The sequence below is a fragment of the Paenibacillus sp. FSL H8-0457 genome, from assembly GCF_038051935.1.
In the GTDB taxonomy this organism is placed as follows: domain Bacteria; phylum Bacillota; class Bacilli; order Paenibacillales; family Paenibacillaceae; genus Paenibacillus_AQ; species Paenibacillus_AQ lautus_A.
On record NZ_CP150293.1, the window covers coordinates 5,042,106 to 5,099,776 of the forward strand.

The following is a 57,671-nucleotide window of genomic DNA, read 5'->3' on the forward strand; positions in this document are numbered from 1 at the left end:
AAGCCGGTACCGCCATGTACCCGGGAGCGGTCGCTGCTCACCGTATAAAACGGATCAAAGATCCGTTCCCGGGCTTCGTCCGGAATTCCGATTCCGGTATCGCTTACCTTAATGACCATACGATCATGGCCTTGTGGATCCCGGTCCACTTCATTCGATAGCGTAACGGTCCCACCGGGCCTGTTATATTTAATGGCGTTATCCAGCAGATTCAAAATCATATGCATCAGATTCTCCGGATCGGCCCATACCTTGCCTTCGGATAATGAGGATCGCAGCGTTATGCCCGATTGCTCTGCTTTGGCCTCCAGCCGGGCTGCCGCCTCTTGCAGAATCGGCATGAGGTTTACGTGTTCCGCGTGGGTTTCGAATTCATATATATCCATGGACGATAACTGAAGCGCCTTTTCTACCAGGCGATATAGTCGCTGTGCTTCCTGGCTGATCTGTCCTCGGGCTTCCTCGAGCAGCGCGGGATCGTCGCGATACATCTCAAGCAGGTCCGCGTAGGCCAGTATGGAGGTCAGCGGCGTTTTCAACTCATGGCTGATATTTCCGATAAACTGCTTCTGCTGCTGCTCCAGCTCCCGCAGCCGATCAATGGCATCCAGCAGCTTCTGTTTCTCTTCCGTGAGCTGGTTCACCGACAAGGAAATTCGCCCGCTCATATCATATATCCCTTGCGCCAGCTCGCCGAGCTCATCGTTTCGCTTCACCGTCGGTTCTTGAAGATAGACGCCTTCGCCGATCCTCTGCGCAGCCTGGTTCAATCTGCTGATGACATGCACCTGCCGCCATACGTACAGAAAACCGATCAGGAAGCCGGCGGCCAGCACCGCAAGACCCGTCACGATAAACATTGTCTGGATCCTGTCATTGAACGCATGCTGCTCGGCCAGGGAGGCGTGGAATTGAATCGTTCCGATCGGCTGCTCCATATTCCGAAGCGGGGCAAGATATAACAGCTGGTCGCCCTCGGTAATATAGGCGGAACGCCCTTGCGCCGTGTGAGCAAGCGCGTCCAGTACATCCATTTTCGGCTGGAACGGAAGGGAAGTCCCCGTGAATGTACCATCTATCTTATACAGGGTCACCGGCATGCCGCTCTGGGTTCCGAGATCGACGGCCAGCCGTTGGCCGACATTTTCCATAAAATCATCCGGCTGCGTTTGAGGATTCGTCAGTAATTCCTGATGAATCCTGAGATTGGCTGCTTCTGCTTCCTGGGCGAAGGTTTGCTCCAGGCGCACCCGCTGGTCCTCCCGTATCCCGGCAAGAACCAACGTGCTTAGAACAACCACAACGGCGATCAGCAGCAGAGCGAGAAGCAGTGCGACTTTCCACTTTAAGCCGAAACGCACTTTTCCTTTGTTCATGATGGAATCTCCGTGCTTTTATATCCGATGCCATACACGGTCTGGATCACTTCATGCTGGTTTCCCAGCTTTTTGCGCAATCGCTGGACGTGAATATCTACCGTACGCGTGCCGCCGGCAAAATCCATGTCCCATACCTGTTCAAGCAAGGCCTCTCGCGAATATACCCGCTCCGGATTCCGGGCCAGGAGAGCCATGAGGTCAAACTCTTTCGGCGTCAGTTCAAGAGGCTTGCCTTCGGCATGAATGGTTCGATTTAACAGGTTAATGGTAAGTCCGGCTATCCGGATCACATGCGTTTCGAGGGCTTGCTTCCCGGCCGCCTCAGGAGTACGGCTTCTTCGGGACAATGCCTTTACCCTGGCGATGATCTCCCGCATGTCAAAGGGCTTTGTCATATAATCATCGGCACCAAGCTCCAGCCCGAGCACCTTATCCACAATATCGTCCTTCACCGTCAACAGCAGAATGGCAGGACGCTGCCGATCCCCGAGCCTGCGACAAACATCGTACCCGCTAAGCTTCGGCATCATGACATCGAGCACCATCACGTCAGGATCAAACGATTCCACGCGCTCCAGCGCTTCCTGCCCGTCCCCTGCGGTCTCTACCGTATATCCTTCCCTTCGCAGCGCATAAGCAACTGCGCTTGAGATACTGATCTCATCATCTACAACAAGTACCTTCGTCATCGCAGATACGACTCCTTTACTGGCCGATTACACATTTGCTAATTCCATGATGGTAACGTATCCGGCATCATATTTCAACAGCGGTCCCCTGCCGATTTCATTACAATTGTAACTATGAACGCTTTCGTCCGGTGGCCATAATAAAGCTAAGCACTCAAGCAAAGGAGGATTCGGATGACAATCGCTACCATGAACCATATCATTAAGCGCTATGGGCATCAGCTTGTCCTGGACCATGTCCATCTAGAAATCAGGCAGGGAGAAATACTCGGCCTTCTTGGTCCGAATGGTGCAGGTAAAACCACATTGATCCATGCGTTATCCGGCTTAATTGGCATCGATTCCGGAAGCATCGAGCTGTTTGGGGAACGGCCAAGCGGCCCTATGCTGGAGGTTAAACGAAAGATCGGACTGGTTACGCAGGATATCACCGTCTTTGAGGATTTAACCGCTCACGAGAATCTCGCCTTTTTTGGCGGAATCTATGGGTTAAGGGGCACGGAATTGAGAAGACAAATCACGGAAACGCTCCAGTTCGTCGGACTAACGGATCAAGCCCATAAACGTCCTTCCAAATTTTCCGGAGGAATGAAGCGGAGACTGAATATCGCCTGCTCTATTATTCACAGACCCAGGCTCCTGATCATGGACGAACCAACGGTTGGAATCGACCCCCAATCCAGAAATCACATCCTGGAATCGGTCCGCGAGCTGCAAAAAAGAGGGACGACCATTCTCTATACTACCCATTACATGGAAGAAGTGCAGTCCCTCGCATCCCGCGTCGTGATTATGGATCAAGGCCACGTCATAGCGCAGGGGACGATCGATGAGTTGGTAAAGAACATCCACCATGAAGAGAAGATCAAGCTGGAAGTCGTGGAGCTGACAGAGGATCTGATCGATAACATCAAACAACTGGATGGAGTCAAGCACGTGGTTTTGAATGGAACGCAAATTCAGATCATATCACGGGCAGGTGCAGGAAATCTGGATCGCATCCTGTCGTTGGCCAAAAGCGCGGGCGGCGTCCTATCCATCCATGCGGAGAAACCTACGCTTGAAGACGTATTCCTTACGCTTACCGGCAAGCAACTACGTGACACGGAGGGGACTTAACATGCTTGTATTCAGAATGACGTACTTCTCCTTGCTGCGCCTGATACGCGAACCCATCGGGCAGCTGCTTCTGCTGGGCCTGCCACTGGTCGTCATTACCGTGCTGGGTGTCGTTATTGGACCCTATGAAGGCATGAACGGTGTTCCTCCGCTGGACTTGATGGCCGTTACGACCATTATGGGCGTTCAGTTTTTTGGCGGCACGTATTTGATGAGTTATTTGGATATCGATTTACTTAAAACCCGGAAATGGAGAATCTATTCGCTCCCTATTAACGTAGCGGTTTATTCAAGCTCTCTTATTCTTGCCTGCACGCTCTTCAGCACTTTGCAAGGGTTGGTCTTGGTGCTATTCACAACCTGGGTGTTCGGGATCGCGTGGGGATCGCTCGGCTGGGTCTTGCTGGTATTTATTATTTATTCCTTCTTTGCGCAGTCCGTACATCTGCTGCTGACATTATCCATCCATAACATAAAATTGGCTGAAAGGGTATCTGAAGTCCTTGGAATCGGCTTCATCATCTTAACCGGATTAATGTTTCCTCTCCCGGATCATCATTTCTTTGAATTCATGTCGTCCTATGGGAATCCGGTATCCCTCGGAAAGATGGCCGTCCTGGAGATGCTTGTCGATGGCGGGCAAGGTAAAGCGTACCTAAGCATACTATTGCTGTTAGCCTTAACCGTGATATGCATGATGATCAGCACGTGGCTTGGGAGGAGGAAGCTCGCTTGACGATATTTAACTTCGCGCTCATCCGGAGCGTCCGCAGCTTGCCCAATCTTATCTTGCTGTTAGGCCTTCCTGCAGCCGTCGTTGTCCTCCCGGTGGGAGGTTGGCATGGCTTACCGCTGGGGTATCACTTCTATGGAATCCTGCTGTTATTCTCAGCCTCCAAACTCGTTCATATGGTCATGGAGGATCGAAAGAATAAAATTATGACCCGGATCGGCGTTGCACCTGTGACCCACTTCAAGTATTTATCGCAGAATCTGCTTGCTTTCGCTCTGCTGCTTGTAGGACAAAGCGCCGTGGTCACATTCAGCGCCTGGTTGCTGCATACCGATGTTTTTGGCAGTCTGATTCAACTCTTCTGCATGTTCAGCGTGTTCTCGGTCACCGCGATTAGCTTCTCTCTCGCGTGGTGCTCCATGTTCCGCCAGCCTGAATCTTCTACAGCCGTTATGCTGGGAATCATCTTGATCATGGCGGTGCTCGGAGGAACCTTATTTCCCATTCAGGCTATGCCTGCATCCCTGCAGAAAATCGCCATGTTATCCCCTACCTATTGGTTCCATGAGGGAATCATGCTTGCTAAGAACGGAGGCTTGTTCGCGGAGCAACTCACTCCGCTCGGGATCCTGCTGTTGTTTACGATCGCTTTTATGCTGATTGGCAGCCGAAGGAAACTCGCTTGAAAAATATGTTACGATATGGGGAAAAGAGAACGTATGCCATGGGAGGTTTTCATGAGAAGCTATACCGATTCGTGGTCCCCAAGCATAGCGGTCGTGATTTGGAGAATGTTTGCCCTGCTGCTTCTGGCCGCTCTGTGGTTTATGGGAGATGCCGGGACCGAAGGGTTCGTCCTAATCTTCGCCTTAGCGATCCTGGCAATAGCCCGATGGCGGTTTTCCCTTCCTTCATGGACAACACTGGTCGACCAGATTCTATGCATGTCCATCATTCCATTCTGGCCGGAGGCCGGCTTCGGACTGGCTCTGCCGTTATTTGAAACCATGCTTGCCGGTAAACCGCTGTTTTCCCTGCCCATCCTGGCAGCGCTTGTCATCGGCTATGTCGATCCGGACCTCCCGCTTCTTCTCATGCTCGTTCAAGCTTCATTTGCGGGGTGGATCGTTTTATGTTGGTCCAAGCAAATCCATCAGTATCGATTGGAGGCAGATCAGGAGCGTCGCGATCGCTACGAATTGGAAATATTGAAAGGTGAGCTGCTCATGGCCAATGTCCAAACGGCTCAGCTTGCAGAGCTGAGAGAGCGGCATCGAATCTCCCAGAAGCTGCACGATGAGGTCGGCCATGAATTAACAGCCGCGTTGTTAGCCTTTCAAGCTTTTGAAACATTATGGAGGGAGAATGACCCGCAAGCGGAAGACATGTTTGCTCAAGCCCAGATGCGTTTGTCGAGCAGTGCCCTGGAGCTGCGGGAAACGGTCCATAATATGCAGCCTGTCCAAGCGATCGGCATTCGGAGCCTGGAGGAGATCTGCCGCAATTTCAAAGCAATGCCTGTGCAGCTGCAAATTTATGGAAATACATCCCGTATAGCTGCCCATCTGTGGGTCATCCTGAATGCTTGCCTCAAGGAAGCTTTGACCAATGCGGTGCGTCATTCCAAAGCCAAACACGTTGAAGTATCGTTGGACGTCAATGAACATATCGTGCGGTTAAGCGTCCAAAATGACGGCGTTTTGGATTCCTCCTCGCTGCCTGGAACCGGACTCCGCAACCTAAGGCAAAGAGCCCAGGCTGCAGGCGGGAGCATCTCCACCAATACATCCAACGGCTTTCAATTGGTCTGCGTATTACCTATGGAAAAGGAGGGCATTCGATGAACATTCTCATTGTGGATGATGATCCATTGGTATGTCAGAGTCTCCGGCTGCTTCTATCCAGAGAAGCGGATATGGAAGTGACGGCCACTGCGAATGACGGCGCAGCAGCCATTCAATGCTGTGAAGAGGTCCTGCCGGACATCGTCCTCATGGATATTCGGATGCCTGGTATGGACGGAATCCAAGCGGCAAGGCAAATCAAGCAAAAGTGGCCCCAAGTCCAGATCATGATGCTGACCACGTTTCAAGATGAGCATAGTATCCGCCTGGCGCTGCTAGCCGGAGCCGAAGGGTATATGCTGAAGTCGACGCAGGTCTCCAGTATGGCACAACAGCTTCGTGCCTTGGCCTCCGGCAGTTCCGTTGTGGATGCCAATGTGCTGAAGACCTTGATGCTGCCCGAAAAAGAGAATCGTTCCGACCTTACCCCGCGGGAAAACGATATTCTCGAGCTGGTTGCCTTAGGCTGCTCAAATCGGGAAATTGCCGAGCAATTGTTTATCAGCGAAGGAACCGTGCGCAACACCCTCTCGATCATTCTGGATAAGCTGGAGCTCCGGGACAGAACCCAATTGGCGATCTATTATTGGAGGCAGTCGTTGTGATGCCTTATCCATCCCATTTTCCTAGGGCTCCTTACGTACGTTTATTCTCGGCTAACCATGCCAAAAGAAATCTTCATATTCGGCGCGTAAGTCAACCACGAATCGCTATCAAACTTCTGGAACAGCTTGAGTTCAGCAGCATATTGGGCTTGTGCTTCCTCCGCTGTTAAACCTCTCTGTACCAGCTGCTCCATTGTCATTGAAGGTTCATTGGGCTCTTGCCCAATCCCCTCTTCTCTTAGGGATTGATACAGCCGTTCTTTGCTATCATCATCCATATGCCGATCCAAAAAATTCACTTTATCGCTTACTCGACATTCAACATTCCGTAACCCCAGTTGACTTAGAAGAATAGGGAGCTTCATGCCGATGTTCCCGTCTTTGCCGCTGCGGCTGGCGTCCACCTCATACAGCTTCTGTAATACGCCTAGACGGACCACTTCGGAATGCAACATTCCATCATCGAAGCCAAAATTCGCCGCATTGGCGATCCAATGGGGCTCAAAACAAATGACCCGGCCGCCGTTCCGCACACTGTCGATCATTTTTTGAAGGATATCTCGGGGATTCTTCATATGTAATAGAAACGCGTGACAGAGCGCAATGTCGTACTGCCGATGCACCTGGATTTCTTCGATATCCCCTTGAAACAATTCAACGGAATATGGCAGCTTGTCAAAGATTCCCCTTGCTTCCTTGATCAAATCTTCACCTTTGTCTATACCTGTGTAGGTTGATCCATCGGGTAAAAGCGGGAGAAGCTTTAATCCTAGATAACCATAACCACAACCGTAGTCCACCATGTTAACGGGCGTATTCATTTTCCAGACGTTCTTAACCAAAAACTCCAGGTAGTCGTCATTGTAATATAACCATCTGGTATTCCTCAGGTATTCGATTTTGGAATCCCAGTAATATTCGGACATCCTCTTTACGTCCTCTCTGCATCAGGATTCTAACTCTGTTCCAGCCTTGCCTTACGGATCACTTCACGAATGAAATCAGCCTTGCCGTTCGTATAGGCTACGCGGTCGTGTTTATATTGATTTTCGAGTGTTTTTTTCAAAGCATAATATCGATCCTTTATTTCCGGATGTTTCTTTAAATACTCTCTAAATGAAATCTGGTCAATCCACTGTTGGCCCTGGTATTTGTAAATATGCAGATGATGCGTTCCTGCCCGCCATTGCCCTCTTCTAAAGAACAGCCGCTCCGGAAACTCCGGTTTAACAACATATTCGTAGCCGATCCCAGCCAGATTCTCAATATAATACTCATCGACTTCCTCTATACTAAGAACGCCAGCCATCATATCGATGGTCGGTTTAGAGCCTAAACCCGAAACGGACGTGCTCCCGATATGTTCCATGTGAACGTCGAGGCCTTTCAGTGCCGACTCAATTTTCGCTTTTTCCCGGTTGTACTCATCTTTCCAGTCGGGGTTGTATGGTGTGACAATCACTTCTTCCATGGGTCGTTTCCTTTCGATAGCAGATATCAAACCTGCCTATTTTAATACAGCCCATTCCTCTGTTCTGGCATTCCTATCCAAATCATGGAAAAATTCGCCGATGAAGCTTGAATTCGTTCTTTTAGAGGCATCAGAAAAGAGGCGGCCTCCCGTATATGGATTGAGCTCTACTCCCAATGGCCCAGCTCGAATGCCTATATATTCCGTCTCAGCTTAATTTCAAACTCCGGTTTCGTGATATATTCCATATAGACGAGGGCTCGGTTAAAATCCAAATAAGACTGGAAACGCGTACGAATGGCCGAGGCCGTAATGTATTGAAGCACTTCATCCTTATGGATCCAACGACAGTCCGTCGTTTCTTCCGAAGTCCTCAGCTCGCCGCCTGTAGGCTTACACACAAAATCCATCATCACTTTCGTTGGAACCACGGCAACTCCGCTGTGTCCCGGATAGGTTGATGTATTGGAATAGACACCGATCAGATGAGATATAATGGTCTCGATCCCGCTCTCTTCTTTGATCTCCCTAATCAGCGCATCCATGAGATTCTCTCCGGCCTCCACCTGGCCTCCCGGAAACACCCATCCGTTACGATCCTTCACCAATAGAATTTCTCCATGTTCATTCTCAACCACGCCGCCTACGGCAACAATATGCGTTGGCATCATCATGACAACAGCCTCCGATAGATAAGATATACCACAAACTATGACAAGTCCCGTTAGAATTCGTTAGCGTATCCTAGAAAGATCGCTTCATAAATATATTCTTCTACTTCTTCACCACAGGCATGAGATTCACCTTTATCTTCCTCCAAATGGAAAAGGCCTATTTTCCCCTGAACGCGAATCGGCCCGTTGTTATCCGAAATTCATGATCGGCAGGAATAGATCGCAATCGGTAAGAAATCATGATCCGAGTGATTTGATACAATGACATTACATTCTATTATCTGTGACGAAGGAGTTGGGATGATGAAGAATAGAGTCCAGAAGATATCCCCAAACTTGTGGTTTGATCACCAAGCCGAGGAGGCAGCGCAGCATTACGTTTCGATTTTCAAAAACTCGGGGATCGAACGATTTACGCGATACGGCGCAGAACGCAACGATCACTCGCCATTCGCCGAAGGAGCTATAATGACGGTGGAATTTCAATTAGAGGGACAACATTTTGTTGCGCTCAACGGCGGTCCGCATTTCAAATTCAACGAAGCTATTTCGTTTATTGTGCATTGCGATTCGCAAGTAGAAATTGACTACTATTGGGAGAAGCTGGCCGAAGGCGGTGACGAAAAAGCGCAAGTATGCGGTTGGCTGAAGGACAAGTTCGGCGTATCGTGGCAGATCGTTCCGGCTAACTTAAACGAAATGATAACCGATCCCGATCCGGCTAAATCGGAACGCGTGATGAAGGCCTTACTCCAGACGAAATCAAAAATCGATATGCAAACGCTACAGCAAGCCTATGAGGGATAGGGAAGGCTGCCTTCATGGCAGCCTTTTTTATGCTTGAATGTTCTATCCATTTGAGACGGGGCAACCATGATTACATCATAGCACAAGTTCATGCGTGACCAATTCACCGTCGGCAATTTCCCGAAAACCTAGATTCTTATAAAATGCAGACGCCTTGGGATTGTCTGTTTTTAATACGAGTTTCGTATAATGGCTGCTCGCCATACGAATCACAGCTTCAACCAGCCTTCTCCCGACTCCTTGACTCCGGAATTCCTTTAGTACATATAATCTGCGGATCCTGCCTATGCTTCCGTTCGCATACGGATCCCGATTTAACCCGCAGATGCCGATGACTCTATGGCCAACTCGACATTCAAACAAGGCTTCATTTTCATGATGAAAGGTATTGATACCCTTATGATACTCATGCACTAATCTATGGATATTCCTGAATCCTTCTTCCTGGCTTTCAGTCAAGAGCTCGGTAAGGTCTACTGCACCCAGATCGGTAACTTCATGAATGATCATGTTGTTTAATCTCCCTCTTGAGCCTTTCGACTGTATGTTCAATTCCAGTATTTACGCACGTAATTCCATGTTCCTTTGACAACCATCTGTTATAATCGGCCTCATTCTCTTTAGATTCGGACTCAGCTACCAGAGTAAACTCTGAAACTCTACTAGTCATCAACTCGTCACTTCAATCCATCTAGCAATAACGGCTTTTAACTGTTCCTTCTTTTGCTCCAAATCGTCTGTATCAACGATTTTCACGATGGCCCGATCCTGCGACGCCCATTCCAATAACCCCGCCGTACCCTCTGTCAGAGTTCCCCTTATATCATGATCCTTTACCTTGGCTCCACAATGAAAAATCAAGCGAATGAAACCCTTCCCCTGCAAATTCAAAGTGATCCGGTCTTCACCCTGAACGCAAAAGCTGGGAGCATTCCATTTGATATGCTCCGTGATTCGATCATCAACACTCAGGATGAAGCTTCGGACCTCCTCGATTACTTTTTTCAAGGGATGCTCAAGTTGATGAAGATACTCCTCGACTTGTTCTTGACCCCGTAATTGTGCCATCCATAACCCCTCCTTTTTTATACTGGTAAACTCATCCTATCTTACTGGTCTATGCTTCTGGCTTCCTTGCTGTAACGATCGGCTGATAAAAGCCCGAATCTGAAGGCATGTGCCACTGGATATCGATGAGTCCCGCTTCCGCCAGCAAACTGCTTAATTCTGATCGCATTAATGCTCTATAGGATGTGCTGTTGACTTGGGTATGCCATGCCCCATCGATTTCTTGCATAATAAATTGGTTCGTCACATAGTGATATCCACCTTCCGCCCAGTCCCAAACTTGAAAAACCATACGTTTCCCTTCATCCATGATTCGTGGAACCGTTGCACGCTGGCGGTTCTGAATAATAGCGTCATAGTCCCGAATGGACACGACAAGCAGACCCTCGTTACGAAGTTTGGCATACAGGTTGCGGCATGCCTGTCTAAGCTCACCATCTGACAATAAATGAGGGATCGCATTGTCGGCAGACAATACGACATCGAATTGCCCAGCAATATCTTGCTCTAGAGACCGAAAATCGGCGATCCCAAAATCAATGGGAATCCCCAGCTTCTCGGCTTCCTTTTTGGCCCGCTCCACCGACTTGGGACTCAAATCCGTAGCCGTTACGACAAAATCATGCCGTGCCAATCCCAAAGCCTGCGTCCCTATTCCGCATGATGCGTCCAGGAGATGGAACCGAGCCTCAGGGTTCTCGTCATATAACGAACGAATAAAACGATTAAAGAAATCACCCTGCCATCTTACCGCTTCATGCCAATCCTCAAAAATCAAATGATACGTATCCGCAAGTTCTTCGTAAAAATCGAAGCTGGAATCCTTCAACCGTTATCCCCTCCGATGACGTGTTTTTAGTTCACTGCTTCCATATGCTCCTCGTACAACTGGATAACTTCCACATCTGGAAACCTCTCCTGCAGCTTCTGGGCGAGCGATCGTACGCCGAAAATTTCGGTAAACGTATGACTGCCCACGATGAGATTCAATCCGACGAACCTGGCATATTGAACCGTATAGAGCGTTTTTTCCCCGGTAATGTAAACATCGCAGCCATGGTCCAAGGCCTCTTTCAACTGATTCGTGCCGTTACCTGCTCCGGTTATCATGCCGATCCTTTGAACGGGTTTATTGCTATTCTGCTGATAAAACACGTGTTCGCCCAAAGCGGAGGACATGGTTTCTACAAGCTCTTCCATCGAGACCGGAGACTCCAGTTCTCCGATACCTATCGAGCTATTCCCATCCATATGCCGGGATGATTGGACAATATGTTCCGCCCCCAATTCACGCAGCAACGAATTGCAGGTTCCGAACTCGGCATAATCCAAGGGAAGATGGATATAGAAATGAGCGATGTCATGCTCCTGCAGCAACTCTAAACACCGCTCCTTCATCCCGTACACGAAGCCCCATGCATCATGATGCGTGATAATCAGATCGACCTTTTCGACAACTGCTTGTTGGACAACCTCCGGAGTCAGATTAGTAGCGTAGCCTATCCGTAGATAGTGATTCGATGAAAAAAGATGGTAGCCATACTCGTCGTCTTCCTCAAAATCATTCAATAACGAGCCGAAAAGCTCATGGATATAGGATTTGAATTGTATCGTATCCATCTTTACTCCTCCCTCTTCCACCTGGTAAACCTCAATCTAATGTTACCACCTTTAAAAAGTCAGCCATCAAAGTATTGGATACACGCAGCCCCTCCTCTCTGCTGCTAGCCGGTCCGGCAATCATCATCCCACGTGTGGCCTCCCACGACTTTGTATTTGTTTCTCCATTCTCGGTTACATGTTTGGCTATAGCTACGCTGCTAAAATCCTTATCGATAAAAATCAATCCATATGAATTCAGTTTAGGAACTCCATTGGCTGTTTCATCATAGACCAGGACTCCTCCCCCACTTAGATTAAATACGATTTGGGTATAACTTTTCTCGTCTGTAAGTCGTTTGTTATCGCTAAATAATTGGATTGAGCCGTCAAAATGCTTTGCTCCAGTGATGGACCGTGTCAGATAACCATCGATTTCGATGCGAACCGGCATGATCGCCTGGTCCGCGTTCTTTCCTAAATGAAACTCTACTGCTTCTATGTTCTGAACAATTTGTCTGGGATGTGTATACCACTTATAAGACAAAATCAAAAAAATCGAGAAAACCATGATGGTTGGAACGATCACTTTTTTCAAATCATTCAGCACCTTCAAAATTTTTTCATTCTTCGAGTGTATGTACATTGATGCTCTCGTTAGCCTGCGTACGGCCGTCCATGCCTAAAGCTTGAACAGCGATATGATCGTGGAATTTCCGATTGCCAAACTCCCAGGACAACGACCACCCATCCGATCCGTCAATGTCATAACCGATAAGCTCCCTTTCCTTCCAAGTTTCTGTCCCCGTAGGCGCTACCCAGAACAGAACAGACTCTATATGTTCTGCCTCAACATGGATGGTCATCGTATGGGTATCCCTAGATACAACCCACCAATTCGAATCATATGGCAAATCTGTTGATACTTTTAATATCTTAGCCTGAAGGTCTACAGCGTCCGCTTGTTCGTTTATGGGTGTTGAAGTTTTAGCCGAGACGGATTCTTCGACCGGAGAGCATGCAACCAGAAGCAGTAAAACGAGTAAAAACATATTTTTAATTCGCATGATGCCTCCCGCATATAACAACAAAACCCGCCTAAGATCATTCCAATCTGAGTCGGGTCATGTGGTGTGATAGATTTTATGCCAGGTTAATACCTAACCTGTTCTTCTAGATATTTCTTAAATAATTCGGCTCTTATCTCCTCGTTCGTTTCAACCATAGAACTTATTTCAACCGATGTGTGCTGCAGTAGTTTACCATCCTTATACGTACAATGATGTTCGTAACAATTCGGATCATTCAATATCAGCTCGAGCGACTTAGGGATATTGGCTGCGATTCCGGCATTTCCTACAGTCAGAATCCATTGCGTGGATTTCCAATCCAAAATGCCCTCGTCCGTCTTTTTTGGGGTCTCATAAATGCAGTCCTCAGGTACTTCGGCAAGATAAAGGTACATTCCTCCCAGATTCCTGCCTTCCGATGTCCAAGTGACGAGGCCTTTGAAGGTTAATCGGCAATCCTTATCCCGAATATTCGTCTCCTCATACAGCTCACGTATCATGGAGTCTCTGGGCGTCTCGTTGCTTTCAAGCTTGCCCCCCACTCCATTCCAACATCCCATCCATGGCGCTCTATCACGGTTCAATAATAAAATCTCATCACCGCGCCGAACGAAACAAATATTGTATTTCAGCATCGATTGTTTTCTCCCATTCTGGTTACACCGCAATCCATCTTATCATCGTCTCTTCGATCGGCTTCTGTCCAATGTTTTTATTCCCTAGAATACAAAAGCGCACCGCCAGACCCCAAAATAACGAAGTGTTTGCCCGACGGTGAAAAACCACATTTTATTTTTCCGTCCAGCCGGTTCAAATCAATCATCGTGGCTTGCTTCAGATACTCATAATTAGGGACGAACACCTGGTCCAATATAACGGAAGCCCTTGGCCACCAAGGATGAATGACTTCCAGCATCCAGCCATCGTTTGTTACGTGAATCCCATCCCCCGACTCAAATCCAAAAATCGAAATGTCCTGTCCGCTGAGCGGAATGCGAAAACTTAAGTAGTCTCCGCTCATATGGTCTTCCGTTAGGTCAGAGTCCCGGTCTCTGTGAATGACGGTTCCGGTTATGGCCTGCGTCAAACTGTAACCGGAGCTGCTGATCAGAACCAGATTCTCATCGGCATCCCAACCGCAAGCAATGCATCCGGAAGCCGGAATGATGACCTCAGACGTCCAGGGGTGAGGCGGTTTTGTAGGTTCTTTCGCTTGGGCAAAGTGCAGCAAGTCGATCTCAAACGTTGTTCTGATTTCTTTTTTTGATTGATTAAAAGAGTTCATATCATACACCTGCCGTTTGATAGGTTATCGCTTGGATTCATCATTCTTCATTTCATGTATTCTCATATTAAGCTCATCCAGAGAACGCTGCATGCGCTCCATTCTTCTCAGGGCAGCATATTGATTGCTGATAATCCCGGCCAAGCCGACAATCAAGATAATCACAATGAAACCGATCATGGATAGCGTCCATCCTTTCTTATTTTATGATTGAACTTATAATCCCTGTTATCGGGTAACATCGATGTATTCACCCAGTCTTCGAAGCTGCTGAACAACAAAGTCTTCGGCCAATCAGCTGACTCTTCATGCTTCCTGGTTAAATTCACCTCCGTTGGTGCTCTTTTATTATAATCAACGGTCGGCCGACCCGATTAAGGCAGAATGTTGCTTCCCAGATCCTTACGATGAAGCATGGGATTCATCTCACTTTGATCAATTGTAAATGTACCGTCCTTTTGTTCGAGTTCATGATTGAATACTAGATACCCACCTATGATTTCATGATCTGACTCCAGTATATATCCTACAATCTGATTATACGTCGTTGTTTTCTCTTGCAAAATATAGCCCGTCTCTATAACCTCTCTATCCAGAAATGACGCTAAGTCCACATGTCCCAAATCTTTCAAGTCCTTCACATGCTTTTGATAGGATGGTAATGTCGAAGGAGCATACTTTGTTTCGGATGCGAATCTGTCAATGCTCCATCCGTAATCCTCGAGGAATTTAACATGTTGTTCTTTAGGCGTTTCCGTGATAATCTCATCGTCTTGTCGATTACAACCAACCAGAATCACTAGCACACAGATGATTAGTAACTTTAATTTCAATTTTCCGGTCCTTTCCCGTGTTTTTATCCAAACTTAACCGTTGTAGGATGAAATGCGGATCGTTACTCCTCGACGATTTTTATTTTCTGAGCACTGGCCTGAGAAGGATAGGAATCGTTTATCCCGGGCTTGAGCCAATATTGTATTTTCTGTCCTTGTTCATACTTCGAAGCAGTTTTGGTCGTTATCCAGATCGCCGGTCCCTCGTATTCGAGGAAAATATCATCCCAGGTTTCACCTTCAAATTTTCGATCCAGCACTAGGAGCTGATGATCATTTTTTTCTAAGATGTAACCTTCACCCCGAACCAAATCTGACGAGGAATTGCCACAAGCGGTACTTACAACGGAAAGAAAGATAATGATCAAAATGGAAAGATAGCGATTCATGATCCCATCCTCCTTTGGCGATGCTCCAGTTTTCCTATCCCTCAATCTCCCTGTATATGCTGAGCGCTTTCTCCATCTTCTGAGTATACTCCGCGGATTGGCTTGAATTTAGCAGCTTAACATCCTGACTCCCGCTGGAGCTGAGCAGATCCTGGTCGCTCAATACTTGGATGAGTCTGTTCACGGTACCTTCGCTGCCATCGATAATTCGGATATGATCCGGCAGCAGATCCGACAAAATCCTTTTGTAAAAAGGATAGTGCGTACAGCCCAAAACGATCGTTCCATACTCATTCAGATCAAAAGCTTCAAACTTCTTCGTGAAGTATGCGTTCATGATCTCGGGGTCGAAATTCAAAGCCTCACAGTGCTCGACCAGCTCCGGTAAAGGCTGGGAATCCACGATATGCATGCTATCGACTCGCCGGACCAGGTCCTTATACTTCGACTCCTTTAGGGTCAGCGGCGTGGCAAGCACCAGGATTCGCTTCCCGCTGGCGCGGTTAATTTCAACAGCCGGTTTTACGGCAGGCTCCATCCCGATAACCGGGATCGGATAAGCCTTCCTTAAATCGGAGATTGCCATGCTTGTGGCCGTGTTGCACGCAACGACAATGGCTTTGACCTCTTCCTGCATGATGGTTTCCATCGCCTGATGTATGTAAGCTTTCACGTCTTCCTTAGCTTTGGTACCATATGGCACATGGAGCGTATCCGCCAAAAATAAAAAGTCTTCATGAGGCAGCTTTTTCATAGCTGCCGTTAACACGGTTAAACCGCCTAAACCTGAATCAAAAAAAGCTATTCTCATTGTTTTTCACCTGTCGTTATATGTTGGTCTGTCCGTATCATTGCAATCGATGTCCTTATACATTATACTCCACTTCCCGGAAACGCGCAGAGCCATCTGAGCATTAAGCGTTTCAAAATAAACAGACCCGGCCAAGTAAGAATCTCGGGAGGCCGGGTCTGATGTATTGTTCTTTTGAATAGGGAAGAATGATTAACTTCCTTCATGATCATGAAAAAAACGCAATCCATTTACTCAAAGCATTTCAGTAAAGCCAAAGCCTCTTCATGATCGGGCTCCAGAACGAGCGCCTCGCGCGTATATTCCAGAGCCTCCTCGTCCAGGCCAAGCTCGTAACAACAGATCGCCAAACAGTATAATACCGTTGGCACCGGCTCGTCTTCATCCGTGTCCACGGATTCCTTCAGGAAGAACTTGGCATCCTCGTACATATCCATCTCAAACAGCACCAGTCCCGCATCCAGGGCCAGATCATAACGCTGCTCCATTACATAATACGATGACCACATCTTGAAGATGCCTGCACGGATATCCAGCATTTCTTCGTCATTGGCCTCCGGCAGCAGATTCGAGATGCGCTTCGCGCTCTGAATGAAGAACTCGGCGTCATACCCGCCTAATCGCCAGAAGGACAAAATTTGCTGCAAGCCCATGCTTTCAATATTCCGGTCGACCCATTCTTTCATACTGAAGAATTCATCCGGTCCGAAGCGTTCGATGAATTGACGGTAAGCGAGCCGGGTATTGGCATAACTTGCCGGTGCTTCCAGCATGAGAATGCAGCCGACGTTAATATTCTTATAATGCTGCGTAGGGAACATGGCCAGTGCGCCTCGCTGTTCGAACACATGCTGCAGCGCATGATAATTAGCCGTTAGCGAAAAGCTGCCATGGTAAATTAATTGCGGCGGTTCGGCGAATTTCCAATTATCGATGCGATGATCTCCTTTATCCGCCGTGAGGAGCATGAAACCTGAGGTGGATAACCGATTTAGGCGTTCCAAGCAGGTTAAGCCCACCTCCGGAAACAGGATATGCGAATCCTCCAGCTCTTGCTGGTAATGAGCAATCACATCGCGATAAGGATAAGTATCTTCTTCGTATCTTGGTTCCCGGCGGTGCTCGTAGGCCAGCTTCATTCGTTCCAGCGCCTCAGCGGGCTTGAGCTTATGGTGCTGCTCCGGAAATTCGATGACCACATCGCTCTCATAAATCTGGCCTTCCCCGACGTAGATCAATTCTTGCGGAATGCCGTCAAAAAAATAATTGGCGACGATCAGCAGCGGCTGCTTCAAATCTCCGGGACGTATCGTGGTCTTCGATACGACCAAGTTCAATTCCGTATCATGCACGGCATCGAACCTCCCGAAGTCCAGCAGTCCTTGCTCAATATACGATTGCATGGCAGGATGCTGCTGCCATGCCGTCACATTTTTCATCGGCAAATCCGTCATGACATAGCGGAAAGGAGGCAGCGCTATCCCCGTATCATCTCTCAGCTCGCACAGCTTGTGCAGCACATGGTAACCGAGACGTCCGGCTCCGGCGCCCAATTCCAGAATCGTCACGGGTTCGATGATATCGCCCCGACCCGCGCGATCTCGAAGGAATCCGAATATCATTTCGGCGTAAGCCGTGGCTATCATGGGGTTGCTTGTAATATACTGCGGGACCTGATCATTATTCCACGCCTTCATCCCCAGTTCTTCATAATATGTCCGCTGTAGTTCCCAGATGGGTGCTTCACTGAAACGGAAGCGTTGTTGATTATTATCCGTCATTTCTATTTAACCCTGCTCTCTATGTATCGTATAAGTACAATCTGAAACCTCGAATGCCTTTACACGGTTAGACCAAAGACCAATCCATGTCTATAGAATGGTACCATATAACTTGGTTCTTCCCAAACCCTCAAAGTCAGGAAATCCCGCGGACTCCCTTCGGTTGATAACCGTTTGACAAACCAACGGGCAATAGGCACCTTTCCTTCCTCTCCCTAATATAGTGTAGGAGAACAGAAGGGCGGGATGTACATGGGTGCGAGCACGGAGCAAGAACAATGGGCCATTTTCCTGGCGGCGATCTGCGGACAAACCTATACACAATTCACCAACACGGACGGCTCATTTGTCCTTCCGCTAAACTTCTCGCTGTTCGACACCATTGAAGCGAATTCCTTAATCCGCGTGTCGGAACGCTTCGGGTTTATCCTTGAATCGCCGGAGGAGATTATCATCGCCTTTCGGGGTACCATGTCCTCCACGGATTGGATCACGGATGCCATAGCCTCCCAAAAGAACTTCAAATACATCAAAGATCCCGCGCTCACGCACCGCGGCTTCACCAGCATCTACGCTTCCGCCCGCGGGCAGATCATGTCGGCGCTTGCAAGATTGCCTGTCGATAAGACCTTGTTCATTACAGGCCACAGTCTCGGAGGGGCACTTGCCACCTTGTGCGCCGTGGATGTTGCCGCGAACACGGATCACCAATCCCCCCATGTATTCACTTACGGATCACCGCGCGTAGGCGATCCCGATTTTGCGAAGGCCTTTGCCAAATATGTTCGAAGCAGCTTTCGTATAGCCAACCTGTTCGATGTCGTCACTCATGCACCGCCTAGTATCTACAAACTGCCGAAACGGGAAAAGAAATACTATTACAGTCACGTCCATACTCACTGGCCATTGACCTTCCAGAATGGGTCGGTTAGCGGCAATCATGTAATCAGCAGTTATTATGCGGAGCTTGCCAAGCTCCAGCCGCCATTTGCCGAGCTTTTAAATTCGGCGAATCCCGGGTTCTGTCCCGTCACAGAATTACCAATAGAGAAGGTGTAAGCTTATCTGGAGGGTCATATAAAGAAAGCGGATTTCCCTGTAGAGGAAATCCGCTCTTTTATTGCTTAACCGAGAATCGATTACACGCGAGTACCCGTTAGCATCGGGAACAATACCTTCATTTCAGCGTCATTCGGTCTTCGGCCATAATCCGCAATTTCGAAAGGCTCGGCATATTGTACGCCGGCTGCATACTCTTGACCATACAGCTTGGTCAGCGTAGGCAGCATTTCGTCCGACACGCGCAGAAACCGATTCCAAAACTTCAGAATAAAATCCCGCTTCTCTTCCCACGTATCCGGTACGGAATGCAAGAAACCGCCCTGCCAAGGGGCAAACTCGTAAAACTGGGAAGCATGGGCATCGCAGGCCAGCAATTTCTTCTCAATGACGCCTCCGGCATCGATGACCATATCCGGTTGATATGACGCCCGTGCCGCATAATCCGGCATCAGCAGATAGATCGGGGATTTTTTTAATGACGGTACTTCGGGCACGGCATTAGGTACATTCGCCACAAAATCTGCGGCATCCCGCACGACCTTCCCGGCATTTCGGTTATCCACATGGCCGGGACCGTCCGGATGGAACGTGATAACGATATCTGCCTCCCAGCCGCGGATTTGACGGATCACTTCCTTGCGTACGTCCGGTGTCGGCATTAATTCGCCATCCGGTATGGGCAGAACGACATATTCCAGAACCCCAAGATGCCGGGCAGCCTCATGGGCTTCCCGTATACGACGGTCGATCAGGTCCTGCCCGCTCATTTCATGATGGCCGCAGCATCCATCGGTTAACGTAACGAACTTCACCCGATGGCCCATCTCTGCGTAGGCTGCGGAGATCGCTCCTGCATAGATTTCAGGTTCATCGGGATGCGCTGCAATGACAATCACATTGAGAATAGTGGACATATATTGCTTCCTCCTTATCGTTTCTTCAATAAACGATCGATGTACCGATTATTTCAAACGTTTCATCAATGGATGATCTTCTTTCAGCTCCAGCAAATCCCACAGGTTCCCGTACAAATCCTTGAATACCGCTACCATGCCGTAATCCTGCTCTTTCGGCTCTCTTACAAACTCGATTCCCCGCGACACCATTTCGCGATAATCTCTCCAGAAGTCATCGGTATTCAGGAACAGAAACACTCGGCCGCCCGACTGGTTGCCTATAAACGGCTCTTGTTCCGGCTTGGATGCCTTGGCAAGCAATATCGTCGTGCCAACCGACCCGGGAGGAGCAACAACCACCCAGCGTTTGTCTTGTTCGGGCTGATATGTATCTTCGATCAAAGTAAAATTCAGCTTCTCGGTATAAAATGCAATAGCCTCATCATAGTCCTTCACGACTAACGCGATATGAACAATGGATTGTATCATGTCCTTCCATCTCCTTAAGGTTGAGTATCCAGCTAGTCTTCAATCTTTGTTTCTACTTATCCTCTTGATAACGGCATCCTTATACATTAACAACGGTTCCGCTAAAAAAGTATGATAAGATTTAATTGGGATATGAGATGAGAGAACTTTCCCGTGACGCATACATCTCATTATCTACGTTTCATCAGATTTTTCTAGAGCTTTGATACATAATTTATTTTATGGTATTATAAATGTAATTAAGACCAAGTGCAGCAACACTTGGTCAGTACAATTGGCTTGGATGGTCTATTCCCTTCTAAGTCATTAGGAATGAAAAACCCACCTTCGGCGCGTAACCTTTGGGTGGGTTTTTATTTTTTTCTTGTTGTTATTGTTAATGTATGTTAAAAGAGCAAGAATGAACGATCCAAATAGAAACATAATCGTTAATGCATCCTTTACCTCCACGGCTTCACCTCCTTTCGAAGGGAAACCATGCCCACCCAAGATTCAATTGTAGTTATATTTTACCTCTTATCACATCTACGTACAAGTGTTCCTATTTTAACATTTCTAAATAAACCACCACAGTTTGTTATTATTTCGTACAGAATGTTTGAACATATTTCTTTGAATCTTCTCTTACTACTTCAGTATAATTGTCTTTTGTATATTGTTTTACTACCTTTCTCCAAAACGATATTGCAGGCTTGTTAACTTGCATCTGGGCAATCTTCCAATTTGCTTTATACATATTAAGTGCTTTGATTGCTGCTTGATGCCCAATTCCTCTTCTTCTAAATTTCTTAATAATCATAAAATCATAAATAACATGTGTCGGATTGGGGTCAGTATCCATATTTTCATGTAGGATGACTGTAAAACCAACTAATATTCCCGAGGCTTCTATAAAAAAGGGATGCCACCTTCGATCTCCCTCCCAAAACAGATTAATATCCAAATCATACTTTCCATCTTTATTTAGATCTTGATTCGTATACTCACTAAAATCGTAATAATACAATTGATACAAATTAAACAGGATATCTTTTTTCCTAGATCAACGGGTACCAGGTTTATATGCATAATGTTCTCCCAATAGCATTAATCATTATCCACCTTTGAAATATCTACATGATCCCTTCTAATTCCGTTAGCTTCTTTATGATGTAATTAGGTTGTATATGATCCGGCTTCATTTTGTTCATCCGATTGATCCAAACGGCTCGGATTCCCATGTTTTGGGCTCCTACAACATCACTTGTTAATGAATCCCCAACATGCAGTACGTCCGTATTCTTTAACTCATAACGTCTTAATGCTTCTGCAAATATTTCCGATCTTGGTTTATAGGATCTGACGTCTTCACTGGTAATCACTCCACTTACCTTTAGACCGTGGAACTTTATTGCTGCCATCACATCTGATGTATCGATATTGGAAATGATGTATACAGGCAATTCGCATGACTTCAGAAATGAGAGGGAATCCTCGTAAATTCCTGGCTTTTGCCAATGTTCAAATTGCTCAAGTATGATTTCGTCTGCCGTACAGTTCGATTGATAAAATTCTATCGTCTTGCACAAAGACATCCTACCCAGATTTCTTTGAGTATCAAAGTTTTCCCCATAACTTTCTTGAAACATCTTTGAAAATGATGCCCACCAGTATTGTCCTATCTCCTGAATCGAACAATTCTCAGAAGAACTTCCTTTAATTTTCTGGCATATTAACGGAATGATCTCATCATCTTCATGAACTACAGTCCCATAAAAATCGAGAAAAATCGCTTTCGTAGTCATTGCCGTCCCCCAAACTCTACTTGCCTAAAGATGACAAGTTTATGAGCGATTACGTTCACCATTTGAATTGAAATTTCAATGTCTATACGTCATCAAAGCGAGCCCTTCAACTCTCTCAGTCGCAATAAAATTTCAGCAACATGTCCTTTCATGCATACGCTGAGGAATAACCCTTCATTGAATCGGTCACCGCGAACATAACTGGTCATCAATTTTCTAAGGGTTACCAGATCGGCGCTGCGAATGCTGCTCCCCACAGGGTTATCTAAATCTCGATAACCCTCGTTCTCCGCTAACCATTCGCTCCAGTTAAATACCATGAGGAAGCCAGCATCATCCAACGCTTTACGAAAACTTCCGATTTCCTTGCTTTCACATCGATATCCATTAACGTCATGGTAAAAAACGGACCCGGGATTTTGGAAATACTCGAGGTATGGGAGCAACCGCTCCACATCTGAAGCAGTTAAGTCTAAGTCATACGGCATACCATCACCTCATTGATTTTTATTCGTCATCGCGCAAGGTACCCATGGCACCTCATATAAACGCCCTGATGCCTGTTAACGCCCCCTTGAAGCCTTCCTAGCCTCGTATGTAATCATCTGACCCGCGTTTACTGGTTGATTCATCCAGCGATAGTCAGCTGACTTCGTAATCTCATCGTATCCCTGCTTCTCTAACATGAGTTCAAACTCATGCATCCCATACCAGCTTAGAGGAAACCGCTGCAGCTCGGTCTGCACCAGATGGCCTTCCTTCCATTTTTCATATTTCAGAATCGATACGATGCGCTGGTCAAGCAGATTGCATTCCGTACGTCTTTCCTCCAAAACGATGACTTCGTTATCGGAAGTTTCCCAGCTTCTAGTCGAGGTGTGATTCGCGTCGAAATCAGTAGGAATATACAGATCCACGATCAATCTGCCCCCAGGGGTCAAATTGGAAGCATAGTGTTCCAGAGCCGATTCAGCCCGCTCACGTCCCTCTACTAACTGAAAAGATCCTGCTGGAATGATAATGGCGTCATAGGCATCCGCCAACGAAAAGTTATGCATCTCGTCTTCAAACAGCTTCGCCTCAAGGCTCAATTCCGCTAATCTTCTTCTGCAGGAATCCAGCATCGCAGCCGAATTATCCACGCCTTCGATGTTGATGCCTGCTTGGAGCAACGGGATTAATACCCTGCCCGATCCACATCCAACTTCCAGCACCTTGCCCTTAACGTCTTTTAGGCGCTCTGTATAATATTCCACGTCGCCAAAGGAGAAACCTAACGGTTTGCTCAGATCATACACTTCCGTACACAGCGCTCCGTACGAACTATACATTGAAATGACCTCACTTTTTTTAAATATTTTTTTCCCAACAACCCGGCTGATATGATAACCCACTACACTTCCCGCTTCTCATCCGGCCGATAGAGGATACTTTGGCAGTCCCAATCTTTAGAATCCATATCACCCAAGTACATCCGCTCATGCTCGGGCACCCGTTCATATTTCTCTCTAAATGTTCCCTGTAAAACTGGTTGGATTTTCTAGAAATAAATCAACGCTTCATTGATCATATAAGAGAGCCGCAGGAAGCTCTATACCAACGATATTTATAAACATTCTCTACCAAAAACGACTCCCCATCATCCTTCTTGTTAACCTGGCATTCTTATTCTATTTTACTTCCTCATTTCCGTTTGGTAGAAATAGCAAAAGAACTCCCGTGCTCATGAGATCATGACAGCAGGAAGTCCCTATGTGTGGTTTCGTTTAAGCTACACTCTTAAAAAAGCAATATAATCCGTTATGATTCCTTTGTGTCCCAAATGCCGAAGCATGGTCGTGATATTGCCTCTATGGTAGGTTCCATGATTTACGACCTGCTGGAGAATCTCCGAAATCGAATTCTGAAATGCCTCACCCGCAGTGTTGTGATAAGTCACAACCTTCCCCATATCGCCAACCGACGCTAAAAATTCTTGGTGCTTGGTTTGGAGCTGGCTCAGATATTGACGAGCTGCTTCCAAATTCGCGAACGGTCTCGCGGCAAGCGACGGAGGACTTTCCTCCTTGATCCGGGCAAACCAAACTTCCTCCGCAGCTGCAAGGTGACCGAAGACTTCGGCGATGGATGTAAAGCCCAGATTCACTTCCTGGAGAAACACGCCTTCCGGCAAGGATTGCAAATGGTCCAATAATCTTTCGTTCGCCCAAATGTGATAATCGTACAATTGAAGATACGCTTCGTTCATTCTGCTCTCTCCTCTCTTGATCGCTTGATCGGTAAGCCTGAGTTTACGATGCAAGCCATCGCACCTAGCCCCTAGCACCTCGATAGAAAATTATACCATATATTGCGAAATAGCAGACACGGAGCTCAAACGAACATAACGCATATTCGGGATTACTCTTTGACGCTGCCAAGCACGATCCCTTTGACGAAAAAACGCTGGAGGAAAGGATACAGCAGCAGAATCGGCAGCGAGCCGATGAATATTTGCGCAGCTTTAAACGTTCGGTTGGATACTTCGGAGAGTGCCGCCGCATCGTCTGCATTGATCGACGTCAGGTTGGTCTGTACGATAACGGTCTGAAGATAACTCGACAACGGGTATTTTTCCGGAGAATTCATCAATAACAGTCCGTCAAACCATTCGTTCCATTGGCCGACGATCGTAAACAGCGTAACGGTGGCCATGGCCGGCAGCGACAGCGGCGCGTATATTTTCCACAGGCTGGTGATGTAGCTCCCGCCGTCAATGAAGCAGGATTCCTCCAGCTCCTTGGGCAGGCCGCGAAAAAAATTAAGCAGCAAAATCACGTTGAACACTGCTACCGCACCCGGGATGACCAATGCCCAAATCGTGTCGATCAGCCCCGTATCCCTGATTGTCATATACCTCGGTATCAGCCCTCCGGAGAACAGGGTCGTGAACACGAAGAACCAGGCATACTGCGTGCGGAATTTAAAATCCCGCGGTTCCTTCGACAGCGGATAAGCGATGAGCAGGGTCAGCAGCATGCTGATCCCAGTCCCGAGAACGACGCGCTGCACGGTGACCCACATCGCTACCATAAATTGCGGCTTGTTCAATACGTACTGATAGGAGCTGAGCGTAAAATCGACGGGCCACAGCTTCACGATCCCTGCCGTCGCCGCGCCTTTGGAGCTGAGAGAAACCGCCAGAATATGAACGATGGGAAGAAAGCAGAGCAGCCCCAGACCGATCAGAAAAGCGTAGTTGAAGCCAAGAAAAAATTTGCGGCTGAGTGACGGTTTATGCATACGGGACACCTTCCTTCCTAAAATATTCTGTAATTGGCGAACTTGGATGCCAGGGCGTAGGACGTCACGATAAAGACGAACGAGATCAAGGATTTGAACAGGCCGATCGCCGTGGCCACTCCATACTGGGCACCCTGCATGCCGATCCGGTAAATAAACGTATCCAGAATGTCCCCGCTCTCATACACCTGCGGGCTGTACAAGTTGAACACCTGGTCAAAGCCGGCATTCAGCACATTCCCGAGCGAGAGGGTCGCCAGCAAAATGATGATCGGCATCATGCCGGGAAGCGTGATGTGCCAGGTCTGTTTCCAGCGGTTTGCGCCATCCACCGTAGCCGCCTCATACAGGGAAGGATTGATGGAGGTTAATGCAGCCAAATAGACGATGGTGCTAAAGCCGAATTCCTTCCAGATGTCCGTTATGACGAGGGTATAAGGAAACCATTGGTTGCTGCCCAGGAAAAAAATCGGCTCGATGCCGAACCAGCCCAAAATTTGGTTCACGATCCCGTTCGTCGGCGACAAAATGTCGATAAAGATTCCGCCGAGGATGACCCACGACAAAAAATGCGGCAAATAGACGAGCGTCTGCACGCCGCGTTTGATCAGCTCGTTCCTCAGCTCATTCAGCAGCAGCGAAACCAGGATCGGCACGACCAATCCCCCGATGATTTTCATGAAGGCGATAAACACCGTGTTCCAAATGATTTGGCCGGTTTCCGGCAGATCGAACACATAACGGAAATTGTCCAGCCCGATCCAATCCGAGCCGAATAGGCCTTTGAACGGAACGAATTTCTGAAAGGCCATGGCAATGCCGATCATCGGCCAATAGCTGTAGATCAGTACGATGACGATGCCGGGCAAGATCATCAGATGAAGCGGCCACTGCCGCCGAAATTTTTTGCTTAACATGGCGATCCTCCTGTCTGTCAATGTGTATCCCATTCGCCTTCAGCAGGTGATGAATAGAGAACAGGGGAGGGTGTCAGAAACCTCCCTCCCCCTGTTCCCGTTAGCCGAACTCCTTATCTGGCGGCCTTCCATGCATTAACTTCTTCGGTAATCTTGTCGCCGCCAAGCTTCTTCCAGTTGGCTACGAACTCATCAAAGGCGTCGATGCTTGCCTCGCCCAAAATGATTTTGATGAACGTTTCCTGCTCCAGCCGGTCGAGCGTCGCCTTTTTGTCCGCCATGGTCTCGGTCGGAGCGCCGACATATCCGTTCGAGATCACTTTGCCTGCATCGTTTAGATCGCGAAGCTGCTTCATGGAGCCTTCCGGCCCATTGGCGGCATAGCCGGACCAGCCCATCGGATTGTTGCCTGCGAGATATTCCTGGAACTCCTTGAACATGATCTTCGTTTCGGCGCTGGTGATGTCCGCGTCGCTTTCGGATTCCAGCGCTTTGGCCAGCTCCTCCTGCCGGATCAGGTCTTTGTTCGGATTGACGACCTCGACCAGCGAATATTTGTTGACTCCGATGGATACGCCGTCCTCGATGATTTGGCCGTACTTGTCGAATTCCGCATTGTCGCTGTACAGCTTCTCATAGTACTGATTAGCCAGCTTGACGATGACCTCGGGATGCTCGTACCCCTTTTTGACCACGTAATATTGGGATACGGCAAAAGGCATCTGCACCGTCGCCGGACCGCCCTCCAAAGACGGGATAGGGTAGGACTTCCAATTCACCGACTCATCTTCTTTCACCATGTCCCAGAAAGGCCATGCCGGATACCAGCTTGGTCCGATCAGCATGCCGATTTTGTGGGTGGTCACGGATTCAAAGACCTTGACGGTATCCTTTACGCCGAACTCCGGGTCGATCAGCTTGTTCTTGAACATGTCCTGCAGCTTGGCCAGCGCTTCCTTCATCTCCGGCTGAATGCTGCCGAACTGCAGTTGCCCCTCTGCGTCTTCAATCCAAATTTGCGGGAAACCGCCGAAGCCGTTAAAGAAACCTACCGAAGAGCTGTTTAATCCGATATCCTTGGTCAGCGCAAGTCCGTAGGTATCCGCCTTGCCGTTACCGTCCGGATCCTGCTTGGCAAACGCCTCCGCAATGGCTACAAGGTCATCCATCGTGTTCGGTTCAGGCAGATTCAGCTTCTCCATCCAATCCTCCCTGACCCACAGCAGCGGAGCCGAGCCGCCGATGACCGGCTGGGTGGACGGGATCGCCAACAGCTTGCCGTCAAACGTCGCGGAAGGGAGCGCGTTTTTCTCGATCTCCATGACCTTCTTCAGGTCATCGCTGGCGTAATTCTCGAAAGCGGGCGTCAAGTCCGCCAATTGCCCGGCGTCCGCAAGCTGGCGCAGCTGCTCCGGCGTCACCTGCATGATATCCGGGAGGTCATTCGAAGCAATCGCGATATTCATTTTGGATTCATACTGCTCCTGGCCCGTCACCACCCATTTATAGTTGAGGTTGATGCCCATTTCCTTATACAGGTCGGTCCACACGTTGTTTTTAATATCCTGTCCGGACGGAAACTTCACTTCTTCTCCCACAAACCGGACGGCATCCAGCTGAATGGGGGGATCATACTTGCCGAACGGGTCACCCGGCTCCATGGCCGAGGCTTCGCTATCGGTGGATGAACCAGCCGCGCTGCCTCCGCCTCCTTCCCCTTTGCTGCAAGCGCTTAAAATAAACACGAAAGCCAGCATACTGATCCACAATACGGACAAGATCTTATTTCTCTTCATGTTTGCGACCTCCTTGAATTCGATGTTTGTATAGAGTATAAGGGAACAAAAAAAGAGCTATCTACTTCAAGCTCTTTACTTTGATATCTTCTCTTTACATGTTGTGCAGTTCTCTGTATTCCTGCGGCGTCAAATGGGTCGTTTTTTTGAAAAAGCGGTAAAAATACGGCGGAGAACTGAAACCCACCGCAGCGGCAATGACATGGATTTTGTCCGTCGTCTCCTTCAGCAGCTGCTTCGCTTTGGCCAGCCGTGCCGCATTAATCGACTCGGACAGGCCCTCACCGGTCACTTGTTTGTACAATCTGGACAAATACGAAGGGTTGTGTCCCACGGCCTCCCCGATTTGCGTCAAGGACAGGTCGCCGCTCAAGTGATCCTCGATATACCGCTGAACTTTGGCAATCACCTCATGCTGCTGATCCTGCTTCCCCTGCTCTTTCCGGTTGAAGATGATGTCCGCCAGCCTTTCGAAATATTCGGCCGCCTCCGTCCAGGAATCATGCTCCTCCAGATGAGTCAATGTGATATAATCCACCGCCCCTTCCCCTTCCACGTTCCGGCAGAGAGCTTCCATATCCACCAGGGACGGCATCATCACGGACACCAGGCCGTAATACACCTCCATCTTCAGCAAATATTCAACCTCCGGCGGGAAGGAAGAGGTATCGGTCACCTCATGGAGTAGCTGCATGAATTCCTCCCGGTCCCCATTGTCCAGACAGCCGCGCAGCAGCTCCATCCGCTTCAGATGCGTGCGAGAGCGCCCAAGAAAATGCCCCATACGATCCGGGCGGTTGCGCTCACCGGCTTCGGTCAACAAAGATTCGTGGCCGATCCCGAGGCCGCTGTCCAGCAGCTGCTTCAGTCCTTCGAATTTGTCCGGCAGCCGTTCCCAATCGACCCACTCGCCAGCCATGGCAAACGAAGTCTTCAATTTCAGAAGCGTTTTGCAAACGTCCTGAATTTGTTCCAGCATCCCGTGGACAAAACGCTGGACCCGTTCCGCCGCCGGACTTTGAATCTCCTCCGGATGCTCCTCCCCCTCCTCTTTGCGCTGCAAAATCCAGATCATCTTGGCCCTGCCGAACTCCACGGCCATGCCGTCGGTCATCGGGCCGAGCAGCTCGCCGATGATATTCTGGACTGCGTACAGCATCAGCGACTGGGCCGATGGACTTTCTTGCCTTTGCCAGCCGTCCAGCCTGCATAACAGCAGCAGGCATGGCTTGCGGGGATCCAGCTTCATCTCCAGCTCCGCAAAGCGCTGCTCCAGTTCCTCCCGCCGAATGTGACCAGGTGCTTTTTGCATCAGCTCCAGAACGTACTGCTGCTGTAAAAAAGGCAGCGCCATGCGCATATTGTCCCTCGCTTTGGCAAGCAGAATGTCCGCTTCAATCTCCTGGTCAAGCAGCTCCACGGTCTTCTCGATCGCGCTCAGCACGGCATCGTTTCCCTCGGCCTTGAGAACGTAATCGACGCTTCCTTGCCGGGTGGCCTCCTGGATATAAGAAAAGTCGTCGTATCCGGTCAAAAAAATCACTTTGCAATGGGGCCACTGCCTGGATATTTCCTTTTGCAGGGCAAGGCCGTTTAATCCCGGCATTTTGATATCCGACAAAACGATGTCCATTTTCGCCCGTTTAAGCCAGCCCAAGGCTTCCGAAGAGGAATAAGCCTTGTACACCTCAAGCTCGAGAAATTCCGCGCCAAGGCACAATTCCGCAAGCCCGTTCACGATAAAAGGTTCGTCATCCACGATCAGTATTCTGTACCTGCTCTTCATCCATCTCGCTCCTTTCTTGCTTTGGCAGTGTCATATCGATTCTCAAACCGCCCAACCGGCTTCTCGAAAAGGTCAATCCGCCAGCAGGCCCGAATTTCAATCGAAGGCGTCGGTGCACGTTGGATAAACCGGTGATCTCTCCCTTCACGTCCGAATTCGCGATCATGGATTGCAGGTTCTGCAGCCTTTCGTCCGTCAACGTCTCCCCGTTATCCTCCACGATGATATGCAGGACATGCCGCTCAGCGGCCATGGTAACCCAGATTTGCCCGTCCGCCTCCTTCTCCTCAAGTCCGTGCTCGTATGCATTTTCGATTAAGGGCTGAAGAATGAGCAGCGGAACGTCCAGTTGCTCCCAATCACCGGGGATGTCATCCCAATAAGCCGATATCCGGTTATGGAAACGGATGGACTGAATGTCCACGTAAGCCTTGGCATGCCCCACTTCCGCCTTCAACGAAACTTCGTCGGCAGCGTTGCGGGTGATGAACCTGAAATATTCCCCCAAATGCCTCGTAAAACGAACGATATTCTCGTAATCCTCCATCTCTCCCATCTGATGAAGCGTAAAGAAGCTGTTATATAAAAAATGGGGGTTGATCTGGGATTGGAGCTGCTTCAGCTCGGAACGCTGCGAGCGGATTTTCTGCTCAAACACTTCGTGGATCAGTACCTGCAGGCGCTTCACCATATGGTTAAACTGCTCGTACAGATAGTGGAACTCGTCATGATGCTTATGGCGCAGCTCCACCCGGGGACTGTCGAAATCGATGTTGCGGAATGCCCTCACCATCCGCTGAAGCGGCTGATGAATTCGGCTGTAGATCCAGCCCGAGAACAGAATAACCACCAGCAGGGAGAAGCCCGACAGCCCGAAAAAGATCATGCGGTATTTCCCGAGCGGGCCTAAGAATTCGGCTTCGGGGACATACACCACCAGGTCGGCATTCAAAAAGGCGGAGCGCTCCACGCTAACCCAATAGTTGGCCCCATCCGCCTTGACCTTCGTGTTGTAGGGAAGCTTTGAAAACTCGGTGCTTGTTAGCGCTTCCAAATCAATTCGTTCGGCCAGCCGCGGACCGATGCCCCCTCCGTCCTCCTGAGTCAGGACCCAGCTATTGTCCACGCCGATGAGAACGGCGCCCCCGTCCCCCGTGGCCAGCTGCAGGAGCGCCGTTTGCATTTTCGGAACGGAGAGCTCCGCCGCAATCGCAAAATTAGGCGGATGGCCGTTTCGCAATCGTTCCGGGTATACCATACCCAGCAGAAGTTTGTTCTTCCATTCGAAAATGACCCGATCGGGATGCTCTTCAAGCGCCTTCATCTGCTCCGGCGGCATGGCTCCTTCGTACGACACCTGCTCAATCGTTTTCTCAATCAACGGAATATACGTTTTGGCCTCCTGAACGTATTGATTGGAGCTTTGCAGCAGCCGCATTTTGCCTTGGAGACGGTTGATCGCCTGAAAATATTCGGAACGGCTCATGGCGGGTGCTATGGTGCTTAGCTTTTGCAGGTCGGAGTCCTGCGATAAATCGTTCATCAGCAGCACCGTCGATCGCAGCTCCTGTTCCAGCGTACGCATGAAAAAATTAGTCCTCGCATTCAAGGATTGGGTAATTTCCTGCTCCACGCTCGCAAGCCCGGATTCGTTCATGTACAGGGCAGCGGCGTAAACCGGCATAATGGCCAACAAAAAGCCGGCCACGATTTTTGGGTAAATCGATTTGAACCACAGCAGCTTCATCGCTTGCCTCCACTTCGTTACCATGATCGCTTCGCCTAACCGATGAACAGAATAAAAACGGACCATAACGGTTACACGATTGTTCACGACCGGTTATCCCGGCTAAAGCAAGGACATCCGACAACTTCGGGATATCCGCTTTCGCCGGGTTGAACCTGTATCGTTAAGATTCTTTATGTTTGGGAGGGACGGACCGGTTAGCCTTCCACCATCAAGCTTGCGACCTCTCCTCTCGTCGAGTCGGGACCGACCTGAATGCGGAACTCGCCCGGCTCCACCACCGGCTTCAGGTCAAGGCCGATCAATTCCAGCTGCTCGCTGCCGATGGTGAACGTTACTTCCTGCGTTTCCCCGGCCTTCAGGAACACCTTTCGGAACCCTTTCAAGGCCTTCTCGGGGCGGGTAACGGAGGCGGCCAGATCCGAGACGTACAGCTGAACGACTTCCGCGCCGTCCCGTGCTCCCGCGTTGGTCACGTCGATCCGGACCGTGGCTTCGCCGCCTATGGGAACAACGGCCGGCTCGACCGTCAGACGGCCGTAACGGAATTCCGTATAGCTTAAGCCGAAGCCGAACGGATACCGCGGCGCAAGATCCGTCTCCAGGTAACGCTTGCCCCGGGTCCGTCTGGCATTGTAAGAGACCGGCAGCTGGCCAACCTCCTTCGGAATGGACAGCGGCAGACGGCCGGACGGGTTGATATTGCCAAACAGCATGTCCGCAATCGCGCTGCCTCCCTCTTGGCCGGGATACCAGGCTTCCACGATGGAAGGGATGTACTCGTCGATCCACGGCTCCGTAATCGGCCGTCCGTTGATATAGACAACAATCACCGGCTTGCCGAGCTTCTGGAGCTCCTGCAGCAGCTCCAGCTGCACGCCCATCAGCGTCAGGGTCGAGCGGTCAATCCCTTCCCCGCATTCCATATCGCTCTCGGCATGCCCGGTCACGACCGAAGCACCGGTTCTCAGATCGATGGTGCCCTCCCCGAAATCCCGTGCGCTGGAGCCGCCAAGCACCATCACGATGACGTCGGCTTGCTCGGCGCATGCCAGCGCCCGAGGAAACCCCTCCCTTGAATCGCCTTGTATGCGGCAGCCCGGCGCATACAGCACGCGGCTGTCTCCCAGCCGTCGGCGGATGCCGTCCAGCACCGTTACGATCTGCCCCGGCGGCTGGGGGGAGGTATAATCGCCAAGCTGATGGTACGGCGCATGGGCGTTGGGGCCAATGACGGCAATGGTTCTGCTGCTTGAATCCAGAGGCAAGAGGTCCCCCTCGTTTTTCAGGAGCACGATGCCTTCAGCCGCCGCCTGGTAGGCCAGAGCGATATGCTCCTTGCAGCCTATGACCTGCTCTGCCCAGGCTGGATCCACATAAGGCCGATCAAAGAGTCCCAGGCGAAACTTCAGCTCCAACACGCGTCCGGCTGCCCTATTCAGATCGTCTTCAGTGATCAGCCCTTGCTCCAGCGCTTGGTGAAGATGTGCCCGGAACATCGTCCCGGACATCTCCATGTCGACACCGGCCTTCAGCGACTGGGCCGCAGCCTCCACGCCCGATCCGGCCGTATTGTGACCGCATGCCAACATATGGATAGCGCCGCAATCGGTAATGACGAAGCCGTCAAAGCCCCACGCCTCCCGAAGAACGTCTTGCAGCAGATACCGGCTGGATGTGCAAGGGACTCCGTCGATTTCATTATAGGCCGTCATGACCGACAAGGCATCCGCTTCAACGGCCTTGCGGAACGGCAGCAAATCGACCTCGTGAAGCTCCCGAAGGCCCATGTGAACAGGGGCCCCATTGCGTCCCCCTTCGGAAGCGCCGTAGCCTGCGAAATGCTTCAGCGTAGCCAGCAGGCTGGTATGCGAATCCAGGCGCTCGCCTTGCAGTCCCTGCACGGCGGCAACCGCGAATTCGGCCACCAAATGGGGGTCCTCGCCGAAGGTTTCTTCGGTACGGCCCCAGCGGGGATCCCGTACCACGTCCAGCACCGGCGAATAGGTGGCCGCTCCCCCCTGAGCTCTTGTCTCGGCGGCAACGGCGCGGCTTATGCTGCGGAACAGCTCCGTGTTCCAGGTGCTGCCGATCGTAAGCGGTACGGGAAACACCGTCGCCCCGATCGCCATATGCCCGTGGGAGCATTCTTCCCCGAACAGAATCGGAATCCCCAGCCGCGAGTGCTCCATCGCATAACGCTGAATCGCATTAACCGCATCCGCCCCTTCCCGCGGGGACAGACCGTTCGCCAGCGTCACCCCGGTCCAGGGATCGGCCCGCAGCGTTCCGTACAAGGAACCGATTCCTCCCTCCGCAAGCTGCGACTTGAACTCCTCGGTTAGCTTGATCGTAACCTCGTCGTTCCTTATGTAAGCTTTCCAGCCGAACGGCTGGATCAGCTGCCCGATTTTCTCCTCGACCGTCATCCGCTTCAGCAAGTCCTCGACCCGCCGCGAAACCGGCCATGCAGCGTCCTTGTAGTCCATGGCGCACACCCTTTCCTATTCCTGTTAGATTCGTTCTTATTGATCTCATGCAACCGTTTGTTGAATGTTCCTTCATCCTATGGGGGTTCGGTTTTATGCTCTTCCCCATCGGATTCAACGCCACACCGCCTAAGCAGCAGCCCTGCCGAAATTTCCGATGGAAGAAAAAGGCTCTCCGGCACGATCCGATCGGCCGAAGAACCTCCCACTATGCGTATCCTGCAGAATGGCTGCACCGCACCTGGACAAACCAGATCAACGGCTAGAACCCTCTTCCAACCTTTTCATGGGCGAGCACGCCTCAAGATGGTTGGATCTTCCGGATGCGAACCTCCTCCGGCCGGTAAACCGTCTGCACTTGTCCCCCGGCATCGGTCGTAAACATCACGGTCCGCTCCCGTTCCAATTCGAAGGCGTAAACCTTTCCGGTTGCCGGGTCCTTTACCTCGACCTCTGCGCTTGCCCCATGCTCGGAGACGAAGACGTACAAGCTTCCTTGCCCGAACGTCAGCTTGCGGCCGTAAATACCCGGAAGCTCGCCTCCCTTCGGCCATTCCAGCTCAGGCGAAACGGCTGCGGAGCGGATAGCTTCCGCGTACAGCGCCTGGATCGGCTCCCAGCGCTCGTTCATCTCGACCGGGAGCGGGCACCAGATGAACCGTCCCGAGCCCAAGGTCACCGTGACGGGTGCCAGCGTCCCATCCAACCGGCCCGCCGGACGATCTACCGCCAGCGCGTTAATCTTCCGCTCGCCGAACGAAACGGCGAAATGCGCTCCCGCCAGCTCCAGCGTTTCTTCCCGAAGAACGTTGGCATGGACGGTTTCGCCGATCTCCTGCTGCAGACGATGCGGTGCCGGTCCCCAATACGCATCGGTGCGAAGCGGGCCGGTCCACAAGACCGTGCTCCCTCCCCTTGCCAAGTCGAGGAGCTGGGCAAATGCGCCATCGTCGAAATTATGCGCGCTCGGCACGATGATCAGCTTAGCCGGATAGCGCTTCAGGTCCTTCAGCTGATATTCGCCGATCCCCCGCGGATGGACGTTCATGCCGAACGTCAATGCGCGCATGGCCCTCGTCGTCGCTTCGTACGCCAGCTTGCGGCTGGAAAAATCATTCGAAAACGGGTAAACGACGGCGATATCCTCCAACTGCCGTTCATCGTCGAACAGGCCGGCTGCTTCCTTCATGAAGCGGCCGAAGTCATAGGACACATCGGCCTCCGGCTTCTGCGTTCCGTCCGCCCGAAGCGCCCCGATGTTGGATTCGTTGGCATTATCCATGAAGTAGTTAATATTCCAAATCCACTGGACGGCACCCGCGCCCCCGGTCGAAAACGAATACGCATACTTCCGCTCCAGGATGCTGCGAAGCTCTTCCTCCGTCCGCTTGGCGATGCCGTCCGGACGCTGCACGTGCATGATGCCGGTCTCCTGGATCAGATTCGGCTTGTCCGGCGTTTTCGTAAATATGCCGTCCCAAGCCAGGTGATCGTTCTGCCACCAGGAGTGGACCGTCGTGTAATCGACCGCGGGGCCATAGAACGAAGGCGACGGACGCTGGGAGCAGATGCCCTCATCCTGCCCGACCGTTACCAGCTGGCGGGGATCGGAGCGGCGAATGGTGCCGATGAGCTCGGACGCCCACCGATTATGCATGTCCATGGTGAACAGCGTGAAATCGATCCACGGTCCCCACTTCTTCGGCTGCAGCACGCTGTTGAACAGCTTGTCGTCCGGACTCGGCGCAGGCGCCGACTCGAATGAAGGCAGCTCGCCCGGCGTCATGTTCCAGCGCTCCTGAAGCAGCGCCAGATCATCCCCGTGGCGCTGCCGCAGCCACTCGGACCAGGCCTGCCGCTCGAACCGGTCCCCTATCGATACCGGCCCCTCGAAGATTCGCTTCGGATCGAACAGCGACGGCTCGTTGATCAGGTCCCAATGCACGTTGGTCGTGCCCCTGTGACGTCCGACGATGGAGGCGACGAAGCGCTTTTGCGCCTCAACCGATCGCGGATCCAGGTATGGGTTCACGCCTTCCCAGGCTTCGGGCGCAAACGAGAAGAACGTGAACGTCACTTCCAGTTCATGCCGCTTGGCCGTCAGGATAAAGGCATCGATCGCCCGCATGACGTCCTCGGCCGCATGGCCGTCGGCAAACATGATCATCCGGTACCCCGTCCATATGCCCGTCCGGATCAGGTTGATTCCTGCCCGCTTCATCTCCGCCATATCCGCATCCCAACGCTGCACGTTCGGCAGATGGAGGAATTTGCGCGCGACGTCGGAGGTCATGTACGTCATGCCAACGATCGGAACCGTCCGCCCGCCGCGGCGGAAGTAATCGCGCCCGCATTCCAGCCGCTCTCCCGCCTGCAGCAGCGGACGGTCGACGCCCCATACCGCCTGGGTCAGGTTGCGGCGCTCCCCTGATTCGGACTCGGCTTCGCAAACGATCCGGTACAAGCCCGCTTCCAGCCGTACCGGGACGGACAAGCGAAGCTGCTGCAGATCCCGCTGTTCCATGCCGGCTTCCGACTTCTCGTGTCCGGACCAGACGGTCTCGCCGTCGTCTTCCTTGATAAGTCTCACCGCAAAATGCCAGGTCTGCGCCGTGGCGGACGTCCGGGACAGCCTCTGCAGTTGGATCGTCAACCGCATCTGCTCGCCCGGCTCGTAGGAGGCATAGTTCGGCTTCAGCCACAGCTCCGTCACGCCTGTTCCCGCGTATTCGGCGAGATCCTCCAGGACGTCCATCCCTTTCGTCTCCCAGAACGATGCCCTCAGCTGCTGGTTGATCAGAATCCAGCGGCCCCCGGCGTAATCGCCCTTATGCTGCTCCAGCATGACGACCGGAGCGGACCGCTCGCGTCGATCACGGTCCACGCCGATCAGCAGCGGCGAGATAACGGCGTCCATCGGACCGCATGCCCCCATCTCGGCCGGGATGTCGCTCGCTTTGGTCGGATGCAGCGTCAAGCCCCAGGTCGGCTCCATGCCGAACAGCTCCTCGCGCCCCAGCAGGATCGGGTATTCGGCGGAGACCTTCAGCTCCCGGACGCGCGATACGTCAACCGCCAGCGCATCATGGATATCCATTCGCTGATGGTAAGCCAGCTGCTCGCGTTCGGCATGCCAGCTTCCGTTCAGCTCTCGAACCGGCCTGCGGAAAGGCACGCCCCCGGCATGAACCAGACCGCCGCCGGCCTTCAGGTGGGCTTCGATGGCCGTCCAAGCCGCTTTCGGAAAGTATGGCCCGTGCAGATGAACCAGCGCGTCCCAGCCGCCTTCCGTCAGACGATCAGCCACGTCCGCGGCACCTGCGACCACCGCCCATTCCCGCAATCGCTCCAGTGCCTCTGCAGACGGACGTTCGCCTTCGTAAGGAAAATGCTCGTCGTAAAATACAAGCGTTCTCATCGACTTACTCCTTTCTCGTCCGCGGCTGGCCGTCGACGTATACGGATGTTCCGCGCGTTCGGGCCCAGTCGGCGATCCGGGAAGGGTCGCCGGTCCAGAGGCGGTTCACTCCCCATTCATTGGTCTGCGGCCGCTCCTCGCATTTGATGCGGATGACCGGGAACAGCTCCGTCGGACGTTCCCGCGGAAGCCCTTCGATCCACAGCACGTCGCCCTCCTGTCGGAACGACAGCTCCTGTCCCGTTGTCAGCAGCGTCACCCGCGATACCGGCGTCACCAGATCCGCCAGCCTCAGCACCGGCCTTCCATCCCAGAAGCGGATGATGAGATACAGCTTGTTGTCTTTCATGGTCTGCCGCCCGTAGGTGATGAACTCCGTGAGGTTTCCGCCGTCGGAGCCGTAGATGGCCTCGCCGTGAACGTCCAGCCACTCCCCGATCTTCAGCGCCCGCTCCACGAAGGCCGGCGGAAGCTGCCCGTCGGGCTGCGGTCCGACGTTAAGCAGCAGATTGCCGCCCACGGTCCCCCCTTTTTCCGCGCACTCGCACAGCATGTCGAGCAGAACGTCGGCCGGACGCCATCGTTCGCCGTTCGTGTACCCCCACAGCCTCCACGTGGTGACCTGGCTGGATTCCCACAGCCGCTTCTGATCCGGGACGATGACATGCTCAGGCGAGCCGAAATCGCCCAGCACCTCGGAATCGCCCGAGCCGCCGCCGCCGTCCGCATGCAGCTTCTCCTCCTCGGACAGCCCAAGACGGTTGTTCACCAGGATGTCCGGCTGAATCGACTTCATCCGTTCCACCAGCTTGATGCTGTCCAGGTCCTCCGCCGTTCGCGGCCAGACCCCGTCAAAAAAGAAATGATCGATGCGCCCGTATTTCGTGACCAGCTCTTCCACTTGGGCATGCAAATACTGCTTCATCGTCTCCCAGCCCTCGGGATCCTTCTCCGGTCCGTCGAAATAAGCCGGGATCCGCCAATCGATCCAGGAATAATATAATCCGACCCGAAGGCCCTGGGCCCGGAACGCATCGGTAAATTCGCGCACCAGATCCCGGCCTGGCGCCTGCTTCGCGCTGGAATAATCCGTCGTGGCCGTATCCCACAGGCAATACCCGTCATGATGCCGCGTCGTTAAGCAGGCATATCTCATCCCCGCCTTGCGCGCGGTGTACGCCCAAAGCTCGGCGTCAAAGAATTCCGGATTCCACTCGCAGGCCTTCCGAGCGTATTCGGCCTGGTCCAAATGCTCCCGGAACAGAACCTGCTCGCCGCGCCCGTATTGGGCATAAGGCCCGAAATGAATAAACATGCCGTACCGGCTTTCCGTAAACCATTGCCAGCCTTCCCGGATGGCTTGTGTTTGCTTGGTCATGAACTACGTCCTCCTTATTCTGCACGGCTCTTGCCGTGAGGCCAGCCTTAATAAAGACTTTCGCTCCTACCTCTTTGAGCAGTCTCAAGGCTTCTTATGACCTTTACTCTAGCCCGGGAATCCCTGTCTTGAACACTTTACTTTTGAGAGAAAACTTTGATTTTGGCCAATATCGGAGAATTGAAGTCCTAAACGGTAACGTGGATCACTTTCGAATCCCCTTGGAGTCTCCTTGGAATTCCCTCTGTACTCCTCACGGAACGCTCCATGGCGACGCACGAAAAAAAGCAACCCCTCCCCGGTTATCAAACCGGGGAAAGGATTGCCCTGTTCCAATGTTTCTTAGCCGTTAGCGTGCCTAGACTTACGACTGACCGGCTCTCCACTCATCGAATTGCCGTTTGTATTCATCAACGACCTCATCGAGACCGGCGGACTTCATTGCGGCCAGCATTTTATCGTAGGCGTCCTCGTATTTCACGACCCCGTGCATGACCGGATAAACGCTGGTCTTCAGCTCGGCGATGCAATTGGCGTACTGCGAAGCAACGTTGGTCGGATCGAAGGTGAAGCCGATCGTGATGCTGTTCACGGCGTCCTCCGATACCGTTGTGCGGCGCTCCAGACGTGCTGGGTCCGTATTCGTTGGATAACGGTTCATTTCAACGTGGCCGAGCAGCCAGTATGGAAGCTCATAAGCCGGGGAACCGTTCTCGTTCTTGGCCAGATAGTCCTTGGTATTCTTGCCTGTATCCTTCCAATGCACATCTTTCACGCCGCTTTGGACGAGATCCATGTTCTCCTGGCTGCTGTATACCCAGTTCAAGAATTGAATGCCGGCCTCCGGGTGCGGAGACGTGGCCGAAATCCCGTTGGAATTCCGGATCGCGTAGGATCTGAATTTCGGCTGGTCGGCCAAATAATAAATATCCAGCTTCGCATCCGGGAACGTCTGAAGTATGGCGTCGCTCAACCCAACGTCGCCCGGACGGTAGAGATAACGTCCTGCCAGCTCCTCCTGGTTGATAACCTCCGTCGGCGTCGTAAGCAGATCGCTCATGATCAGCCCGCGCTTGTAAGCCTCGTTCATGAACTTCACGTCTTTTTTGAACTCCTCGGTTTCGAACCAGGACTTCACGTTCCCCTGCTGGTCGATGTAAATCATGTTGTCGGCCACGGTAAACGGATAGGTGTCGTAGGTCGTATGCAGGAAGTAGGCTGGCTCCTCCAGCATCTTGATATATACGTTCTTGTTGTCCTGCGGCCAATTCTTCTGCAGCGTCTCTGCTGCATTGAGCAGCTCTTCCGGCGATGTCGGCGGCTTCAGGCCATTTTTCTCGAGCAGATCGGTACGGATTGTAAACATGCCATCGTTATAAGCGGTATCCGCCCAGAAGTTCGGCACGTACGTGATCTTGCCGTTGATTTTCGACGACTCCCAGATCCAGTCCGGCATGGAAGCTTTCAGCTCGGTGCCATACTGATCCAGCAGATCGTCGATCGGAATGATACCGCCGCTTCCCGCAAGCACCGTCGGTCCTTTGGTATCGTGCATGATGGCAATCAGCTCGAATTCCTCGCCGGTCGACATCATGAGGTTGGTCTTCTGATCCCATACGTCCCACGCGATGTACGTCGGTTCGTACGTAAGGTTCAGTCCGTCGGCCTCCAGCTTCTCGTTGATCGCTTTGACCGCCGCATCCAAATCCTGCGGCGCGGAGCCCGGAAGCAAATACCGTACCGGCAGCTTGTCCCCTCCGCCGTTCTCCCCGCTCGCCGATCCATTCTCACTGCCGGCGTCGCCGCCGCCGGAGCAGCCTGCGATCACGGATACCATGAATATCGCGGCCAACCATAGTGCTAGCGCTTTCCTTTTTTTCATGCATGTGTCCCCCTGTCTTCATTTGGTTTAGTCATGCGGTACGATTCCTATCTTAAGGAGACATTGGGGAAAACGTATACTTCAAAATGATGGTTTTCGCCATTTTAAAACACTTTAAAAGGTTGTTCAGAAAGTCATCTTTTGATCACGAGGCAGGTAAGGAAGCAGTCTCGACGTCGAATCTTGAATTCAGCCGGGCCTTCCGTTGCTCACGTAGGATTGCCTACGCTCCGCTACTCAGTCCCTAGCTTCATCCAACCTTCTCGGTGCTGAAAAGTCGACCTTTTGAACCCGAAATTAATCTGCCCGTCACTGCGCCTTTTTCGTCTCGATCGCATGCTGGCTGCGGAACTGGGCCGGCGAGATCTGGTAGTGCTTTTTAAACAGCGTGTAGAAATAGGTCGTATTCAGAATGCCCACCTGCTCGCTGATCGATTGAACCGACTCCTCGGTGCTTGCGAGAAGCTCCCGCGCCTTCTCCAGACGAACGGCATTCAGGTAATCGTTGAACGACAGCTCGCAATGCGCCTTGAACAGCTTGCCGACATAGCTGCGGGACAGCTTCACCTCGCCCGCAACCTGCTCAAGCGACATATCCGGCCTTGCATAATGCTTGCGTACGTACATCTGGATAAAATCCACCACCTCCGCATGCCGGACCGCTCCCGATTCCTCAGACAGGCTGCAGAGCCTAAGGGCAAGATCCTTCAGGGCATCCGCGGTTTCCTGCAGCGTCTGAAAGCGGGTAATCCGCCGCGTAAAGTCGAGGAAGAGATCCGCGCTTTCCCGGTTTTTCACCGTATGGACATTGAGCTGCTTGTACAGGCCGCCGATGAACTGGTTGATGAAAAACATGACTTCATGGTAGTTGTAATCGCGAATTTCCTTGATCCACTGATCGATTTCCTTCTCCAATTTATCCCGCTGCTGCAGCTTGATGGCCTCGATGATGCGCTTCTCCCGCTTGTCCGGATACTGCGCCTCGGAATGCTCCGACTCCGCGGCGATGACCGGATCGCCATGGAATATCCTGCCCTTTCCCGCGAAAAAGCGCTGCTGGAAGCAGGACTGCGCGCAATCGAACGATTCGCGCAGCTCCTCGTACGTCTGCGCGGCCGTTCCGATGCCGACGGTGACGGACACGCGGAGCGTGCGGAGCATCTCGCCCTGCAGCTCCTCCAGCATGCCCAATACATGGAGCGGAAGCCGGCTCTGCTTCATGGGGAGAATGATCGCAATGGTCCCGTCCCCCACCGTGGCCACGCTCGCTCCCTCCGGCTCCAGCATCTGCTGGGCCGCCTGGGCGACGGCCGCGCAGGTATAGGACTGCAGCTCCTCGTCCTCGCCCCCGGGCGAGCCGTCTAAGCTGTCGAGCAGAAGGACGGCCGCCAAGAAATAGGGGCCCTTGCCTTCGCGGGCCAAACGGCGGAATGCCGTCTCGTCGCCGCCTTTCAGCAGCTGCAGCACATGCGCCTGCCGGGCGACGGAAGCCTCGGACTCCATCGACTTCATTTTCTCCGTCATTTCCGCGTAAGTGGTATCCAATATGGCAAATTCGTTGATTTGCCGACGGTTTTCCTTCATTTTCGGAATGGCGCTCATTTTCTCCAGCAGGTGGCGGATCGGGTTGTACGCATGATGCGTCAGCCAGATCGACAAGAACATGCTGACGACGAAACAGGCAAAAGCGAGAATCAGCGCAGACGTTCGGAGGGCCTGCATGTTGAACAACAGATTTTGATATTGGCTTACGCTGATATACGTCCAGTTCATATCCTTGGATTTGACATAGGTAACCAGGCTCTTGCGGCCGTCGATGGAGCGGGTGAAATAACCGCTTTCCGCGTCCGATTCCAGAATGGACTGGACATAGGACTCCTGCGATATATCCTCCATGAACCGGGACCGATCCGAATGGGTGATGATGGTTCCCTTGTCGTCAATGACGTGCAGCGAATCCACCGCTTCGTTGCGGTAGCCTCCGATCAGATCCTGGATGGTATCGGTGCTCATGTTGATTACGATCGCGCCTTTGGAGCTTAGCGGCGAATAATAGCTCGGAAGGAGAACGAAAGTCAGGACGTCTTCGCTCCGCTTCGCCGAAGTGGCGGAAGAGATCTTGCGCGGGAACAGATGAAAATACGATGTATTTTTGCTGTTGATCTCCTCCAGCAGCGCCTTCTCCTGCTCCTTGGTAATCCCCTTCGTATTCAGGTACGTGTTATTCGAGCCGTTATAGATCCCGATCGAATGGATGAACGGATAGGTGGACTGGACCCGGTTAAGGGTGCCGAACACGCCATACTGTTTCACCGGATCGGCCTCTTTGTCCAACAGGGCGTTCACAATCTCCTTGTCGCTGAGCAGAAGGTTGCCCACGTTATACACCTGGTCGCGGATGACGCTGGATACGGCGCTGTTCTGCTTCAGCATCGACTCGGATATTTTTCCTACCTCCTTCGCGGTGCTCCAGGAGAACATCATGTACAGGACCACGGTTACGAGGGCAATCATGGCTGCCGTGAGCAAAACAAAGCTGAGAAACATATTTCGATACACTGCATAACGGAATAATCGCTGCCGGATCATATTCTCCCTCCTTTATCATTCGGTCTTATCATTCATGAATATTACTAACATTATATGTAATATACATGTTAATTTTATGGGGGTGATTAGCCATCCGTTCGCTTGGAACGGATAGATATTTTATTCTCATCTTACATTTGCTCAGGGCATACATCAATATGAAAACGCATTCTTTATTTCCCTCCCCAAACTCCCTTTCATAGACTTCATCGGCTAAACTCCTTATAAAATCAAGCTTTTCCAGGCATTATTCAATCCTGGCGACACTTTGCGAAATACTCAAATTCGAAGTTTTTGCCGTTTTTTAAAGCAGGCGTCCCCCCTTTCAATCCGCTCAAACTCCATTTTCATAGTTTACTGCACGCGGCAACTCTCTTTACACTCGAAACAGAACTGCTACGCTTGCAGCCCCCATCACTTACGAAAGGACGTGCCTACTCATGAAAAAAAGCCGCTTCGGCTTCCTGCGCGAAATCCGCTCGAACGGATCCGCCTACCTGCTCGTCGTACCGGCTGCCATCTATACGCTGGTCTTCGGTTATTTCACGCTTCCGTACATGCTCATTGCGTTTCAGAAATTCAACTTCAAGACGGGACTTTTCAATTCCGCCTGGGTCGGCTTTGACAATTTCAAGTTCTTCTTCTCGTCGCCTCGGGCTTGGGAAGTCACCTTCAACACCTTGAAGCTCAATTTTCTATTTATCATCGTTGGCACGCTCGCAGCCATGGCGCTGGCCATACTGTTCAACGAGCTCCGCAGCCGCTGGTTCTCGAGGGTGACCCAATCCACGATTTTGTTCCCGCATTTCTTGTCCTGGGTTATCGTCAGTTACATCATCTACAGCTTGCTGTCGACCGACTACGGTATCCTGAACCGGATCCTGGCGTTCTTCCATATCGACCCCGTCAACTGGTACGCCTCTCCGCAATACTGGACGTGGATTCTTACGACCGCGGCGGTCTGGAAGGACCTCGGGATGAACCTCGTCATCTATCTGGCGGCGATCACGGGAATTGACGACAGTTATTACGAAGCCGGCCGGATCGACGGCGCTACCCGTTGGCAGCTCATCCGCCACATCACCATTCCGCTCATGCTGCCGACCATATCCATCTTAACCCTGCTGGCTCTGGGCAAAATCATGTACGGCAGCTTCGACATGATCTATGCCATCGTCAAGGACAACGGGCTGCTGTATCCGACGGTTGACGTCATCGATACGTATGTGTTCCGTTCCCTCCGCACCATCGGGAATCCGGCACAAGCCATGGCCGTCGGACTGTATCAATCCGTGGTCGGCTTTATTCTCGTATGGGGCAGCAACAAAATCGTGAAGAAGGTGAATCCGGACCATGCCTTGTTCTAAAGCAAGCCGGAATCATTCGGAAGGGAGCGAAATCTAGATGACGTCCAGACCTAAATTTTTCGACGCCGTGAATGCCGCGCTGATCGGCATCATCTCCATTCTCTGCATCCTGCCGATGCTGCTTGTGCTCATGGTGTCCTTTACCGACGAAGCCAGCATTAAGCAATTCGGCTACCAGCTGTTCCCGAGCGAGCTGTCGCTGGATGCCTACAAGCTGCTTCTGTTCGGCAGCACGCCGCTGTACCGGAGTTACATGATCTCGATCATCGTGACGGTCGTCGGCACGATCCTTGCGGTCACCATCACGTCCATGGCCGGATATACGCTGGCCGCCAAGCATATCCGTTACCGCAACGGGCTCGGATTGTTCTTTTTCATTACGATGGTGTTTAACACGGGCCTGGTGCCCTGGTATCTGATCAACCTGAATCTCGGCATGAACAACACCATCTGGGCCCTGATCATACCGTCCTTGGTGTTCAACCCGTTCAACCTGTTTCTTGTACGCAACTACATGTCCCAAATTCCGCCTTCCCTGACGGAAGCGGCCAAGATCGACGGCGCGAGCGACTTCTATATCGCGTTCCGGATCTACTTCCCGCTCTGTATGCCCGTCCTGGCCACGATTACGCTGTTCTACGGCATTGCCTACTGGAACAACTGGTTCAACGCCATCATGCTGGTGGACAACGAGAAGCTGTATCCCCTTCAATATCTGCTGTTTAAGCTGAACTCCGAGATCAGCATGATCCAGCAGATGCAGAGCAGCGGCGCCATCCTCGGCACCCAGACGCTGCCGCAAGAATCGGTGAAGATGGCCACCGCCATTCTGACGATCGGACCGGTGGTGCTGTTCTATCCGTTCCTGCAGCGGTATTTTATAAAAGGGCTGTTGATTGGCTCTTTGAAGGAGTAAAGGTTTTTTCCACGTGTCATGATCTCAGGTCATGAGCAGGTAATCAGGTTTAACTGAAATCAAAGAGGCTAACCGCTCTCACGGTTAGCCTCTTTTTTTATATGATGGATGTCTTTATGGATGTAACGTCCGCCGCTTCAGATGGAACATCGTCAACAGAGTTCGTTAGCGTAACCCTGATGTTGTGAATGGGGCCAGTAACGCTAATCCGGTCTTTGAAGAGCAGGATGAAGGTTAAAACGCCCGGCTTTTGACTTCTCCTTGATAAGCCAATGCATCCTGGGCCCTTCACCGCTGAACGTCGCTCAGCTCCGACAGCTCGGCCCATTTATATTCCGAATGCTCGGAGCTGAGCACAATTTCCTCGTGAAGCGGGATCGAACAGCGGAATATGCCGACCTGCGCGTTGATATGACTGTGATAATAAAATCCGGTCAAGACCGCATCTTGCAGGGTAAGGCCCAGCTCTTCACGGCATTCGCGAAAAATCGCTTCATGGATCGTTTCGCCGGAATCCACCCCGCCCCCGGGCAAACTCCATCCCTTATTCCCATAGGTCCGTTTTAATAAAAGCAGCTTGCCGTCAGCGTTCGATATGATGGCATGCACACCAAATCTGTACGTGTCATGAAAGCCCAACGTTCATCCTCCCATCCCGTCATTAAAATGCTACCTCAAACGATCCTTCATTTCCTCCAGCACAATTCCCCACCATGAAGAGGAACGAACGGCATTAGGATCCATGTCTTTCAGCTCCCGCTTCATTTGTTCGAAGGCTGACTTCCACTCGCGCTCAGCCTGTAAAGCGTCCAGACGGGTTCCCGGCTTGATCTCCCCTCTTCTGAACTTCTCAAGTTTCTCGCGAAATTGTTCTGCCGTCAAAATCGTGGGAGGTGGATCGGGCTGCAAGCGCTCCGTTTGCTGCTTGAATCGAAGCACACGGTCCATAAAGGCGAGCAGGCTGTCGATGGAGGCGTTTATGTAGGTCGGTTTCTTTGTACCGCCCTCCGTGACTGCCCACACTCCCCCTGTATCCTTTTGGATCGCGACATGCAGTCCTTCGCTCCAGATCTCCCTTCCGATCGCGATATAGGCTCCATGAATATCCTGTAGCGGTAACGCTTCATGAAACAGAAGACCCAACGGTGGCTCCTGCGGATCAAAGACCGGCATTCCCCGATGCACAAGCGTTTCCACCGTCTTATCGTGCATTCCCTGGCCGTCCAAGCTTTCCCTCGTATAAGGCAGCACTCCGTGATCATACAGCGTATGATATTGCGGCTCCATTCTAACCCTCCCTTAAACTCCTAAACCGGTACGTATTCTGTAACCTATAATGATGCAGCGCGGTCTACAGATATTCGCCGAAATAAAACTGCAGCGCTTCAGTGGAATATCCGTCGCTTCCCTGCCACTCCGACATCGAGAAGAAATCGTCGTCCCTTCTCGGACGCGTGCGGGGCGTATCCTTCGGAACCAGCACGCCGGCATATCCCAGAATTTCCATCAGCACGTCTCGTTCATGCTTGCTTGAAGGCAGAACATCCTTCAAGCGCTTCTCAAGATGACGCGGGCTTTCTGATTCGGCGCATCCGTCGACGGCTGTCATCAGCTTCCTCAGAATGGCGATATCCTCATCGTCCACCGTCAGGCCCTCCTCATGGCTCAACAGCTCCAGATCGAGCCAGCAGTAGAGCAGCTGATTCAAGCGGATGCCTCCCCATTTGACCCGTTCGAAATTCAGCACGTTCAGGTCGGCATTCACGTAATTCCGGTCGGACTGGAGCCCGGCATGGTTACAATCTCCGCAGCTGCTGTAATTCGGCATGGCCGAGCGTCGTTCTTCGTACTGATGCAGAGGCAGGCGCGATGTAAGCGCCCAACTGGAAAGCGCGCTTCGCAGATGCACTTGTCTCGTGGACAGACTGTGCAGAAATGCGGCAGCAACCCTTTCTTTAGTAACCGTCTTATGTAAGCTATGCAGCCGCTGGATCAGCTCATCATGTCCGATGGTGATGGGGTCGAACATCAGCCTCATGCTCTTCGCGTAATCAAAGTCCTCCCCAACGAACGGCAAAGGACTGCTTTTCCAGCCGCTGGATGACCAGAACGTTTGAAGTAAAACCTTTTTCGCCTTTTTGTCCACAGCTTCCCACTTCCCATTTTTTTCTTGTCCCTATCATAACAAAAACTTCCTATAAAGCGAAGACGATCGAAATCTGACTGAGTTGGATTGAAGCCGTGAAACTATGAAAACTACGAGTTATATCATGTAATGAATAACGATGAATTTATTCTTAATATTTCTCCGAATAATCATTATAATGATATAATGTTTCAAATAACCCTATCCTTGTTGATGAAATCGGAATTTCGCATGACATGAAAAGAATGCAATGGAGGATGCACCCAAAATGACCATTCATAACCTCAAATCATTCATCGTATCCACTTTCACTTTCCGAATAAATTGGAATCACTTTAAGTCGAAGCTGCTCTTAAGATACGTACTGTCTTATATTCTGATCTTCCTGATTCCCCTGACGGGAGTAACCATTTTCGTTTATGATAGCGCTGTCAGCGGGCTTCGTACCGAGATCGAACAATCCAACATCAATCAATTGAACCAGGTGAAAATGACCATCGACTCCCGTATCGCGGAGCTTCGGGAGCTTTCCGGCCGAATCGCTTACGACAGACGCTTAACCCCTTATATGGTCCGTGATGATTATTACAGAGTGGAAGCCATACAAGCTTTGGCCAACTATAAGGCAAACAGCAGCATCATTGAAGACATCTTCTTATACTATCATAACGACCCGATTATCTACTCTTACCGCGGCCTGACGAATGTTAACGTTGCGTTCGACTCCTTCTATCGTTATGAGAACTGGAGTCTGGAAGATGTCACCCTTGCGCTGAACGAAACGAATCAGATGGTCATACGGCCGGCCGAGAATGTTACGATCAACAGCTCCAGGCAGGAGACGATGCTGACCATCATCGTACCGATCAAGCCCAATGCCCCCTATCCGTACGGGAGCGTCGTATATATGGTGAAAGAGTCCAATCTTACCGGGGTCATGGATTCCATTCTTAGCGATTTCACAGGGAGCAGCTACATACTCAATCAGAATGATGAAGTGCTTACAGCGAGCAATCACGGCGTAACCCTGTCTCAAGAGCATCTCGGGACATTGGCTGCGCTTGATGCCGGCATACACAATCTCTCCCTGAATAATGACAAGTATTCCGTCGTATCCGTCAAATCCGGGGAGAATGGCTGGAACTACATGACCATCATGCCAAGCTACCAGTTCTTCAGCCGGGTCGCTCATGTACAGACGCTCATTCTGCTGGTGTTTGGCATCGCCGTCATAACCGGAGTGCTTGCCGCTTTTGTGCTGGCTAGACGCCAATATCACCCGATTAAGGATTTGATGGAATTCGCCAAGCTCAGAGTTAGCGATACCCCAGAGCCCAAAACGCGCAATGAATGGGAATGGATTCGTCAGACCCTTCACGATTACAGCACCCGAATCGATATGCAGGAGCCCTTCGTGCGCAACCAATGCATGCTGCTTCTGTTGAAGCACGGCAAGCCGGATGATCCCGAAATCGAACGAATGATCGCCGGAGTCGGACTGGAATCTCCCCAAGAACAAGTCATTTATTTCTGTGTGATTCTGTCCTGGGAAGAAAACGATGCGGCCGAGGAACTCCAGAAGGATCGTCAGCAGGTGCACGAAATTCTCAGCCATGTTGAACCATCTGGGCTTCAAGCGAATATCTATGGCGTTGAATTCTCAGCCGATAATCAATTTGCGCTGATCGTATCGCTTCCTGACCCTGGCCAAGATTCGCTGAAGCTCCGGATGGAGCAAATCATTCGCACGGTCCAGGGATTGATCTCTGAGAACACTCGGCTCGATCCGAGCATGGGCGTAGGTACGCCCTACCGGGATTTGGGGCAGCTGAACCAATCCTTCATCGAAGCCGCAACCGCACTCGAGCACCGAATGGTCGGCAGCAGCCGGATCACCTATTTCGACCAGTTGGCAGAGCAGAATCATCCTGTCGCCAAAGGCGTATGGCTTCCAAGAAAGTCGCTGCTCAAGCTGGAGCAAAGCCTAAAGCAAGGCAACGAGTCGGTGGCTGTGCAGATGATCGCCGAGATGATGGAGACCATCCGGAGCGAACCGCTGCAAATTCATCTGCTGCGCTGCATTTGCTTCGATCTGCTGAACGCGCTGCTAAGGTCCGCCTCTGAGGTTGGAATGAACGAAGCATTCAGCAGCATCTCGGACTATACGTCGTTTGAGACGCTGGAGGAATTTGAGGACAAGCTGTTGTCGCTCACGACAGAGATTTGCGAGAAGGTTGAGCGTAACCATGAGCGGGCAGCACCTAAACTGATCGATGATATCGTACATTATGTAAATCAGCAGTTTGCCGACTATACGCTCAGCCTGGAGCATGTTGCCCTTAAATTTTCCGTCTCTACCTCTTACTTAAGCCGCAGCTTCAAAGAGAAGACCGGGATCAGTTTCTCGCAGTATATCTGGAAGAGGCGTACGGAGGAAGTCATTCGGCTGCTTGTGACGACAAGCGCTCCCCTTAAGGAAATCATCGAACAGGTGGGCTACCTGGATGCACCCAATTTCATCCGCAAATTCAAGAAAGAAACCGGGCTTACGCCCGGTCAGTACCGCAAACAACATCGCTCGAATAGGCTGGATATATAACAGAAGGGCCCTTTAGGAGATCTTGTCTCGAAAGGGCCCGGATGCTTTTACCTCACTCACTGCGGTTCGTTCAAGATATGCTCAACCAGCTCATCGACCGGCACGGTAGCCAGTGCAATTGCAGTGTCGGTCACACCATAATAGATATAGAGCAGACCGTCTTTGACCACGTTTCCTGTCGGGAACACCACATTCGGAATTTGATAACCGAATTTCTCATAATAGGTTTCCGGTTCCATAATGTAATTCTTCGTTCTTGCTATGACCTTCTCAGGGTTGTTCAGGTCAAGAAGCATCGCCCCAACGCGGTAAACGACCTGATCATCAACGCCGTGGTAAAGGACCAGCCAGCCTTTATCGGTTCGCACAGGCGGCGTGGCTCCGCCGATTTTCCTGGATTCCCACGCCGGATTCTCGGCTTTGGCCAGAAGTTTCGGCTCTTCCCAATGAACCAGATCCTCGGAGTACGTAATCCATATCGCCGCGCTGTCCGTTCCGTAAGCTGCACCCACGTATTCCTCCGGACGGCGCAGCAATGCATACTTTCCGTTAATCTTCTCCGGGAACAAAATGTTGTCACGGTCATTGATATCGAGCGGTGTCGTATCGGCAACGAACTCCCAGTCGATCAGATTGTCCGACTTCACGATCGAAGAGCGAGTGAGCCAGTGGCCCTCCTCCTCCCCCCAGCCGTCCGGATATTTGGGAATCGACCGCTCCGGTATCCCCGCTCCCGTCGGATAGTAACTCATGGCGCATGGCCTAAGGGCATAGTTTAGATAGTACGTGCCGTCAATTTTGACGATCCGCGGGTCCTGGACGCTTCCATATGGAAAGCCCAGCATGTCAGGCGTCACGATCGGCTCGTCTTTCACGTGCGTAAAATTCACCCCGTCTTCGCTCTCCAGCAGTCCCAACACATTCTTGCAAGGCGTTAGCGAGCCTGCGGTTCGCTCAATCATGTAAAACTTGCCGTTGTCTATAATAACCGCAGGATTGAATACGGTGACTTTACGCCATTCGTACGTTCCCGGAACGACGATCGGATTGTTCGGATGTCTTGTGATTTTCATAGGCTATGCCTCCACATTTGTATGATATTCAGGATTTATCAGGCCCTCTATCATTTTATGTTTAGCTCGACTTCCATCGGTCATATGCGCCTTGATAGATTTCGACGACCCGGTCGGCACCCATTTTCTTCATCGTGTTCAGGTAGTTATCCCAATTGGACAATGGTTCTGCTCCGGTCACGAACTTCGCCTCCATCTGTTGTACATATGTGCTCAAATCCGAGTTCAGGCTGTTAATCTCGGTTTGCTCTTCCACGGTAAGGAACAAGGCCGGGAACGGAGGTCTGGCTCCACGATCGAGCAGCTTTTCCTTCGTTTCCTTTTCAACCCACAGATCAAAGTCGGTCTTCAATCCTTTATTGATATCGTCCGTGTTGATGGTAGGAGCCGGAATACCGTAGTTTGGCGTCAAAGTCGCGCGATAATCCTCCATCTCCATGCCGTCCGGCACAGACAAATAGCGTTTCACGCGATTGGCTTCATCCGTGTACTCCCACAGCGTCCCTTCTGGTCCTTTGTTGAAAAAAAGCGACCCTTCATAAGAGTAAAGGTAGTCCACCCAACGCATCGATGCTTCAGGGGCAGGATTGGTCACCGAGATGGCAAAAGCCCCTGTCGTAATCCCTCTGTTCTTGGCGATGGCCGGCTTGTCTACCAAATCGCTTTTCACCGGAGCGAACATCGGATCCTTGGTGGACGGTTCTCCGCCTTTGGTCATGTAGGCATGCCAGTCGGAGAACAGGGCCACCTGATTGTTCTGTGCCTTGGCCTTTTTCTGTTCTGCGGTTTGCGAGAAGCTTTCGTGGTCAAGCAGATCCTCTTTCCATAGACGGTTCATATAGACCAGATACTCTCGGAAGCCTTCTTCTATCGGGGTATAATGAACAACATCCGCATCGTCTACATAAATTTCGTCTTCATAAACGCCGAAAGCGCCAAGAAGCCAAGTACGTAAATCCCGAGCATTGGTCGTAGCTGTCGATACGGAAGAGATCGGGATTTCATCGGCGACTCCATTGCCGTTCGGATCCTCTTCTTTTACCCGCTTTAGGAAGGTATAGAGCTCCTCGGTCGTCTCCGGAAGCTTGTCGATATTCAGGGCCTCCAGGAAATCACCGTTGTACCACAGCGGGTTCCGATACCAGTGCTGGCTTAAATCGACCGCTGGCAAGGAGTAGATATGTCCATCCGGTGCTGTAATCGATTTACGGATCTCCGGTATCTCGTCCATCAGCGCCTTGAAGTTCGGAGCATATTCCTCGATGAGCCCCTCCAGCGGAATCAGAATTCCCTGCTCGCCATAGTTCATCTGTTCGGCCGCCGTCAAACCTGCAGCATAGAAGACATCCGGATAATCGCCGCTGGCAAATACGAGATTCTTCTTCGTATCAAAGCTATCCTTCGGTGCGTTCAAGTATTTGAATGAAATGCCCGTCTTTTCCTCCATCTGCTGCAGCACGACCATATCCTTCCAGTTCTGAACGCCGACATCAGGTGCCATCATGGTCAGCGTAATCGGTTCATTCATAATCGGGAAGCCTTCCTTATTCACGGCGGTTGCTTCCGTTGACTTTGTTCCGGCAGTATTCGTATCGCCGGCCGAACCGCATCCGGCGAGCAGGGACAGGGCTGTCAGCCCCGTCAACACCAGCTTCCAAGGTTTGCTTGTTATCTTCATCCATGTTTCCTCCCTTTGCATATTCAAGCTCACATCTTATAAAACGCTTTCATTATCCTTTTACAGAGCCGATCATGACCCCTTGGACAAAGTATCGCTGTAAAAAAGGATAGAGAGCCACAATCGGCAGCGTAGATACAACGATAACCCCGTATTTGATCAATGATGCCGTTTCGGCTTTGGAATTCATTGCCCTGGCGGCATCCCCGCTGATTCCGGCGCCGGTCGTTTCCGCCGTCATTTCCTGAAGAACCAGAATCTGCCGCAGCACCATCTGCAGAGGATACTTGCTCTCATCGTTGAGATAGATCAAAGCCGGAAAATAGCTGTTCCAGTGGCTGACCCCGTAAAATAATGCCATGACTGCAATAATCGGCGCGGACAGCGGCAGAATAATGCGGACGAACAGCTTCAGGTTGGTACAGCCGTCCATATATGCCGCTTCCTGCAGTTCCTTGGGAATCGTCGTCTGGAAGAACGTCCGGGCAACGATGATATTCCATACCGATGCAGCTACGGGAAGAATCAGCGCCCCCATCGTGTTGATCAGTCCCAAATTCCGGACGACGAGATACGTTGGCACAAGCCCTCCGGTAAAGAACATCGTGAACAGAATAAATCCTAAGAACAGTTGACGACCGACCAAATCCGACCTGCTGAGCGCATAGGCTGCAGGCAGTGTCACGGCCAGGTTCAACAGCGTTCCTATCCCAGTATAAACGATCGTGTTCAGGTATCCGTTCCAAATCTTCGGGTTTTCGAAGACCAGCTGGTATCCGGCCCAGGTAATCTCCTTGGGAAACAGCCACATCGCACCGGAATTTACCTGCTGCGGGCTGCTGATCGATGCGCTGAGAATATATACGAGCGGATACAGAACAACAATCAGGGCGATGCATAAATAGATATAAACGCTGCCGAGAAAAATCTTGTCCCACTTCGATTCCTTCATCGCGGTAACCAATATACTTCCCTCCTTTCTACCATAAGCTGTTCTCGCTGGTGCGTCGGGCAATCCGGTTGACCGTTACCAAGAGAATGACGTTGATCACGGAGTTGAACAGGCCAACGGCTGTCGAGAAGCTGTACTGCGCGTCGACCAGACCGGTCCGGTAGACATATGTTGAAATGACGTCAGAAGACTCCATATTCAGCGAGTTCTGCAGCAGCAGTATTTTTTCGAAGCCAATCGTAAGAATGTTGCCCATGTTCAAAATCAACAAAATGGTGATCGTTGGGAGTATGGCCGGGAGGTTAATGTGCAGCAATCGTTTGAAACGACTGGCTCCATCCACAATCGCGGCTTCGTGCTGCTGCGGATCGACCCCGGACAGCGCGGCCAGATAGATAATGGTCCCCCATCCGGTGCTTTGCCAGACCCCGGACAGAACGTATACGGTCTTGAACCACGCCGGATCCGATAGAAAGTTCGGCGCATCGATGCCCATCCATTTGATCAATTGGATCAGGATGCCTGTGGACGGCGATAAGAAGGTAATAATCATACCCGCCATGACAACAACGGATATAAAATGAGGCGCATACGTAACGGTCTGGACGATTTTCTTGAAGGGACCCGTCCGGATTTCGTTGAAAGCGAGCGCCAGGATGATCGGCAGCGGAAACCCGATGATCAGCTCGTAGAAGCTGAGGCTGAACGTATTCCAGAGCAGATCCCAGAAATAGTAGGAATTGAAGAAACGCTCGAAATGATCGAAGCCCACCCAAGGGCTGTCCATGATTCCTTTGCTAGGGATAAAGTTCTTAAAGGCAATCTGGATGCCGTACATCGGCGCATAGTGAAATACAAGGAAATACAGTAAGGCAGGCACCAAGAACAGATAGAGCTCCCAGTTCACCCTGATTCGTTTACCAAGAGACGTTTGGTTTACACCTGGATTAGACGGCTTCGTTTCGCGTTGGATGGAACGTCTTCCGGATATCACAGCAAGCAGTCTTCTTCCCTTCATGTTTCCCCTCCTTTCTTACATATCGATTCATGTCAGGTTATCTGGTTCACTCACGTACATCACGTTTCAGTGATAAACAGGTAACGCTTACATTCCAAAGTGTAGAGAAGACAGCATGACATCGTAAATGTGTAAGATGTGCATTGTCATCCGTCAGTCCGGCGAAATCCCGCTGCTGTCCTTTATTTCTCATCCGAATCTCCGCGATTTTTGCTCTTATATGATGCGGAGTATGTGTAACATATGAACCTGTTATCAGGATTCATATGTTACATATTGTGCTCCATCAAGCGTTGTGTGAACTTGGCCTACGAACACCGAATATGCGTTAACTCGCACGAGAACAAGGAAGAGCAGAATGAAAATGTCTCTGTCCATTTCATTCCCTTTGATCATTCACCTATCCAATAAAAAAAACCACCAACTTTAGTTGGTGGTTTTTTTCTGAATTCTTTTAGTTAGTAGTAGTAGCTTATTGTTGTCTTTCTTGTTTCGGAATTACTTCATCGCTTTAGCCAGCTCGGTAAAAATAACCCCGAGCGCATACGCGCCCGCATCCGGGTATCCGATGCTGCGTTCCCCTACCGTGCCCGCTCTACCCATTCGGGCAACGATATCCGCCGTCTTCTGCGCGCCGAGCACCGCCGCTTCGGCCGCTTTGATCGCTGCCGTCTTCATGTCTTCGCCTTGATCTCCACACTGCGTCCAGGCATCCGCGAACGGCACGAGCGCATCGATCAGCGTCTTATCGCCGACGACGGCTCCTCTTCCGAAGGATCTTTCGCCCGTATCCTGGATTCCTTTGACCACGGCCTGCATCATCTCCGCGACCTCATGAACGGACAGCTCCTGTCTCTGCCCTGCATATTTGCTTGCGGCTCGGAACGCCGATCCCCAGATCGGTCCCGAAGCCCCGCCGCAGTGCTCCATAATGATCATCGAGCAGGCGTCGAGGAAATCGCCGATATCGCGAAGGTGATGGGTAAGCAGATCGTTCCACTCCGATTTTAGCTGCTTGAAGCCCTTGGCGACGCTCATCCCGAAATCGCCGTCTCCCGCATGGGCGTCGAGCTCGCAGAACGGCACCTCGTTCTCGATGATGACCTCGCTCATCTGATCGATCAGGTACACGATATTTTGCAAGGATAACCGGTTGTTCTTAATCACCGCTGCCGCGGCATCCGTATTGTTTTTATACGATACCGTGCCTTCTGACTTCTCTTGCGGAATAACCTCGGTATAATTCACGGGCTCGAATGCGCCCTTGACCGATAGTGCCGGCGTATCGCATGGCGCAGACAGCCACTTCTTGAGCGTCTCGTCCAGCTTCATGATCGTTACCGAGGCACCGGCCATATCGATGCTGGTCATATAGTTGCCGACAAATCCTTTGAATACCCGCTTGTTTCGAGCCGTTAATTCACGCGTCACGGAATTGTTCAGCAAATACAGCTCCTGCAGCGGCGTGCCGCCAAACCCGTTGATCAATACGGCAACTTCGGCATTCGAAGCATCATCCAGCTCCAGGTTATCCAGCAAAGACGTAACCATCCGTTGCGCCAGCTCATCCGCTGGAACGGCTTTCTCCCTGCGGATTCCCGGTTCGCCGTGAATGCCGACGCCATATTCCATCTCGCCGTCTTCGATCTGAAACGTCGGGGTACCTTTTGCGGGAACGGTGCAAGAGGTAAACGCAAAGCCGATGCTGCGGACATGGTTGATCGCATGCTGCGCCGCTTCTTTCACTTCCGGCAGGGACAGTCCCGCTTCCGCGGCCGCTCCGGCCACCTTATGAACGAGCACCGTTCCGGCAACTCCTCTTCTCCCAACCGTGTAGAGGCTGTCTTCCACGGCGATGTCATCGTCCACCTTGACGTAATCCACTTCAATGCCGTCTTCGCCTGCGAGATGGGCCGCATTTTTAAAGTTCATGATGTCGCCGCTGTAGTTCTTGATAATAAGCAGCGTCCCCTTATCGCTGGCGGAGCTGCGGATCGATTGGTACACCTGGATTTGGGATGGGGAAGCAAATACGTCCCCGCACACCGCCGCATCCAACATCCCGGTTCCCACAAATCCGGCATGGGCCGGTTCGTGCCCGCTTCCACCGCCGCTGATCAGGGTGACTTTTCCTTGATTGATCTCTTTTTTGGAAATTACTTTGTATTTAGGGTCGAACGCCAGCTCCGGATGAGCCAGTACCAGCCCATTGCACATTTCCCGAACCAAGGTTTCCGGTTTGTTCATGAT

General features: G+C 51.3%; 54 protein-coding genes and 1 pseudogene (2 of these 55 cut by a window edge). 11 read left to right on the top strand and 44 right to left on the bottom strand.

The genetic code is table 11. The features are described from left to right. Positions 1-1,376: the 5' portion of a HAMP domain-containing sensor histidine kinase gene (locus MHI43_RS22455; protein ID WP_036664162.1), read on the bottom strand. It extends 160 nt beyond the left edge of the window; the window shows 1,376 of its 1,536 coding nt (coding positions 1-1,376); the start codon lies at positions 1,374-1,376; the stop codon falls past the left edge of the window. Further along, positions 1,373-2,068: a response regulator transcription factor gene (locus MHI43_RS22460; protein WP_015736541.1), complete on the bottom strand. Its 696-nt coding sequence runs from the start codon at positions 2,066-2,068 to the stop codon at positions 1,373-1,375. The genes MHI43_RS22455 and MHI43_RS22460 overlap by 4 nt, the downstream gene beginning before the upstream one ends. A 174-nt stretch (positions 2,069-2,242) precedes the next feature. Here MHI43_RS22460 and MHI43_RS22465 point away from each other — a divergent pair, with 174 nt between their 5' ends. Genes MHI43_RS22465 through MHI43_RS22485 form a run of 5 tightly spaced genes read left to right on the top strand, consistent with a single transcriptional unit; the run spans position 2,243 to position 6,369 of the window. Next, positions 2,243-3,187, top strand: a complete 945-nt coding sequence (locus MHI43_RS22465) for an ABC transporter ATP-binding protein (RefSeq protein ID WP_015736542.1) — start codon at positions 2,243-2,245, stop codon at positions 3,185-3,187. A gap of 1 nt (position 3,188) precedes the next feature. After that, positions 3,189-3,923, top strand: a complete 735-nt coding sequence (locus MHI43_RS22470) for an ABC transporter permease (RefSeq protein WP_015736543.1) — start codon at positions 3,189-3,191, stop codon at positions 3,921-3,923. Beyond that, positions 3,920-4,606 carry an ABC transporter permease gene (locus MHI43_RS22475; protein ID WP_015736544.1) on the top strand — a complete coding sequence of 229 codons (687 nt, stop codon included), beginning with the start codon at positions 3,920-3,922 and terminating at the stop codon, positions 4,604-4,606. Before MHI43_RS22470 ends, MHI43_RS22475 begins: the two co-directional genes overlap by 4 nt. Before the next feature lie 51 nt (positions 4,607-4,657). Beyond that, on the top strand, positions 4,658-5,764 hold the full coding sequence (locus MHI43_RS22480) for a histidine kinase (RefSeq protein ID WP_036664163.1): 1,107 nt from the start codon (positions 4,658-4,660) through the stop codon (positions 5,762-5,764). Further along, the gene (locus MHI43_RS22485) at positions 5,761-6,369 is read left to right on the top strand and encodes a response regulator transcription factor (protein WP_015736546.1); all 609 of its coding nucleotides are present in this window, start codon (positions 5,761-5,763) and stop codon (positions 6,367-6,369) included. The genes MHI43_RS22480 and MHI43_RS22485 overlap by 4 nt, the downstream gene beginning before the upstream one ends. A gap of 41 nt (positions 6,370-6,410) precedes the next feature. Here the strand turns inward: MHI43_RS22485 and MHI43_RS22490 are convergent, their stop codons facing one another. The 3 genes from MHI43_RS22490 to MHI43_RS22500 form a co-directional block, all read right to left on the bottom strand. Continuing rightward, positions 6,411-7,295 (bottom strand): class I SAM-dependent methyltransferase, encoded by an 885-nt coding sequence (locus MHI43_RS22490; protein ID WP_036664164.1) that lies wholly within the window; start codon positions 7,293-7,295, stop codon positions 6,411-6,413. A 29-nt stretch (positions 7,296-7,324) separates the two neighbouring features. After that, positions 7,325-7,840, bottom strand: coding sequence for a GrpB family protein (locus MHI43_RS22495; RefSeq protein WP_036664165.1), 516 nt, complete (start codon positions 7,838-7,840; stop codon positions 7,325-7,327). A gap of 194 nt (positions 7,841-8,034) precedes the next feature. After that, positions 8,035-8,514: an NUDIX hydrolase gene (locus MHI43_RS22500; RefSeq protein ID WP_036664166.1), complete on the bottom strand. Its 480-nt coding sequence runs from the start codon at positions 8,512-8,514 to the stop codon at positions 8,035-8,037. Positions 8,515-8,817: 303 nt separating this feature from the next. On the opposite strand from MHI43_RS22500, the gene MHI43_RS22505 reads away from it, so the two are divergent. Beyond that, a complete protein-coding gene (locus MHI43_RS22505) occupies positions 8,818-9,321 on the top strand; it encodes a VOC family protein (protein ID WP_036664167.1) in 504 nt (167 codons plus the stop codon). Between the two features lie 75 nt (positions 9,322-9,396). Here MHI43_RS22505 and MHI43_RS22510 read toward each other — a convergent pair whose 3' ends face one another. The 13 genes from MHI43_RS22510 to MHI43_RS22570 form a co-directional block, all read right to left on the bottom strand. Continuing rightward, positions 9,397-9,831, bottom strand: coding sequence for a GNAT family N-acetyltransferase (locus tag MHI43_RS22510; RefSeq protein WP_036664168.1), 435 nt, complete (start codon positions 9,829-9,831; stop codon positions 9,397-9,399). 159 nt (positions 9,832-9,990) lie between these two features. Continuing rightward, entirely contained in the window at positions 9,991-10,389 is a 399-nt protein-coding gene (locus tag MHI43_RS22515; RefSeq protein ID WP_036664171.1) for a DUF1801 domain-containing protein, read from the bottom strand. 49 nt (positions 10,390-10,438) lie between these two features. Continuing rightward, complete coding sequence (locus MHI43_RS22520) at positions 10,439-11,218, bottom strand: class I SAM-dependent methyltransferase (protein ID WP_015736552.1); 780 nt, start codon at positions 11,216-11,218, stop codon at positions 10,439-10,441. Between the two features lie 26 nt (positions 11,219-11,244). Continuing rightward, positions 11,245-12,009, bottom strand: a complete 765-nt coding sequence (locus MHI43_RS22525) for a Nif3-like dinuclear metal center hexameric protein (protein WP_015736553.1) — start codon at positions 12,007-12,009, stop codon at positions 11,245-11,247. Positions 12,010-12,040: 31 nt separating this feature from the next. Further along, on the bottom strand, positions 12,041-12,577 hold the full coding sequence (locus tag MHI43_RS22530; protein WP_235201845.1) for a hypothetical protein: 537 nt from the start codon (positions 12,575-12,577) through the stop codon (positions 12,041-12,043). A 34-nt stretch (positions 12,578-12,611) separates the two neighbouring features. Beyond that, positions 12,612-13,055, bottom strand: a complete 444-nt coding sequence (locus MHI43_RS22535; RefSeq protein ID WP_036664174.1) for a hypothetical protein — start codon at positions 13,053-13,055, stop codon at positions 12,612-12,614. Positions 13,056-13,141: 86 nt separating this feature from the next. Then, the gene (locus MHI43_RS22540; protein ID WP_036664176.1) at positions 13,142-13,693 is read right to left on the bottom strand and encodes an 8-oxo-dGTP diphosphatase; all 552 of its coding nucleotides are present in this window, start codon (positions 13,691-13,693) and stop codon (positions 13,142-13,144) included. Positions 13,694-13,770: 77 nt separating this feature from the next. Continuing rightward, positions 13,771-14,343 (bottom strand): hypothetical protein, encoded by a 573-nt coding sequence (locus MHI43_RS22545; protein WP_036664178.1) that lies wholly within the window; start codon positions 14,341-14,343, stop codon positions 13,771-13,773. Between the two features lie 24 nt (positions 14,344-14,367). After that, positions 14,368-14,523 carry a hypothetical protein gene (locus MHI43_RS22550; RefSeq protein ID WP_015736559.1) on the bottom strand — a complete coding sequence of 52 codons (156 nt, stop codon included), beginning with the start codon at positions 14,521-14,523 and terminating at the stop codon, positions 14,368-14,370. A 194-nt stretch (positions 14,524-14,717) separates the two neighbouring features. Further along, on the bottom strand, positions 14,718-15,149 hold the full coding sequence (locus tag MHI43_RS22555; RefSeq protein WP_341283164.1) for a DUF4830 domain-containing protein: 432 nt from the start codon (positions 15,147-15,149) through the stop codon (positions 14,718-14,720). An 89-nt stretch (positions 15,150-15,238) separates the two neighbouring features. Beyond that, positions 15,239-15,565, bottom strand: a complete 327-nt coding sequence (locus tag MHI43_RS22560) for a YobA family protein (protein ID WP_015736561.1) — start codon at positions 15,563-15,565, stop codon at positions 15,239-15,241. Between the two features lie 34 nt (positions 15,566-15,599). Further along, entirely contained in the window at positions 15,600-16,376 is a 777-nt protein-coding gene (gene murI, locus MHI43_RS22565) for a glutamate racemase (RefSeq protein ID WP_015736562.1), read from the bottom strand. A gap of 230 nt (positions 16,377-16,606) precedes the next feature. Next, positions 16,607-18,157, bottom strand: a complete 1,551-nt coding sequence (locus MHI43_RS22570; protein ID WP_036664184.1) for a tetratricopeptide repeat protein — start codon at positions 18,155-18,157, stop codon at positions 16,607-16,609. Positions 18,158-18,409: 252 nt separating this feature from the next. Here MHI43_RS22570 and MHI43_RS22575 point away from each other — a divergent pair, with 252 nt between their 5' ends. Beyond that, positions 18,410-19,216, top strand: coding sequence for a lipase family protein (locus tag MHI43_RS22575; RefSeq protein WP_036664324.1), 807 nt, complete (start codon positions 18,410-18,412; stop codon positions 19,214-19,216). Between the two features lie 80 nt (positions 19,217-19,296). Here the strand turns inward: MHI43_RS22575 and MHI43_RS22580 are convergent, their stop codons facing one another. From MHI43_RS22580 to MHI43_RS22645, 14 genes and pseudogenes are all read right to left on the bottom strand, one after another. Next, positions 19,297-20,133 carry a PIG-L deacetylase family protein gene (locus tag MHI43_RS22580; protein ID WP_036664186.1) on the bottom strand — a complete coding sequence of 279 codons (837 nt, stop codon included), beginning with the start codon at positions 20,131-20,133 and terminating at the stop codon, positions 19,297-19,299. A 48-nt stretch (positions 20,134-20,181) separates the two neighbouring features. After that, the gene (locus MHI43_RS22585) at positions 20,182-20,604 is read right to left on the bottom strand and encodes a VOC family protein (protein WP_009589923.1); all 423 of its coding nucleotides are present in this window, start codon (positions 20,602-20,604) and stop codon (positions 20,182-20,184) included. Between the two features lie 357 nt (positions 20,605-20,961). Next, a pseudogene (locus MHI43_RS22590) lies at positions 20,962-21,054 on the bottom strand (putative holin-like toxin); the annotation flags it as partial. A 130-nt stretch (positions 21,055-21,184) separates the two neighbouring features. Beyond that, the gene (locus tag MHI43_RS22595; RefSeq protein WP_341283165.1) at positions 21,185-21,610 is read right to left on the bottom strand and encodes a GNAT family N-acetyltransferase; all 426 of its coding nucleotides are present in this window, start codon (positions 21,608-21,610) and stop codon (positions 21,185-21,187) included. A 106-nt stretch (positions 21,611-21,716) separates the two neighbouring features. Further along, positions 21,717-22,388 (bottom strand): HAD family hydrolase, encoded by a 672-nt coding sequence (locus tag MHI43_RS22600; RefSeq protein WP_036664189.1) that lies wholly within the window; start codon positions 22,386-22,388, stop codon positions 21,717-21,719. Positions 22,389-22,480: 92 nt separating this feature from the next. Next, positions 22,481-22,876: a DUF6508 domain-containing protein gene (locus tag MHI43_RS22605; RefSeq protein WP_036664191.1), complete on the bottom strand. Its 396-nt coding sequence runs from the start codon at positions 22,874-22,876 to the stop codon at positions 22,481-22,483. 75 nt (positions 22,877-22,951) lie between these two features. Further along, positions 22,952-23,719, bottom strand: a complete 768-nt coding sequence (locus MHI43_RS22610; protein ID WP_036664193.1) for a class I SAM-dependent methyltransferase — start codon at positions 23,717-23,719, stop codon at positions 22,952-22,954. Positions 23,720-24,159: 440 nt separating this feature from the next. Beyond that, positions 24,160-24,636, bottom strand: coding sequence for a DinB family protein (locus MHI43_RS22615; RefSeq protein WP_036664196.1), 477 nt, complete (start codon positions 24,634-24,636; stop codon positions 24,160-24,162). 152 nt (positions 24,637-24,788) lie between these two features. Then, a complete protein-coding gene (locus tag MHI43_RS22620) occupies positions 24,789-25,670 on the bottom strand; it encodes a carbohydrate ABC transporter permease (protein WP_009589917.1) in 882 nt (293 codons plus the stop codon). A 17-nt stretch (positions 25,671-25,687) separates the two neighbouring features. Beyond that, complete coding sequence (locus MHI43_RS22625; RefSeq protein ID WP_036664198.1) at positions 25,688-26,587, bottom strand: ABC transporter permease subunit; 900 nt, start codon at positions 26,585-26,587, stop codon at positions 25,688-25,690. A gap of 113 nt (positions 26,588-26,700) precedes the next feature. Further along, positions 26,701-28,383, bottom strand: coding sequence for an extracellular solute-binding protein (locus tag MHI43_RS22630; protein WP_036664200.1), 1,683 nt, complete (start codon positions 28,381-28,383; stop codon positions 26,701-26,703). Positions 28,384-28,477: 94 nt separating this feature from the next. Beyond that, entirely contained in the window at positions 28,478-30,169 is a 1,692-nt protein-coding gene (locus MHI43_RS22635; protein WP_036664202.1) for a response regulator, read from the bottom strand. Then, complete coding sequence (locus MHI43_RS22640) at positions 30,135-32,003, bottom strand: sensor histidine kinase (RefSeq protein ID WP_235201839.1); 1,869 nt, start codon at positions 32,001-32,003, stop codon at positions 30,135-30,137. The genes MHI43_RS22635 and MHI43_RS22640 overlap by 35 nt, the downstream gene beginning before the upstream one ends. 110 nt (positions 32,004-32,113) lie before the next feature. Then, on the bottom strand, positions 32,114-34,405 hold the full coding sequence (locus MHI43_RS22645) for a glycoside hydrolase family 3 N-terminal domain-containing protein (RefSeq protein ID WP_036664206.1): 2,292 nt from the start codon (positions 34,403-34,405) through the stop codon (positions 32,114-32,116). Between the two features lie 95 nt (positions 34,406-34,500). Here MHI43_RS22645 and MHI43_RS22650 point away from each other — a divergent pair, with 95 nt between their 5' ends. Beyond that, a complete protein-coding gene (locus MHI43_RS22650) occupies positions 34,501-34,671 on the top strand; it encodes a hypothetical protein (RefSeq protein ID WP_155989912.1) in 171 nt (56 codons plus the stop codon). 35 nt (positions 34,672-34,706) lie between these two features. On the opposite strand, the gene MHI43_RS22655 is transcribed toward MHI43_RS22650, so the two are convergent. The 4 genes from MHI43_RS22655 to MHI43_RS22670 form a co-directional block, all read right to left on the bottom strand. Continuing rightward, positions 34,707-37,823 (bottom strand): glycoside hydrolase, encoded by a 3,117-nt coding sequence (locus MHI43_RS22655; RefSeq protein WP_036664208.1) that lies wholly within the window; start codon positions 37,821-37,823, stop codon positions 34,707-34,709. 4 nt (positions 37,824-37,827) lie between these two features. Next, the gene (locus MHI43_RS22660; RefSeq protein ID WP_036664210.1) at positions 37,828-39,201 is read right to left on the bottom strand and encodes an alpha-L-fucosidase; all 1,374 of its coding nucleotides are present in this window, start codon (positions 39,199-39,201) and stop codon (positions 37,828-37,830) included. Between the two features lie 364 nt (positions 39,202-39,565). Beyond that, positions 39,566-41,083 (bottom strand): DUF3502 domain-containing protein, encoded by a 1,518-nt coding sequence (locus tag MHI43_RS22665; RefSeq protein ID WP_015736579.1) that lies wholly within the window; start codon positions 41,081-41,083, stop codon positions 39,566-39,568. A gap of 309 nt (positions 41,084-41,392) precedes the next feature. Then, positions 41,393-43,672 (bottom strand): helix-turn-helix domain-containing protein, encoded by a 2,280-nt coding sequence (locus MHI43_RS22670; RefSeq protein ID WP_036664212.1) that lies wholly within the window; start codon positions 43,670-43,672, stop codon positions 41,393-41,395. A gap of 440 nt (positions 43,673-44,112) precedes the next feature. Here MHI43_RS22670 and MHI43_RS22675 point away from each other — a divergent pair, with 440 nt between their 5' ends. Both MHI43_RS22675 and MHI43_RS22680 read left to right on the top strand, forming a co-directional pair. Continuing rightward, complete coding sequence (locus tag MHI43_RS22675; protein ID WP_009589944.1) at positions 44,113-45,039, top strand: ABC transporter permease subunit; 927 nt, start codon at positions 44,113-44,115, stop codon at positions 45,037-45,039. A 37-nt stretch (positions 45,040-45,076) separates the two neighbouring features. Then, positions 45,077-45,955, top strand: coding sequence for a carbohydrate ABC transporter permease (locus tag MHI43_RS22680; RefSeq protein WP_036664213.1), 879 nt, complete (start codon positions 45,077-45,079; stop codon positions 45,953-45,955). A 288-nt stretch (positions 45,956-46,243) separates the two neighbouring features. On the opposite strand, the gene MHI43_RS22685 is transcribed toward MHI43_RS22680, so the two are convergent. The 3 genes from MHI43_RS22685 to MHI43_RS22695 all read right to left on the bottom strand — a co-directional run bounded on the left by MHI43_RS22685 (position 46,244) and on the right by MHI43_RS22695 (position 48,101). After that, positions 46,244-46,594 (bottom strand): NUDIX domain-containing protein, encoded by a 351-nt coding sequence (locus MHI43_RS22685; RefSeq protein ID WP_051425390.1) that lies wholly within the window; start codon positions 46,592-46,594, stop codon positions 46,244-46,246. Between the two features lie 30 nt (positions 46,595-46,624). Then, positions 46,625-47,242 carry an SUKH-4 family immunity protein gene (locus MHI43_RS22690; RefSeq protein WP_036664214.1) on the bottom strand — a complete coding sequence of 206 codons (618 nt, stop codon included), beginning with the start codon at positions 47,240-47,242 and terminating at the stop codon, positions 46,625-46,627. A 64-nt stretch (positions 47,243-47,306) separates the two neighbouring features. Next, positions 47,307-48,101 carry a hypothetical protein gene (locus MHI43_RS22695; protein WP_015736584.1) on the bottom strand — a complete coding sequence of 265 codons (795 nt, stop codon included), beginning with the start codon at positions 48,099-48,101 and terminating at the stop codon, positions 47,307-47,309. Positions 48,102-48,369: 268 nt separating this feature from the next. Between MHI43_RS22695 and MHI43_RS22700 the strand changes: the two genes are divergently transcribed. Beyond that, positions 48,370-50,700, top strand: a complete 2,331-nt coding sequence (locus tag MHI43_RS22700) for a helix-turn-helix domain-containing protein (RefSeq protein WP_051425391.1) — start codon at positions 48,370-48,372, stop codon at positions 50,698-50,700. A gap of 56 nt (positions 50,701-50,756) precedes the next feature. Here the strand turns inward: MHI43_RS22700 and MHI43_RS22705 are convergent, their stop codons facing one another. The 5 genes from MHI43_RS22705 to dhaK form a co-directional block, all read right to left on the bottom strand. Continuing rightward, positions 50,757-51,773: a glycosidase gene (locus tag MHI43_RS22705; protein ID WP_036664215.1), complete on the bottom strand. Its 1,017-nt coding sequence runs from the start codon at positions 51,771-51,773 to the stop codon at positions 50,757-50,759. A 61-nt stretch (positions 51,774-51,834) separates the two neighbouring features. Beyond that, positions 51,835-53,451: an extracellular solute-binding protein gene (locus MHI43_RS22710; RefSeq protein WP_036664216.1), complete on the bottom strand. Its 1,617-nt coding sequence runs from the start codon at positions 53,449-53,451 to the stop codon at positions 51,835-51,837. 52 nt (positions 53,452-53,503) lie between these two features. Further along, complete coding sequence (locus MHI43_RS22715; RefSeq protein ID WP_009589981.1) at positions 53,504-54,415, bottom strand: carbohydrate ABC transporter permease; 912 nt, start codon at positions 54,413-54,415, stop codon at positions 53,504-53,506. Positions 54,416-54,431: 16 nt separating this feature from the next. Beyond that, complete coding sequence (locus tag MHI43_RS22720; protein ID WP_036664217.1) at positions 54,432-55,421, bottom strand: ABC transporter permease subunit; 990 nt, start codon at positions 55,419-55,421, stop codon at positions 54,432-54,434. Between the two features lie 498 nt (positions 55,422-55,919). After that, a protein-coding gene (gene dhaK / locus MHI43_RS22725; protein ID WP_036664218.1) for a dihydroxyacetone kinase subunit DhaK crosses the window boundary here: on the bottom strand, positions 55,920-57,671 show its 3' portion. The gene runs 9 nt beyond the window's last position; only the last 1,752 of its 1,761 coding nucleotides appear in the window; its start codon lies off the right edge, out of view — the gene reads right to left on this strand; its stop codon occupies positions 55,920-55,922.

Bases quoted from the DNA above. Each gene is read 5' to 3' on its own strand.
- MHI43_RS22460 (WP_015736541.1), bottom strand. From the start codon at position 2,068: ATGACGAAGGTACTTGTTGTAGATGATGAGATCAGTATCTCAAGCGCA.
- MHI43_RS22605 (WP_036664191.1), bottom strand. From the start codon at position 22,876: ATGCCGTATGACTTAGACTTAACTGCTTCAGATGTGGAGCGGTTGCTC.
- MHI43_RS22700 (WP_051425391.1), top strand. From the start codon at position 48,370: ATGACCATTCATAACCTCAAATCATTCATCGTATCCACTTTCACTTTC.
- MHI43_RS22550 (WP_015736559.1), bottom strand. From the start codon at position 14,523: ATGATCGGTTTCATTGTGATTATCTTGATTGTCGGCTTGGCCGGGATT.
- MHI43_RS22505 (WP_036664167.1), top strand. From the start codon at position 8,818: ATGAAGAATAGAGTCCAGAAGATATCCCCAAACTTGTGGTTTGATCAC.
- MHI43_RS22660 (WP_036664210.1), bottom strand. From the start codon at position 39,201: ATGACCAAGCAAACACAAGCCATCCGGGAAGGCTGGCAATGGTTTACG.
- MHI43_RS22535 (WP_036664174.1), bottom strand. From the start codon at position 13,055: ATGCGAATTAAAAATATGTTTTTACTCGTTTTACTGCTTCTGGTTGCA.
- MHI43_RS22485 (WP_015736546.1), top strand. From the start codon at position 5,761: ATGAACATTCTCATTGTGGATGATGATCCATTGGTATGTCAGAGTCTC.
- MHI43_RS22675 (WP_009589944.1), top strand. From the start codon at position 44,113: ATGAAAAAAAGCCGCTTCGGCTTCCTGCGCGAAATCCGCTCGAACGGA.
- MHI43_RS22645 (WP_036664206.1), bottom strand. From the start codon at position 34,405: ATGGACTACAAGGACGCTGCATGGCCGGTTTCGCGGCGGGTCGAGGAC.
- MHI43_RS22620 (WP_009589917.1), bottom strand. From the start codon at position 25,670: ATGCATAAACCGTCACTCAGCCGCAAATTTTTTCTTGGCTTCAACTAC.
- MHI43_RS22525 (WP_015736553.1), bottom strand. From the start codon at position 12,009: ATGGATACGATACAATTCAAATCCTATATCCATGAGCTTTTCGGCTCG.
- MHI43_RS22500 (WP_036664166.1), bottom strand. From the start codon at position 8,514: ATGATGATGCCAACGCATATTGTTGCCGTAGGCGGCGTGGTTGAGAAT.
- MHI43_RS22650 (WP_155989912.1), top strand. From the start codon at position 34,501: ATGCTCTTCCCCATCGGATTCAACGCCACACCGCCTAAGCAGCAGCCC.
- MHI43_RS22545 (WP_036664178.1), bottom strand. From the start codon at position 14,343: ATGAACTCTTTTAATCAATCAAAAAAAGAAATCAGAACAACGTTTGAG.
- MHI43_RS22490 (WP_036664164.1), bottom strand. From the start codon at position 7,295: ATGTCCGAATATTACTGGGATTCCAAAATCGAATACCTGAGGAATACC.
- MHI43_RS22680 (WP_036664213.1), top strand. From the start codon at position 45,077: ATGACGTCCAGACCTAAATTTTTCGACGCCGTGAATGCCGCGCTGATC.
- MHI43_RS22625 (WP_036664198.1), bottom strand. From the start codon at position 26,587: ATGTTAAGCAAAAAATTTCGGCGGCAGTGGCCGCTTCATCTGATGATC.
- MHI43_RS22540 (WP_036664176.1), bottom strand. From the start codon at position 13,693: ATGCTGAAATACAATATTTGTTTCGTTCGGCGCGGTGATGAGATTTTA.
- MHI43_RS22575 (WP_036664324.1), top strand. From the start codon at position 18,410: ATGGGTGCGAGCACGGAGCAAGAACAATGGGCCATTTTCCTGGCGGCG.
- MHI43_RS22570 (WP_036664184.1), bottom strand. From the start codon at position 18,157: ATGACGGATAATAATCAACAACGCTTCCGTTTCAGTGAAGCACCCATC.
- MHI43_RS22585 (WP_009589923.1), bottom strand. From the start codon at position 20,604: ATGATACAATCCATTGTTCATATCGCGTTAGTCGTGAAGGACTATGAT.
- MHI43_RS22600 (WP_036664189.1), bottom strand. From the start codon at position 22,388: ATGACTACGAAAGCGATTTTTCTCGATTTTTATGGGACTGTAGTTCAT.
- MHI43_RS22630 (WP_036664200.1), bottom strand. From the start codon at position 28,383: ATGAAGAGAAATAAGATCTTGTCCGTATTGTGGATCAGTATGCTGGCT.
- MHI43_RS22560 (WP_015736561.1), bottom strand. From the start codon at position 15,565: ATGAATCGCTATCTTTCCATTTTGATCATTATCTTTCTTTCCGTTGTA.
- MHI43_RS22510 (WP_036664168.1), bottom strand. From the start codon at position 9,831: ATGATCATTCATGAAGTTACCGATCTGGGTGCAGTAGACCTTACCGAG.
- MHI43_RS22580 (WP_036664186.1), bottom strand. From the start codon at position 20,133: ATGTCCACTATTCTCAATGTGATTGTCATTGCAGCGCATCCCGATGAA.
- MHI43_RS22670 (WP_036664212.1), bottom strand. From the start codon at position 43,672: ATGATCCGGCAGCGATTATTCCGTTATGCAGTGTATCGAAATATGTTT.
- MHI43_RS22720 (WP_036664217.1), bottom strand. From the start codon at position 55,421: ATGAAGGGAAGAAGACTGCTTGCTGTGATATCCGGAAGACGTTCCATC.
- MHI43_RS22690 (WP_036664214.1), bottom strand. From the start codon at position 47,242: ATGGAGCCGCAATATCATACGCTGTATGATCACGGAGTGCTGCCTTAT.
- MHI43_RS22615 (WP_036664196.1), bottom strand. From the start codon at position 24,636: ATGAACGAAGCGTATCTTCAATTGTACGATTATCACATTTGGGCGAAC.
- MHI43_RS22610 (WP_036664193.1), bottom strand. From the start codon at position 23,719: ATGTATAGTTCGTACGGAGCGCTGTGTACGGAAGTGTATGATCTGAGC.
- murI (WP_015736562.1), bottom strand. From the start codon at position 16,376: ATGAGAATAGCTTTTTTTGATTCAGGTTTAGGCGGTTTAACCGTGTTA.
- MHI43_RS22710 (WP_036664216.1), bottom strand. From the start codon at position 53,451: ATGAAGATAACAAGCAAACCTTGGAAGCTGGTGTTGACGGGGCTGACA.
- MHI43_RS22495 (WP_036664165.1), bottom strand. From the start codon at position 7,840: ATGGAAGAAGTGATTGTCACACCATACAACCCCGACTGGAAAGATGAG.
- MHI43_RS22480 (WP_036664163.1), top strand. From the start codon at position 4,658: ATGAGAAGCTATACCGATTCGTGGTCCCCAAGCATAGCGGTCGTGATT.
- MHI43_RS22705 (WP_036664215.1), bottom strand. From the start codon at position 51,773: ATGAAAATCACAAGACATCCGAACAATCCGATCGTCGTTCCGGGAACG.
- MHI43_RS22515 (WP_036664171.1), bottom strand. From the start codon at position 10,389: ATGGCACAATTACGGGGTCAAGAACAAGTCGAGGAGTATCTTCATCAA.
- MHI43_RS22465 (WP_015736542.1), top strand. From the start codon at position 2,243: ATGACAATCGCTACCATGAACCATATCATTAAGCGCTATGGGCATCAG.
- MHI43_RS22665 (WP_015736579.1), bottom strand. From the start codon at position 41,083: ATGAAAAAAAGGAAAGCGCTAGCACTATGGTTGGCCGCGATATTCATG.
- MHI43_RS22635 (WP_036664202.1), bottom strand. From the start codon at position 30,169: ATGAAGAGCAGGTACAGAATACTGATCGTGGATGACGAACCTTTTATC.
- MHI43_RS22655 (WP_036664208.1), bottom strand. From the start codon at position 37,823: ATGAGAACGCTTGTATTTTACGACGAGCATTTTCCTTACGAAGGCGAA.
- MHI43_RS22470 (WP_015736543.1), top strand. From the start codon at position 3,189: ATGCTTGTATTCAGAATGACGTACTTCTCCTTGCTGCGCCTGATACGC.